General features: G+C 57.9%; 46 protein-coding genes, 2 tRNA genes, 1 other RNA gene and 4 pseudogenes (1 of these 53 running past the window's edge). 24 read left to right on the top strand and 29 right to left on the bottom strand.

Annotated features, from left to right (window positions below; genetic code table 11):
- Nucleotides 1-662 carry the 5' portion of an ABC transporter substrate-binding protein gene (locus ACVWXF_RS05835; protein ID WP_457473892.1) on the bottom strand. The gene continues 196 nt to the left of window position 1, outside the view, so 662 of the gene's 858 nt are visible here — the first part of the coding sequence; its start codon is at nucleotides 660-662; its stop codon lies beyond the left edge, outside the window.
- A gap of 187 nt (nucleotides 663-849) precedes the next feature.
- On the bottom strand, nucleotides 850-1,686 hold the full coding sequence (locus tag ACVWXF_RS05830) for an inositol monophosphatase family protein (protein ID WP_414356752.1): 837 nt from the start codon (nucleotides 1,684-1,686) through the stop codon (nucleotides 850-852).
- A gap of 276 nt (nucleotides 1,687-1,962) precedes the next feature.
- On the opposite strand from ACVWXF_RS05830, the gene ACVWXF_RS05825 reads away from it, so the two are divergent.
- The 3 genes from ACVWXF_RS05825 to ACVWXF_RS05815 all read left to right on the top strand — a co-directional run bounded on the left by ACVWXF_RS05825 (nucleotide 1,963) and on the right by ACVWXF_RS05815 (nucleotide 4,660).
- The gene (locus ACVWXF_RS05825; protein WP_457473891.1) at nucleotides 1,963-2,535 is read left to right on the top strand and encodes an FHA domain-containing protein; all 573 of its coding nucleotides are present in this window, start codon (nucleotides 1,963-1,965) and stop codon (nucleotides 2,533-2,535) included.
- A 350-nt stretch (nucleotides 2,536-2,885) separates the two neighbouring features.
- Nucleotides 2,886-2,957, top strand: a tRNA-Gln gene (locus ACVWXF_RS05820).
- 203 nt (nucleotides 2,958-3,160) lie between these two features.
- Nucleotides 3,161-4,660, top strand: coding sequence for a cobyric acid synthase (locus ACVWXF_RS05815; RefSeq protein ID WP_457473902.1), 1,500 nt, complete (start codon nucleotides 3,161-3,163; stop codon nucleotides 4,658-4,660).
- 140 nt (nucleotides 4,661-4,800) lie between these two features.
- Here ACVWXF_RS05815 and ACVWXF_RS05810 read toward each other — a convergent pair whose 3' ends face one another.
- The 6 genes from ACVWXF_RS05810 to ACVWXF_RS05785 form a co-directional block, all read right to left on the bottom strand.
- Complete coding sequence (locus tag ACVWXF_RS05810; protein ID WP_457473890.1) at nucleotides 4,801-6,030, bottom strand: RNA-guided endonuclease InsQ/TnpB family protein; 1,230 nt, start codon at nucleotides 6,028-6,030, stop codon at nucleotides 4,801-4,803.
- A gap of 349 nt (nucleotides 6,031-6,379) precedes the next feature.
- The gene (locus ACVWXF_RS05805; protein ID WP_457473889.1) at nucleotides 6,380-7,690 is read right to left on the bottom strand and encodes a (Fe-S)-binding protein; all 1,311 of its coding nucleotides are present in this window, start codon (nucleotides 7,688-7,690) and stop codon (nucleotides 6,380-6,382) included.
- Between the two features lie 168 nt (nucleotides 7,691-7,858).
- Nucleotides 7,859-10,552 (bottom strand): tetratricopeptide repeat protein, encoded by a 2,694-nt coding sequence (locus ACVWXF_RS05800; RefSeq protein WP_457473888.1) that lies wholly within the window; start codon nucleotides 10,550-10,552, stop codon nucleotides 7,859-7,861.
- On the bottom strand, nucleotides 10,549-11,772 hold the full coding sequence (locus ACVWXF_RS05795; RefSeq protein WP_457473887.1) for a class I SAM-dependent methyltransferase: 1,224 nt from the start codon (nucleotides 11,770-11,772) through the stop codon (nucleotides 10,549-10,551). The genes ACVWXF_RS05800 and ACVWXF_RS05795 overlap by 4 nt, the downstream gene beginning before the upstream one ends.
- A 235-nt stretch (nucleotides 11,773-12,007) precedes the next feature.
- Entirely contained in the window at nucleotides 12,008-12,781 is a 774-nt protein-coding gene (locus ACVWXF_RS05790; protein ID WP_414388807.1) for a methyltransferase domain-containing protein, read from the bottom strand.
- Between the two features lie 14 nt (nucleotides 12,782-12,795).
- On the bottom strand, nucleotides 12,796-13,689 hold the full coding sequence (locus ACVWXF_RS05785) for a radical SAM/SPASM domain-containing protein (protein WP_457473886.1): 894 nt from the start codon (nucleotides 13,687-13,689) through the stop codon (nucleotides 12,796-12,798).
- Between the two features lie 174 nt (nucleotides 13,690-13,863).
- Between ACVWXF_RS05785 and ACVWXF_RS05780 the strand changes: the two are divergent.
- Nucleotides 13,864-14,047: pseudogene (locus ACVWXF_RS05780) on the top strand (hypothetical protein); the annotation flags it as partial.
- Between the two features lie 44 nt (nucleotides 14,048-14,091).
- A complete protein-coding gene (locus tag ACVWXF_RS05775; protein WP_457473885.1) occupies nucleotides 14,092-14,412 on the top strand; it encodes a hypothetical protein in 321 nt (106 codons plus the stop codon).
- 13 nt (nucleotides 14,413-14,425) lie between these two features.
- On the opposite strand, the gene ACVWXF_RS05770 is transcribed toward ACVWXF_RS05775, so the two are convergent.
- The gene (locus ACVWXF_RS05770; protein ID WP_457473884.1) at nucleotides 14,426-16,306 is read right to left on the bottom strand and encodes an AMP-dependent synthetase/ligase; all 1,881 of its coding nucleotides are present in this window, start codon (nucleotides 16,304-16,306) and stop codon (nucleotides 14,426-14,428) included.
- A gap of 510 nt (nucleotides 16,307-16,816) precedes the next feature.
- On the opposite strand from ACVWXF_RS05770, the gene ACVWXF_RS05765 reads away from it, so the two are divergent.
- Entirely contained in the window at nucleotides 16,817-17,551 is a 735-nt protein-coding gene (locus tag ACVWXF_RS05765; RefSeq protein ID WP_011433763.1) for a protein-L-isoaspartate(D-aspartate) O-methyltransferase, read from the top strand.
- Here ACVWXF_RS05765 and ACVWXF_RS05760 read toward each other — a convergent pair.
- Nucleotides 17,548-18,288, bottom strand: a complete 741-nt coding sequence (locus ACVWXF_RS05760; protein ID WP_414399168.1) for a glycerophosphodiester phosphodiesterase — start codon at nucleotides 18,286-18,288, stop codon at nucleotides 17,548-17,550. The genes ACVWXF_RS05765 and ACVWXF_RS05760 overlap by 4 nt on opposite strands.
- A 50-nt stretch (nucleotides 18,289-18,338) precedes the next feature.
- Nucleotides 18,339-18,522, bottom strand: a pseudogene (locus ACVWXF_RS05755) (hypothetical protein); the annotation flags it as partial.
- Between the two features lie 481 nt (nucleotides 18,523-19,003).
- On the opposite strand from ACVWXF_RS05755, the gene ACVWXF_RS05750 reads away from it, so the two are divergent.
- Complete coding sequence (locus tag ACVWXF_RS05750) at nucleotides 19,004-19,189, top strand: hypothetical protein (RefSeq protein ID WP_011433765.1); 186 nt, start codon at nucleotides 19,004-19,006, stop codon at nucleotides 19,187-19,189.
- A 4-nt stretch (nucleotides 19,190-19,193) separates the two neighbouring features.
- On the opposite strand, the gene ACVWXF_RS05745 is transcribed toward ACVWXF_RS05750, so the two are convergent.
- The 4 genes from ACVWXF_RS05745 to ACVWXF_RS05730 all read right to left on the bottom strand — a co-directional run bounded on the left by ACVWXF_RS05745 (nucleotide 19,194) and on the right by ACVWXF_RS05730 (nucleotide 22,829).
- Entirely contained in the window at nucleotides 19,194-19,715 is a 522-nt protein-coding gene (locus tag ACVWXF_RS05745) for a peroxiredoxin (RefSeq protein ID WP_414417129.1), read from the bottom strand.
- A 179-nt stretch (nucleotides 19,716-19,894) separates the two neighbouring features.
- On the bottom strand, nucleotides 19,895-20,353 hold the full coding sequence (locus ACVWXF_RS05740; protein ID WP_457473883.1) for a GNAT family N-acetyltransferase: 459 nt from the start codon (nucleotides 20,351-20,353) through the stop codon (nucleotides 19,895-19,897).
- A gap of 1,294 nt (nucleotides 20,354-21,647) precedes the next feature.
- Nucleotides 21,648-22,403 (bottom strand): precorrin-2 C(20)-methyltransferase, encoded by a 756-nt coding sequence (locus ACVWXF_RS05735; RefSeq protein ID WP_457473882.1) that lies wholly within the window; start codon nucleotides 22,401-22,403, stop codon nucleotides 21,648-21,650.
- 12 nt (nucleotides 22,404-22,415) lie between these two features.
- Nucleotides 22,416-22,829 (bottom strand): STAS domain-containing protein, encoded by a 414-nt coding sequence (locus tag ACVWXF_RS05730; RefSeq protein WP_011433770.1) that lies wholly within the window; start codon nucleotides 22,827-22,829, stop codon nucleotides 22,416-22,418.
- Nucleotides 22,830-23,125: 296 nt separating this feature from the next.
- Here ACVWXF_RS05730 and ACVWXF_RS05725 point away from each other — a divergent pair, with 296 nt between their 5' ends.
- Nucleotides 23,126-27,997: a translocation/assembly module TamB domain-containing protein gene (locus ACVWXF_RS05725; protein ID WP_457473881.1), complete on the top strand. Its 4,872-nt coding sequence runs from the start codon at nucleotides 23,126-23,128 to the stop codon at nucleotides 27,995-27,997.
- Nucleotides 27,998-28,077: 80 nt separating this feature from the next.
- Here ACVWXF_RS05725 and ACVWXF_RS05720 read toward each other — a convergent pair.
- A pseudogene (locus ACVWXF_RS05720) lies at nucleotides 28,078-28,323 on the bottom strand (Mo-dependent nitrogenase C-terminal domain-containing protein); the annotation flags it as partial.
- 734 nt (nucleotides 28,324-29,057) lie between these two features.
- On the opposite strand from ACVWXF_RS05720, the gene bchB reads away from it, so the two are divergent.
- The 4 genes from bchB to coaD all read left to right on the top strand — a co-directional run bounded on the left by bchB (nucleotide 29,058) and on the right by coaD (nucleotide 32,553).
- Nucleotides 29,058-30,590: a ferredoxin:protochlorophyllide reductase (ATP-dependent) subunit B gene (gene bchB, locus ACVWXF_RS05715; protein WP_414522975.1), complete on the top strand. Its 1,533-nt coding sequence runs from the start codon at nucleotides 29,058-29,060 to the stop codon at nucleotides 30,588-30,590.
- A gap of 56 nt (nucleotides 30,591-30,646) precedes the next feature.
- A complete protein-coding gene (gene galE, locus ACVWXF_RS05710; RefSeq protein ID WP_457473901.1) occupies nucleotides 30,647-31,651 on the top strand; it encodes a UDP-glucose 4-epimerase GalE in 1,005 nt (334 codons plus the stop codon).
- A 66-nt stretch (nucleotides 31,652-31,717) separates the two neighbouring features.
- On the top strand, nucleotides 31,718-32,053 hold the full coding sequence (cutA, locus tag ACVWXF_RS05705; RefSeq protein ID WP_414413293.1) for a divalent-cation tolerance protein CutA: 336 nt from the start codon (nucleotides 31,718-31,720) through the stop codon (nucleotides 32,051-32,053).
- 20 nt (nucleotides 32,054-32,073) lie between these two features.
- On the top strand, nucleotides 32,074-32,553 hold the full coding sequence (gene coaD / locus ACVWXF_RS05700; protein ID WP_414355759.1) for a pantetheine-phosphate adenylyltransferase: 480 nt from the start codon (nucleotides 32,074-32,076) through the stop codon (nucleotides 32,551-32,553).
- 29 nt (nucleotides 32,554-32,582) lie between these two features.
- Here coaD and ACVWXF_RS05695 read toward each other — a convergent pair whose 3' ends face one another.
- Nucleotides 32,583-32,942 carry a pentapeptide repeat-containing protein gene (locus ACVWXF_RS05695; protein WP_414355752.1) on the bottom strand — a complete coding sequence of 120 codons (360 nt, stop codon included), beginning with the start codon at nucleotides 32,940-32,942 and terminating at the stop codon, nucleotides 32,583-32,585.
- A 481-nt stretch (nucleotides 32,943-33,423) separates the two neighbouring features.
- On the opposite strand from ACVWXF_RS05695, the gene ACVWXF_RS05690 reads away from it, so the two are divergent.
- Nucleotides 33,424-34,536 (top strand): ATP-dependent 6-phosphofructokinase, encoded by a 1,113-nt coding sequence (locus ACVWXF_RS05690; protein WP_414344504.1) that lies wholly within the window; start codon nucleotides 33,424-33,426, stop codon nucleotides 34,534-34,536.
- On the opposite strand, the gene hpxZ is transcribed toward ACVWXF_RS05690, so the two are convergent.
- Both hpxZ and ACVWXF_RS05680 read right to left on the bottom strand, forming a co-directional pair.
- Nucleotides 34,488-34,925: an oxalurate catabolism protein HpxZ gene (gene hpxZ, locus ACVWXF_RS05685; protein WP_414413292.1), complete on the bottom strand. Its 438-nt coding sequence runs from the start codon at nucleotides 34,923-34,925 to the stop codon at nucleotides 34,488-34,490. The genes ACVWXF_RS05690 and hpxZ overlap by 49 nt on opposite strands.
- Before the next feature lie 149 nt (nucleotides 34,926-35,074).
- Nucleotides 35,075-36,094 (bottom strand): FHA domain-containing protein, encoded by a 1,020-nt coding sequence (locus ACVWXF_RS05680; protein ID WP_457473880.1) that lies wholly within the window; start codon nucleotides 36,092-36,094, stop codon nucleotides 35,075-35,077.
- Nucleotides 36,095-36,272: 178 nt separating this feature from the next.
- Between ACVWXF_RS05680 and ACVWXF_RS05675 the strand changes: the two genes are divergently transcribed.
- Nucleotides 36,273-36,758 (top strand): CGLD27 family protein, encoded by a 486-nt coding sequence (locus ACVWXF_RS05675; RefSeq protein ID WP_457473879.1) that lies wholly within the window; start codon nucleotides 36,273-36,275, stop codon nucleotides 36,756-36,758.
- Nucleotides 36,759-36,791: 33 nt separating this feature from the next.
- On the top strand, nucleotides 36,792-37,724 hold the full coding sequence (locus ACVWXF_RS05670; RefSeq protein ID WP_457473878.1) for a bifunctional riboflavin kinase/FAD synthetase: 933 nt from the start codon (nucleotides 36,792-36,794) through the stop codon (nucleotides 37,722-37,724).
- Nucleotides 37,725-37,730: 6 nt separating this feature from the next.
- On the opposite strand, the gene ACVWXF_RS05665 is transcribed toward ACVWXF_RS05670, so the two are convergent.
- The 4 genes from ACVWXF_RS05665 to rpoD all read right to left on the bottom strand — a co-directional run bounded on the left by ACVWXF_RS05665 (nucleotide 37,731) and on the right by rpoD (nucleotide 41,151).
- Nucleotides 37,731-38,189 (bottom strand): molybdenum cofactor biosynthesis protein MoaE, encoded by a 459-nt coding sequence (locus tag ACVWXF_RS05665; RefSeq protein WP_041436693.1) that lies wholly within the window; start codon nucleotides 38,187-38,189, stop codon nucleotides 37,731-37,733.
- A gap of 302 nt (nucleotides 38,190-38,491) precedes the next feature.
- On the bottom strand, nucleotides 38,492-39,277 hold the full coding sequence (locus ACVWXF_RS05660; protein ID WP_238376764.1) for an adenosylcobinamide-GDP ribazoletransferase: 786 nt from the start codon (nucleotides 39,275-39,277) through the stop codon (nucleotides 38,492-38,494).
- Nucleotides 39,274-39,534: a hypothetical protein gene (locus ACVWXF_RS05655; RefSeq protein ID WP_457388160.1), complete on the bottom strand. Its 261-nt coding sequence runs from the start codon at nucleotides 39,532-39,534 to the stop codon at nucleotides 39,274-39,276. The genes ACVWXF_RS05660 and ACVWXF_RS05655 overlap by 4 nt, the downstream gene beginning before the upstream one ends.
- A 405-nt stretch (nucleotides 39,535-39,939) precedes the next feature.
- Nucleotides 39,940-41,151, bottom strand: a complete 1,212-nt coding sequence (gene rpoD / locus ACVWXF_RS05650) for an RNA polymerase sigma factor RpoD (protein WP_414355746.1) — start codon at nucleotides 41,149-41,151, stop codon at nucleotides 39,940-39,942.
- A gap of 649 nt (nucleotides 41,152-41,800) precedes the next feature.
- Between rpoD and metH the strand changes: the two genes are divergently transcribed.
- The gene (gene metH / locus ACVWXF_RS05645) at nucleotides 41,801-45,475 is read left to right on the top strand and encodes a methionine synthase (protein WP_457473877.1); all 3,675 of its coding nucleotides are present in this window, start codon (nucleotides 41,801-41,803) and stop codon (nucleotides 45,473-45,475) included.
- A 91-nt stretch (nucleotides 45,476-45,566) separates the two neighbouring features.
- Here metH and ACVWXF_RS05640 read toward each other — a convergent pair whose 3' ends face one another.
- Nucleotides 45,567-46,358, bottom strand: a complete 792-nt coding sequence (locus tag ACVWXF_RS05640) for an ABC transporter permease (RefSeq protein ID WP_011433789.1) — start codon at nucleotides 46,356-46,358, stop codon at nucleotides 45,567-45,569.
- A gap of 472 nt (nucleotides 46,359-46,830) precedes the next feature.
- On the opposite strand from ACVWXF_RS05640, the gene ACVWXF_RS05635 reads away from it, so the two are divergent.
- Nucleotides 46,831-47,595, top strand: coding sequence for a TIGR03943 family putative permease subunit (locus ACVWXF_RS05635; RefSeq protein WP_457473876.1), 765 nt, complete (start codon nucleotides 46,831-46,833; stop codon nucleotides 47,593-47,595).
- 10 nt (nucleotides 47,596-47,605) lie between these two features.
- On the opposite strand, the gene apcB is transcribed toward ACVWXF_RS05635, so the two are convergent.
- Nucleotides 47,606-48,109, bottom strand: coding sequence for an allophycocyanin subunit beta (gene apcB / locus ACVWXF_RS05630; protein ID WP_011433791.1), 504 nt, complete (start codon nucleotides 48,107-48,109; stop codon nucleotides 47,606-47,608).
- A gap of 239 nt (nucleotides 48,110-48,348) precedes the next feature.
- Entirely contained in the window at nucleotides 48,349-49,266 is a 918-nt protein-coding gene (truB, locus tag ACVWXF_RS05625; RefSeq protein WP_457473875.1) for a tRNA pseudouridine(55) synthase TruB, read from the bottom strand.
- Between the two features lie 77 nt (nucleotides 49,267-49,343).
- Here truB and ACVWXF_RS05620 point away from each other — a divergent pair, with 77 nt between their 5' ends.
- Entirely contained in the window at nucleotides 49,344-50,360 is a 1,017-nt protein-coding gene (locus ACVWXF_RS05620; protein ID WP_457473874.1) for a DMT family transporter, read from the top strand.
- Between the two features lie 22 nt (nucleotides 50,361-50,382).
- Here ACVWXF_RS05620 and trpS read toward each other — a convergent pair whose 3' ends face one another.
- On the bottom strand, nucleotides 50,383-51,378 hold the full coding sequence (gene trpS / locus ACVWXF_RS05615; RefSeq protein WP_414423812.1) for a tryptophan--tRNA ligase: 996 nt from the start codon (nucleotides 51,376-51,378) through the stop codon (nucleotides 50,383-50,385).
- A gap of 123 nt (nucleotides 51,379-51,501) precedes the next feature.
- Here trpS and ACVWXF_RS05610 point away from each other — a divergent pair, with 123 nt between their 5' ends.
- The 3 genes from ACVWXF_RS05610 (at nucleotide 51,502) to gatC (ending at nucleotide 53,195) form a co-directional block, all read left to right on the top strand.
- Nucleotides 51,502-51,786 (top strand): chlororespiratory reduction protein 7, encoded by a 285-nt coding sequence (locus ACVWXF_RS05610; protein ID WP_414399900.1) that lies wholly within the window; start codon nucleotides 51,502-51,504, stop codon nucleotides 51,784-51,786.
- 496 nt (nucleotides 51,787-52,282) lie between these two features.
- Nucleotides 52,283-52,804: a photosystem I assembly protein Ycf3 gene (locus ACVWXF_RS05605; protein WP_414350803.1), complete on the top strand. Its 522-nt coding sequence runs from the start codon at nucleotides 52,283-52,285 to the stop codon at nucleotides 52,802-52,804.
- Nucleotides 52,805-52,901: 97 nt separating this feature from the next.
- Nucleotides 52,902-53,195 carry an Asp-tRNA(Asn)/Glu-tRNA(Gln) amidotransferase subunit GatC gene (gene gatC, locus ACVWXF_RS05600; protein WP_414350806.1) on the top strand — a complete coding sequence of 98 codons (294 nt, stop codon included), beginning with the start codon at nucleotides 52,902-52,904 and terminating at the stop codon, nucleotides 53,193-53,195.
- 2 nt (nucleotides 53,196-53,197) lie between these two features.
- Here the strand turns inward: gatC and ACVWXF_RS05595 are convergent.
- Nucleotides 53,198-53,269, bottom strand: a tRNA-Lys gene (locus tag ACVWXF_RS05595).
- A gap of 100 nt (nucleotides 53,270-53,369) precedes the next feature.
- Here ACVWXF_RS05595 and ssrA point away from each other — a divergent pair.
- Nucleotides 53,370-53,771, top strand: a transfer-messenger RNA (tmRNA) gene (ssrA, locus tag ACVWXF_RS05590).
- Between the two features lie 80 nt (nucleotides 53,772-53,851).
- Here the strand turns inward: ssrA and ACVWXF_RS05585 are convergent.
- Nucleotides 53,852-54,490, bottom strand: a complete 639-nt coding sequence (locus tag ACVWXF_RS05585; protein WP_414342684.1) for a Crp/Fnr family transcriptional regulator — start codon at nucleotides 54,488-54,490, stop codon at nucleotides 53,852-53,854.
- Between the two features lie 304 nt (nucleotides 54,491-54,794).
- On the opposite strand from ACVWXF_RS05585, the gene atpC reads away from it, so the two are divergent.
- The gene (gene atpC, locus ACVWXF_RS05580; RefSeq protein ID WP_011433800.1) at nucleotides 54,795-55,208 is read left to right on the top strand and encodes an ATP synthase F1 subunit epsilon; all 414 of its coding nucleotides are present in this window, start codon (nucleotides 54,795-54,797) and stop codon (nucleotides 55,206-55,208) included.
- 266 nt (nucleotides 55,209-55,474) lie between these two features.
- Nucleotides 55,475-56,099 (top strand): annotated as a pseudogene (locus ACVWXF_RS05575) (RNA-guided endonuclease InsQ/TnpB family protein); the annotation flags it as partial.

The raw sequence follows: 56,099 nt of genomic DNA, 5'->3' as shown, positions 1-56,099 counted from the left end.
GATCCAGCTTGGCGCAGGTTTAGGGCGGCAACAGGCTGATCAACCAGCACGGCATCCAACTGGCCGGCTTGTAGCTGAGCAAACAAGCGCTCAGGGTTGCTGGTGGCAAAGAGACGAATGGCGTTGCCCCTCCTCTCGTTATACGCCTCCAGTAGGGCTGCCCCCGTACTGTTAACTACAATGCCCACTTTGCGGCCAAATAATTGCGACAGTGCTTCAATGGCCGGTTCCTCTGGCCCGGAGGCGGGGGAGGGATCCCGTACCACCAAGCGCTGCGGGCTGAGGTAGTAGGGCCGGGTGGCCAGAAACTGCTCGGGATCCAAGCCCAAAGCTTCCCGCGCTCCCCAGATCAAGTCCACCTCATCCGCTTGCAAGGCCGCCAACTGCTCGCTCCAGGCCACGTAGATGGGATCCACCTGCACCTGAAGGGTTTGGGCAAGCGCCTCCAGGATATCCCACTCGAAGCCGGCGTAGGTTTGTCGCTCCAAGTCGGTATAGAGATAGGCCGGCCCCAGACTGGGATCCAAGCCAACCCGAATGCGCCCCCGGGCCTGGATCTCGGCCCAACGGGAATCGAGGGGCTGTGCCCGCTCGGTGGGGGCAACCTTCCCTTGTGCCGGCTGAGGGTAACCGGGGCCAGCAGTGGCAACCCCAAGGGCCATTGCTCCCAAGATGAGGGCCAGGCCGAACTGTGCCGCCCGGCAGCAATGTCGCTGCTTTCTGTGGAGCTTGCTAACCAATCTTCTACCTACCCTGCCCGACACGGATGTTTTGTAGTCTTCTTGATTATTCTTCAACTACTTCTGTCTCGAATTCAACTCGTTCAACCGGCAAGCTTTCCCGGTTTTTCTAGGTTGGGTGGGGATCCCGCCGCATGGGAAAGGAGACCGGCAAAGGCCGCACCTGGGCCAGTTCTTCTTGCAGAGCAGCGTGTAACCAGCCATTGCTGGCCAACAGTCGGCCACTGTAAACATCCACCGGGCTGCCATCATAAGCGGTCACCTTGCCGCCTGCCTCCCGCACCAGAACGATCCCTGCGGCAATGTCCCAAGGGGAGAGGCCCCGCTCCCAGTAGCCATCCAACTGGCCGGTGGCCACATAGGCCAAATCCAGAGCTGCAGATCCGCCCCGCCGCACTCCTTGGGTGAGATGGGTAAAGTGGCAAAACTCGGCGTAGTTGTTGTCGGGGGTTTCGCGACGATCGTAGGCAAAGCCGGTAACCAGCAGGCTCCGAGACAATTCAGCCGTTGTGGAGACTCGAATGGGTTGACGGTTGCGGGTGGCCCCCATCCCTTGGACGGCGCGAAACAGATCCCCGCGAAAAACATCACAAACAACCCCCAAAACTGGCTCCCGCCCCTGCAGCAAACCAATGGAGACGGCAGCGAAAGGGTAACCGTGGGCAAAGTTGGTGGTGCCATCTAGGGGATCGATCATCCAAGCGTAGGCACCCTCCGGGGATCCCTGCTGGCCTGATTCCTCGGTCAAGATGACATCTTCGGGGAAGTGCCGCCTCAAGATTTTCAAGATGAGATCCTCAGAAGCGCGATCCGCCGCCGTCACCAAGTCGCCCGGACGTTTCTCCTCAATGGCAAGGGTGCCCCCCACATAACTGCGCAGCAAAGCTCCTGCCTCCAGGGCAGCTTCTGTGGCCACATCCAACCGACGCAGCAGGGCCTCCGTCACACCCTCACCTCAAGGTTAAAAACCTGCTACTCAGAATAGCCCGCCTGAGGCTGTGGCTCCCAAGGGATTCCTGAAAACCAAAATGGGCCCAACCTGAGCCCAAGCCCAGTTTCCGGGGAAAGGGGGTATCTCCAAGGCTGCCTATGGTGTATAGTACAGTACACTGGGGCTTGTGGGTTTTCCGGCAGCCCGCCAAGACCAGAGTTCCTTTGAAAGCAGTAGGGTTTTGGGGAACTACAGATAAGACTTTGAATTTGGAAAGCCAAGCTGCTGTAAATGGCGTTGAGCGTTGAGGGGGGAAGGCCGTTGTCACATAGCTACGACGATTTCTTTGCCTCCACCACGGCGGTTGGTGGGAAAAGTCCTCTTCTCAGCCAGGGCTTTGATCTGCCGGCGGATTTGTTCGATCGAGTCCCTGAGCAGCCGGTATCCCATCCGGAGTTCACCCTGTCCATCTGCCATCCTGTCCGGCCCTGCAGCTACATCCTGCGGGAGAGTATCTATACGCTTGGACGGGATCCCTCCAACGCCATCCAGATCGTCAATCGGTTTGTCTCGCGTCACCACGCTTACCTGGTGCGGGTGCCCACCAAGTCCAACCGGACAGGGTTTACCTATTGCCTGATCGACGGCAACCGCAAGGGCCAGTCCAGTACCAATGGGGTGTTTGTCAACGGCACGCGGGTGGCTACTCACTACCTGAGGAGCGGAGATGTCATCTATTTCGGGCCAGAGATCCGCGCCTATTTCTTCGAGGTGGCCCGCATTCTCCCTGTGAACCCCTTTGACATCGGCCCTGGCCTTGGCGAAGAGCATGCCTCTAACCCCCAAAACCCTGAACTTTGCTGAATTTAGTGAGCTTTAGGCGGTTTGGCAAAAGTCATTGAGAGGGATATAGTAGACCAAGTTTCCCCCTGATCCTTGAGTCCACCGCAACGGTTGCCGGGAAGTGAAGGGGGAAAGCGCTCGGGGGGTATTCCTCAGGGCTTTGCGGGATACCGCCTTCCTGTTTGGACTCCGTCCCGCTGACGCGAACAGAGATAGGCAGGATGCGATCGCTTCTTTCCTGAACCATGTTCAGGAGAGTTCAGCGTGAATGTATCAGCTTCAGCTTCCCCACGACACAGGAAGCCACCGCAACCGTTGACAGATCTAAAGCTGCATCGCTAAATTAATTAAGCCGGTTAAGCAATGTGAATTGGGGCATCGCCAAGCGGTAAGGCAGCGGGTTTTGGTCCCGCCATTCGGTGGTTCGAATCCATCTGCCCCAGCTCAAAATCCTGTCGAAAGCACAAAGCGCAAGCCCCTGGGACCCCGTGCAGACCGGAGGGTACGGCTCTGGGCATCAGCAGGGCGCGTTGCTCTGGGGAACTGAGGAATCATGGGGTCGCCTTTGCCAACGGAGGCCCTGGCTTGGCAGGACTGGCCGCGGAGAGAATGGCAACAACCAGAAACCAAGGGCGAGGGATCCGGGGTGAGCTGTTCAGGTCGATCCTTGATGGTGGTGGGAACTTCTTCCCATGTGGGCAAAACCCTTTTGGTGACAGCCCTCTGTCGCATTCTCAAGAAAGCGGGAAAAAGGGTTGCCCCTTTCAAAGCTCAGAACATGTCCCTCAACGCCTATGTCACCCCAGACGGCAAGGAGATTGCCTACGCGCAGGCTCTGCAAGCTTGGGCTGCCGGGATCCCCCCTGCGGTGGAGATGAACCCAATCCTTCTGAAGCCCCAGGGCAACCTGACTTCCCAGATCGTCTTGAACGGAGTGGCGGTGGGCACCTACCGCGCCGGAGAGTATTACGAGCGCTGGTTTGCGCCGGCCTGGCAAGCGGTCAAAGAAGCCCTTGCTCGCCTACAACAGCAGTACGACTGGATCCTTTGCGAGGGGGCAGGTAGCCCAGCAGAGGTGAACCTCAAACATCGGGACTTGGCAAATATGCGGGTTGCCTTGCATTTGGGATCCCCCACTTGGCTGGTGGCGGACATCGACCGAGGTGGGGCGCTGGCCCATGTGGTGGGCACACTCCAACTGCTGGAACCCGAAGAACGGGCCCTGATCCGGGGCATTGTCATCAACAAGTTTCGCGGCTCGCGGGAATTGTTGCAGCCTGGCCTGGACTGGCTGGAAAACTACACCGGGATCCCCGTCGTTGGTGTCTTGCCTTGGTTGGATTGGGTTCTGCCCCAAGAGGATTCGATGGGAATTGCAGCCAACCCCCTGCTTTGGGAAGATCGCCGCGACCGGGCCGGTGGCCAAGCCCTGAGGGAAGGGCGCCTGGAGATTGCTGTGGTGCGTCTGCCCCAGGTGGCCAACTTCTCGGATTTTGACCCCTTGTTGGCGGAGCCCACCGTCCATCTGCGCTGGGTTCACCTTGGCCAAAGTTTGGGATCCCCGGATGTGGTCATCCTGCCCGGCAGCAAGACCACCCTCAACGATCTGTTCGCGTTGCAAAAGACCGGCTTGGCCGAGCAACTGCGCCAATACTCCGGCCATATCGTCGGCATTTGCGGCGGACTGCAAATGTTGGGAGAAACCATCGCCGATCCCGAAGGCTGGGAGGGGATCGCCGGCACCTACTCGGGGTTGGGCTTTCTCCCTTTGACCACCGTTTTACAGCCCACCAAGGTCACCCAGCAGGTACAGACCCAAAGCCGATGGCCTGCCCTGGCCCCCATCCAGGGGTACGAAATTCATCAGGGATCCACCCAGGCGGATCCCTCTGGCTGCCTGCCGCTGTTCGAGCAAGAGAACCTGGGCTGGCGGGATCCCACGGGTCGGATTTGGGGCAGCTATCTGCATGGCCTGTTTGACAACCACCTGTGGCGGCGACAATGGCTGAACTGGCTGCGCCGACAAAAAGGCTGGGATCCTTTGCCGGATCTGGAGGGCCACTATGCTCAGCAGCGGGAGCAATTGCTGGAGCGCCTGGCCGATCTGTGGCAGCCTCACCTGGACTTGGGCCTGTTGATGGAATAGCCCATCGGCGATGGGGGAGAGAAGTGGGGTGGGAGGCTATGTTGCGCCAGGTTACGCCAGCGCGACCGGAAATCCAGGATCCACTCAACCGGTTGCCTCGGCTACCTCTGCCTGACCCGAAGAAGTCCGCTCCGAAAGACTTATGCAACGCTGAACAAAACAGAACTTTGCCCAGCATCGCTGCTTTCTTCCTGCTTCAGCGACCCATGACTAGCGGCAGAGTTCACCCCCACCACCCCGCCAGAGGAGTCTCCACAGGCGTCACTTCCCCCAGAGCTTGAGGTAGTTCTGTACCACCGCAACAGGTTTAGGGCTGCATTCAAGTCGCGGTCTAGCTCCAGACCACAACACGGGCAGCAAAACACCCTTTCCTGCAGTGGCATCTTCTGTTGGTGCCCACACCCTGAACACAGTTGGCTGGACGGATAAAACCTATCCACCACCACCACCTGACAGCCGTAGAGCCGGGCCTTATACTCTAGCTGTCGCCGTTCGCGATAGCGGGACGGAGTCCTCAACTCGTAGAACCCACAGTCTGACAGCGCTCCTGCCAGTTTGCGGTTCTTGAGCAGGTTCTTCACCTGCAAGTCCTCAATCACCACCACCCGATACTTCTTGGCCAGGTAAGTCGTCAGTTTGTGCAGATTGTCTTGCCGAATGTCTACCACCCGCTTATGGGCCTTGCCTAACTGCGCCACTGCCTTCTTACGGTTAGCGGATCCCTTCTGCTTGCGACTCAGCCGCCGTTGCAGTCTGGCCAGACGCTTCCTCGCCTTGCGGTAGGGCTTTGGATTCTCGAATACTTCCCCGTCGGAACAGGTGGCCAGGTGATGGATGCCTAAGTCCACTCCCACAACTTCCCCGGTCTTCTCCACCTGAGGCGCTGGAGCTTCATATTTGAAGGAGATATACCAATGTCCGGCGCGAAGACTAATGACCACGTTCTTGGGTGTGGTCGCCGGAAGTAACTCTGCACAGCGCAGCCAACCGAAGATAGGCACCTTGATGCGGTCGCCAGAAATGCGGATGCTGCCTTCTAGGTAAAAGCTGTCTCGCACTCCCTTGCGTTTGAAGCAGGGGAACTTCCCTAACCCACCCCGCCAGCGCTTAAAGGCTTGCTCCAAGTTGCGTAATGCCTGCTGAGGAGCGCATTTGGAGACCTGGTAGTACCAGGGGTTTTCCTTCTTAACCTCGGCTACCAAGCGCTTGTGCAGGTCAATGGCGGTGGGGAGCTTCTGCTGGTTCTCCAGGGCTTGCCGACAGATGGCCAGGCCCCAGTTGTAGGCGTGACGGGCTACCCCAGCGTGCTGAGCGGCTAAGGTCTTCTGCCGGTTATTCAGTTCTAAGCGGGTGCGGAATCCAAGCAGCATTCAGATAGAAATTGCAGGAGCCCCGTACGGTACCCGTAGGGTCAGTGTCGGGAGGAATGCTATAATGGTACTTCGGGCACCAGAAACAGCTTTTAGGGCACTGGTAACGGTCGATTGGGGGTGCAGTAAACCACCCCAGGGGCTCGTGGTTGGCTTGCTAACTGCAGGGCTACTAAAAGCCCGCTCCGTACCGCCTAGCGGTTGGTGTCGGGTAGTTTACATAGCCGCGGCCAACATGCTTAGTTTAATGGCTATTTCGGGTTTAATGGCTATTTCGGTTCCGCAAAGTAACCAATTGTTCAGCAGATCGGGGACTAGAGGCAGCCCCTGTAGCTTGTTCGCGAAAGCGTCACGCAGCGGTAAGGGCGCGATCCAACAATTCCATCGGGTGATAGATGGGGATCCCGGCTTTGCCCTGTAGGCGCAGATGTTTCTGGATTTGTAGGCGGCAGCCGATATTGGCGGAGACGATCCCCTGAGCACCGGTGTTAAGCAAGTTCTTTACCTTCTGGGATCCCAGCTCATCCGCCACCTGGGGTTGCAACAGGTTGTAGACGCCGGAGCTGCCACAGCAGAGGGCAGCATCGACGGGATCCCGCAGCTCCAGCCCTGGGATTTGCCGCAGCAGGTGTCGAGGTTCCTGGCTGAGCTGCTGCCCATGCAGCATGTGACAGGCATCCTGGTAGACCAGCACCAGGGGTTCCGGCTGCAGCGGGTGTAGGGGAGCCGTTAACCCCACCTGAGCGAGAAACTCCTGAATGTCCTTGACCTGGGCGGCAAATCGGGCTGCTTTCTCCTTGTAGTCGGGATCCCTGGCCAATAGGTGGCCATAGTCTTTCAGGGTATGTCCGCAGCCGGAAGCGGTGATCAGAATGGCATCCAACTCGTAATCGGCAAAGGCATCGATCATCTGGCGGGCCAGGGTTTCCGCCTGCTGCAGTTGCCCTTGATGGTGGGGCAAGGCCGCACAACAGCCCTGGACAGGCGGGATCACCACCTCACAGCCGTTGTGGGTCAAGACGCGAATGCTGGCCTCATTCACCTGCGGGGCAAACAGGCGCTGCACACAGCCCAAAATGAGCCCCACCCGGAAACGGCGTTCTCCCACCGCCGGGATCCGCTCAGGGTAACGCTTGGGCAGCAGTTGCTCCACCTCCAGGGGGGGCATCAGGGATTCCATGGCCGCCAAACGCGGGGAGACCTTTTCCAGCCCTTTTCGGATCCAGGTGCCGATCCCCATTTTTTGGTACAGCCAGAGAGGCCACAGCAGCGGTTGCAGCCGCTCCGGGTAAGGAAACACCGAGAAGATGAACTGGCGGTAAAGCCGATCCCAAAGGCTACGTGGGTAGTTGCGTTCGATTTGCGGGCGGGTGGCGGCAATTAAGCGGTCATATTGCACCCCCGATGGACAGGCCGTAACACAGGCCAAACAGCCCAAACAACTGTCGAAGTGGGAAACCGTAGCCGCCGAGAGGGAGATTTGACCTTGGTTGAGAGCCTCCATCTGATAGATGCGCCCCCGCGGCGAGTCCGTCTCTTTGCCGATTACACGGTAGCTGGGGCAGGTGGTCAGGCAAAACCCACAATGCACACAGGCATCGATCAGCTTCGGATCCGGGGGATCCACCCCATCAAAACCCGGCCCTTGCGATAAACTCATTGGCTTCGACCTATCGCGCTCTCAGCTCTACATGGCCATGCAGGGAGACAATTGGCAGCTTGCCATCCTGCCTGCAGTTTTTCTGCATCTTAATCCCAGAGTGAGGGGGCTGATTACATCCCACGGCAGAGCAAAGCTGCCAGGCCTGGCCAGAGCCTCCCAAAAAGGTCAGCTCCCGCCCTTGGGAGGCGGCACCCGGAAGCCACTTGGCAGCTTCTCGCCCTGGGCAGCCGCTTCCAGCGCCGCTAGGAGGAAGGCTTCGAATTGACGCACCGCCCCTAGGTCGCAGTACAGGTGCGTTTTGGCTGCTGCTACAGCCTTGCTGGCAAAAGCGAGGCAGCGTTCTTGGTCACGAGCAAAAGCAAGGGCTGTGGGCGCATAGTCCTCGATGGAGGGGGCAATAGGCGCAATCTCGGCGATCCCCATCTGCTCGTAGGCTGCTGCCACAAAACGCCCACGGGCAAAGCGCCCAGGCCAGGTGACAATTGGTTTGCCGTAAGCCATGGACTCGTAGAGAGTGTTGCCTGAGCCGAAATGAATGGGATCCAGCAAAACATTACAGTGGGCCACCAAAGCCATGAAGCGATCAAGCGGCTGGTGCGGCAGGAAGCAGACCCGTTCGTTGAGGATAGGGGCACTCTTTGCCCAGCGCGCCCTGAGCTGCTCGCTCCGAGCCTTGGGGGGGATCTCAATCATGACAATGTGGCCCTCGGGGTCGCCCTCAGCAATGGCTGCTAGCACCGCGTCGAAGTCAGGGTGCAGCTTAAACGAAGATTGAGGGCAGCCGTAGAGCCGGCCGTGCTCTGGCAGGCCCAGTTCTGTGCGGGAGGGAATTGACGTTGGCAAGCTGAAAAGTTGGTAGCAAAAGGGGAGGCGGGTAAAACGCACCAAGCGCTCACTGTAGTAGGCTTCTGCTCCTTCCGGTTCCATCGGCGCATCTCCCCCTAGGAAGTAATCAACTGTATCGATGCCGGTGGTATCCGGATGGCCGTAACTAACCATCTGCACAGGCGCAAGCCGCGCATAGGCCAGAAAGTAGGTGGATGGCCACATGCCAATGTCGGGGTAGAAGAGGGCATCGAGTTCAAGGGCTGCAACTTGTGCTTGCCACTGGGGAAGTCGACCGCTGAGGGTCACCGTTCGGTCGCAAGCAGCTTCCAACCTAGCTCGCAGTTGGTCACGCTTGGCTTGTGGTGGGTAGATGAGGATGACCTCAAAGCGGGAACGGTCAAGCTGAACCAGAAGGCCCTGGTAGAGCTTGCCGATGGTGTGGTCGACAAGCAACTCGGAGCAAAAGCCAACCCGGATGCGCCGACCTGTAGGGAACTGCCAGCGGGCAACATGCGGCGCTTCAAAGTTCAACTGCGGCGCCTTAGCCCGAAAGAGCCGACAGAGACCTTCCATGAGCGCTCGGTCGTCGGCGTTGTGGTAGGCAAGGTAGAAGGAACGAAAGCCGCTGAAGAAGTATTGGGTTGGGTCGGTCAGGGTTCCAGGCAGGTCCAGCAGAGCGTTAAGGCCCTCCCGATAGCGAGCTCGCCAGTGGGCAATGGCCGCTTGGGACTCGGGGATGGCTGGTAAGTGAAGCCGACCCGCAATCTGGGTGGCAAGGATCCGCTCGGCCGCATCGGAGGGCTGGGGTCTACATTGGCGGGCCGCCTGTAACACTTCCTCAGCTTCCCCATCCTTTCCTTGAGCTGCCAAAGCAAAGGCCAAAGCTAGATGGGCGTCGAAGTGGTGCGGCTTTTTCTGCAGGGCAAGGCGCGCACAGCTTTCTGCTTCTTGGAGTTGGTCAGAAAACCCGTAGACTCTTGCCTTTTCCAGGAGGCTCTCAACAAAGTGGGGACAAAGGGTTAGGGCTTTGTCAAAGTAATCCAGCGCCTTGGGAAAGTCATAGTTAACTACGGCCAATAGTCCAAGGCAGTAGAGTGCTTCTACCCGCTGTGGGTTGAACTGCAGTGCCGCTTGGTAGGCGCTTGCAGCTCGCTCCCTTTCGCCACTTCCCAACAGCGCACTTCCATAGTTGACCCAAGCGTCGGCATAGGTTGGGTTAAGCTCAATTGCCCGCAAGGCAACCGCTTGCGCTTCAGGCCATTTGCCAATCTTTTGCAACAGAGCTGAAAAATAGCTGTATATCTCGGCATCCTTGGGATAAGCCAGCAGTGCCTGCCGGAAGAGAGCTTCACTTTCCTCATAGCGCTCTTGGTCATGAAGAGATACGGCCAGGGCAAGCAGGGCCTCGCGCTGATTGGGCTCAATGGCAAGAGCCCGCCGAGCTGCCTCTTCCGCTGCCACTGCCTCCCCCTGTGCCCAGCGCACCTGGGCAATAATGGCCCAGGCCAGGGCAAGACCTGGGTTTTTGGCAAGTAGCCGCTGGGCTTTTTCCAAAGCAAGGGCTAGGTTGCCACTGTTGTAGGCAGCTGCTGCTTCCTGTAGCTCGCTGGCTTCTTCCTCGGTGGGGGGCTGCGTTGCTGGCAGAGGGTCAGGAGAGGGAGCTTCTCCCTTCAGGGTGGCGGCCGCTAGCCGCGCAGTTAGCTCGACAACAGCGGGCCCTTCCAAACCGTGGGCGCACGCTTCGGCAAGAACCCGCTCGGCCTCCCCGTATTCACCACACTCCAGCAGGGCTTCAACCAAAGCTAGCCAATATTGACCAACCGTTGGATTGGCGCTGACTGCCGTCATCAAATGGGACAGTGCCGACCGGGGCTGCCCCCGCTGACGGGCAAGTTGGCCCAGAAGGTGGTGGGCGTAGTGGTGGCGGGGGGCAACCTGCAGGATGGCCCGATAGAGCCGCTCTGCTTCTTCCAGGTGCCCCTGCTGGTGGTGGTCAATAGCTTGCTGCAGAAGGTTGCTTAGCTCCATCATCGGCCCTCTAGTTTGGGCAAGGCATAGGGATGAGCAGAATGCCAGTAGTCGACTAGTTGCCCTTGGTGCTCGATAAGCACCTGCTTTGGCTCTATCCCAAGCCTAGCCATCTCGGCAACAATGTCAGCGGCGCGCCATTGGGTTGGGATGATGACCACGTCTGGGGTCTGCGTTTTCAGCTCCTCTGGGCTGACAATTTGCTGGCCAACGCCGGCAACATAGGTGCCAACTTTGTTTGGATCGGAATCGACAACCCAGGTAAGCCAATTGGTCTTAACCCCAAAGTGGTGCATGAAGGCTGCCCCTTTCCCCGTGCCTCCCCAGAGGGCAACTCGCAGGCCACTGTTAGCCAGCTCTTGAAGCTGGGCAGCAATTTTGCGGCGAGCCTCTTGGCTGCCTTGCTCAAATTTGGCTGCTGCTTCAGCCCGGAGCCGCCAGGCTAGCGGTAGCTGCAGCTCAACGATGGCCAACACCACTTCCCCATCGTAGGCGTGCCACAAGCTCACAATTCCACCGACGCGCTGTAGCAGGGCACGCAGCGACTCAGTGCTAAACTGCTGGGGGTGTTCGTAGTAAAAATCCACCAGTCGCCCTGTGGCAAAGACCCGGTCGATACAGGGCACTTCAGCAAGCAGGCGCACAGTCTTTTTACAGCAACCTGCAGCCCATGCCAACTGCTGTAGGAAGGCTGCTGGTTGGCTAAAGTGCTCCAGGACATGACGCATCACCACCAGATCCGGCTGGAGGTGCAGCAGATCTTCAACAGGGTCAAAAAGCCGCGCCTCAAATTGAAACTCACTGGGGAAGTCGTCCGGTTGGTGAGGGTCAAATCCAATGTACCGCCCTTGCCGGCGAGCAGCCAAAGACCGCAGAAAGTGACCACAACCGCAGCCAATCTCAACCACGGTTGGGTTCTCAGGTAGGCGGGTCAGCACCTCATCGACCAGTTGCGCCAGATGCCAGTTCCACAAGACCCCGGCGTTGAACATGAGGTTCGGCTGACTGCCGTACGGGACATCCTCATAGCGGAAGGCGCGATTCCAGACATGGCCACAGGCGAGGCACTGCACAAAGTCAAGCCGATAGGGGGGCATGGCCCGTGCCTCCTCTTCAGTACGTGGCCAGCCCAATGTGGCAAGTGGCGCAGCCCCTCCGTCAAAAAAAGGGTGAGCCACTGATTCGCCACAGGCAGGACAGGGATCCGTATAAAGAGGAGTCATGCTCTACACTTACTCAAGCACAGCATAAGACATGCACGTCGCGTAAGGGAAGCGAAAGAGACGGAGATTGCGGAGGCCCAGCACCTCGATCGTTGCCAGTGTTTCACCCGGAAACTGACGCATGTTGAGCTCATCGAACAAGATCACAGCTCCCTTTGGCATGCGTGGCACAAGCAACTCCAGCGCTAGCTTTGTCTGCAAATTGCTCCTTGAGTCGCTTCATTTTCACCCTCGCTTATCGTAAAGTCTTCCAAGCCTCTGCTGCCTCCTGGGAGAGAGTGCCGGCATAGTAGCCCTGAATCGGAAAGCAAAACGGTTGATCTTCAGCAGGCTTGCGCAGAACACAGTAAAGCAAGGCGTTTTGGCCAATCTGGTTTTTAGTGACCAGTTCGAGGATATCCTCGCGTTTCCATAGCTGTACGAACTTCAGTGGATTATACTCGACGTAGAGATAGGCCATTATCGTGTAGCTGTTTGCCTGGGCTAGATCCCAGAAAAAGGTCGGCTGCACGTTGTAAAAACCGTGGTCGAGCCAGCCGGTAAATGGCAGACCGTGGATCATTAGGCCACCAGGCAGCGTGTAGTCGTGTATGGTTTTCATCACCTGGGCAATATTGAAGATGTGCTCGGCTGTGCCAAGGTTAAAAACAGCATGGTAACGCTGAGGCAACTCGATAGGGAAATTGAGATCCAGCTTGAGAGCTGCCTCCGTGCCATGAAGATCCACCGCTGTCATCGAACATGGCTGCCAGAAGGTGCGCCAAAAGACCTTGGCGATCTCGAACAGCATTCCAGGGCGCTTAGCCTGAGTAATTTCATCAAGTTGACGGAAGAGGGCAGTACGTTCTTCCTCTTTGGCAAAGCGATAAATGTCTTGGCCAAGCTGCTCGACAGCCACGTCGCCGTACCAGTTGGCCTCGCCCAGTTCCAAACAGTCGCCTCCAAGCGGAATAGCGTTTTGTTGCCGCATTTGGCTAAATAGAACGTATTCGATGGCAGTGATAGCCATGGATCTCTCCTTGTTTAAAGGAAGTTGCAGCGGCGGCATGGCTCTACCTGCAGACGGTTGTCCACCGTCGCGCGCAGTCGGCGATAGCTTGGGCTGTTGTAGATGTCGAGGACATGCTGCTCCTGAACGTTGCCTATGGGGTAGCGTGCCTGGCCATCGGCGCAACAGTGGGCTACCACACCCGTTGCCGTGATTGATATGTCAAACCAGCGAGTGCAGGCTATGGGCGGTGCCGTGGGAGGCGACACATCGACCTGGCCAAGCCAGTTCATGCGCGGAAAAATGCTAACTTCGAACAATGGATACGTTGTCCTTACCCAGGTAATGAAATCCTCATCAGCTGCTGTGCCGTCTCCAACACGGGATAGCACAATGCGCATTGGCAAGCGTCCCTCAGCTTTTGCTTTGTGAAGTCTGTCCAGGCTTTCGCGAGTCCGTCTGTAGGGCAACTTCATCGTTGCCTCGTATTCGTCTGGGCGGTGATCGTTGAAGCTAACCCACAAGTAACCAAGATTGGGAAACTGTGTTAATCGTTCCACAATCCGCTCGTTGATGAGGGAGCCATTGGTAGTCAAGGTGATGGTAGCGTGCGGTAGCTCAGACTGAAGATATGTAAGCAAATCGAAGATCCGTGTATCCAAAAATGGCTCATTAACCTTAAAAGGACTTAATTGAAAGCGATGAAGACGCGGAATGTCTTTGAGGTCATTGACAATTTTTTCTATTAGAGAATCATCCATCTTTGCTCCCTTTCTTTCCAGTGAAGAATAGGGACAAAAGTTGCAGGCAGCGTTGCAACGTGCCATCGTTTCCAGATGGACATGAGCTGGAAAGTCAATGTATGAACTCTCCCGCATCGCCAGAGCTCTGCGCTGATAGTCCAGCAAGTTCGGCGGAATTGTGCTCATCTCACTGTCCTCCTGCAGCATGCAATTGTCTACTCATTAAAACATTGCAACAGGCTCCCCCGTGTGGGCGCTTCGCACCCCTAGCAGGAACGCTGCTGCCTGCGGTAACTCTAACCTAGAGCATGACTCTAGTCAGTAATAAGCTCAACCATACTGAAAATAATGTATAATATGTTCAGTACGGATTACTACCAGTTGATCTTTCTGTTTACTTTCGAGTCTGCCAACATGGTAGCCAAAGCAAAGCAGAAAATTGGTAGTAAGACGACACGGAAACTGCGCTTTGGGTATTCTACTCAAAGCTTTGCGGGATACCGCCATTCTGGTTGGAAACAAACAGAATGCTATCGCTGCATAGTTGAACAGTGATGTTCAGCAGTGTTCAGCGTAAATGTATCAGCCATGAACTGGCAACACCTCTTCACTCGCGCTTTTTGGGCGGCGACCCTCGCCAGCTTGTGCCTGCCGGGAGCGGTTCTGGCCCAGGCTAACCTGCGGGAGCTCCCCCCCGATCTGGCGGAACAGCTCACCACAGAGCAGATCCTGCAAGCCTGCGCCGCCAACCAAGCCGATACCCTGCCCAGCCCTTTCCCAGACGTGGTGGCGACCGACTGGGCCTACAAGGCGGTGCTCACCCTCTACTACTGTGGGGCCTACCGGGGGGCTATCCCACCGGAGACCTTCCGGCGCTACCTGGAGCAACAACGGGGATCCCAAACTTAGGTGGGCCTGCACCTCAAGCCGGATACATCTCCTGGATGAGGTGGGCATAGCGCTCAGCCACCGGGTTGCGCTTGATCTTCAGGGTCTGGGTCATAAGGCCGTTTTCCACGCTCAGCGGCTCCGGCAAGAAGCGAAAGTCAGCAACTTGCTCGTCGGGCCGATAGCCAGGGCGCTCTTGGATGCGGCGGCGTACTTCTTGCAAGATGAAGCGGCGCACCTGCGGGTGAACGAGCAGCTCGGTCTCGGCAGTAGGGATCCCTTGCTCAGCAGCCCAGGCTTTGAGGGCATCGAGGTTGGGGTAGATGAGGGCAGCCAATTTCTTTTGGTCTTGCCCGACGATCACGATCTGACTGATGTAAGGAGACTGCAGACAAGCATCTTCCAGCGGCTGGGGCTCGATGTTCTCCCCGTTGAGTAGGACAATGACATCCTTGGCTCTGCCGGTGATCACCAGTTGCCCGTCGGGGGTGAGCCAGCCCAGATCCCCGGTTTCAAACCAGCCGTCGGAGCTGAGCACCTTGGCGGTGGCTTCGGGGTTGTTGTAGTAGCCCATCATCACCTGCGGGCCACGGGCCAGGATTAGTCCTTTTTCTCCAGGGGGCAGCGGCTGTCGAGTTTCAGGATCCACAATGCGAAACTCCGTCCCCGGCAGAGGGGGGCCAGCCGTACCGCGCACATTGTTGTCTGGACGCCGCGCGCACAACACCGGCGAAGTTTCGGTGAGGCCGTAGCCATTCAAGATGGAAATGCCCACCACCTCGTAGAACAGATCCAAGTAGGCAGGCAGGGATCCACCGCCGCTGATGGCATGTTGAAAATTGGGGCCCAACGCCCGTCGTACCTTGCGGTAGATCAGCACATCGGCCAATCGGTGCAGGGGCCAGAGCAGCCAATGTTGCAGGCGAGCCTGCAGGCGCACCCAGGGGCTGACTCCGTAATGCAAAATCGACTGGTTGCGAGCTATCCGTCCAGAGAGCACATGGCTCTCACTCACGGCCATCAGAGCGCGGATCAGCCGCTGCATCAGGGGGCTTTTCTCTTTGAATTGCCGTTGGATCCCTTCATAAACGGTTTCCCAAATCCGCGGCACTGCCACCAGAAAATGGGGGTGCTCCTGTTGGAAATCTTGTTTGATAAAGCGAGGGCTGGTATAGACCAGCATGCAGGCACGGCTGAGGAGAAAATACTCGCAAGCCCGCTCATAAGAGTGCCAAGTGGGCAGAATGGTCAACACCTTATTCCCCGGTTGTGGCTGTACGACCACGCCCAAGTTCTCCACCTGGTGCATCAGGTTGCCGTGGCTGAGCATCACCCCCTTGGGCCGACCGGAGGTGCCGGAGGTGTAGATGATGGTGGCCAGTTGGGATCGCTCCAGCTTTGGGGGTTGGTAGGTGTGTTCCCGACCCTTTTGCAGCCATTGGGAAAAGTTCAGCACCCCTGCTTCCTGCTCATCGGAAAGCAACAGCAGCCGTTCCAGGCCCAGCTCCTGCACATCCGGCCGGATCCGCCTCAGGGTCTTCAGATCCTGAGCAATCAGGGCCGTGCTACCGGAGTGGCGCAAGATGTAGCCCAGCTCACTGGGATCCGCCACAGCGCTGCGGGGCACATTCACAGCTCCCGTGAACATCGTGGCCAGATCGGCCATCAGCCAGCGGGGGGAGTTATCGGCAAAGATGGCCACCCGATCCCCCGGGCAAATGCCCAAAGCCTGCAGGCCAGCCGCCAGGGTTTGAATGCGGCGAAACAGCTCTCCATAAGACATCTCGAAAACTGGCTGCGCGTGGGGATCCCGTAGGGCAACCTGACCGGCAAACTCTTCCGCCAGCACTTGCCAAACGTTCAGCAGCGTCGTCTCAGGGGCAGTGGGAGTAGCAGAAGCGGCAGCAGTTGTCATAGATCTGTACCGTAAATTACGTTTACAGTCTATTAAACCCAGCCTCTCTCCCCAGGTGTCGCTAGGACAGTTCCCAGCCTGTCACCCCATTCACCATCTTCCCCTTGCGGGGAAAAGGTAGGGATCAACACTATAAAATCTTGCGCTGGCAGAACCAGGGTGGTGATTGCTCGCCCCGGCAGATTGCGCACAAAACTTTACAATTTTGATCAAACCGGATCCCATATCTCCCATGGGGATCCCGGCTGTAAGCTTCATGTAAACTACCCGACACCGACCGCTAGGCGGTACGAAGCGGGCTTTTAGTAGCCCTGCAGTTAGCAAGCCAACCGCGAGCCTCTGGGGTGGTTTACTACACCCCCAATCGACCGTTACCAGTGCCCTAAACAGCTGTTTCTGGTGTCCGCAGTACCATTGTAGCATTCCTCCCGACACTGACCCTACGGGTACCGTACGGGGCTCCTGCGATTTCTAGCTGAGCAGCTCATCGTTTCTGGAGGTTGTGTATCGGTGATCAACCCATTCTCATCCTTCCGGTGGAGACATTCTTCTCGCTCTCCAGCTGGGATCCCAGAAGTTGAACCTCAGCCCCCAGACGCTTCCGATCCTTTTGCTTCCCAACGGGAGCAGATGGTCAAGAAACAGCTCATCAAACGAGGGATCCGAGATCCACGGGTACTGGAAGCCATGGGAAAAGTGCCGCGTCACCTTTTTGTCCCCTCTGATCTGCGGGATCGGGCCTACAGGGATTGCCCTCTGCCCATCGGCTATGGCCAGACCATTTCTCAGCCCTATATTGTTGCTTTTATGACAGAAGCTGCTCGCCTCACGCCTGAATCGGTGGTGTTGGAAATCGGCACCGGCTCCGGCTATCAGGCGGCTGTTTTGGCAGAGCTGGCCCGGCAAGTGTATAGCCTGGAGCGTCTGTCCCCATTGGCTGCTCAAGCTCAACAAACCCTCGCTGCCCTGGGCTATCGCAACGTGGAAGTGCGTCAGGGGGATGGCTACCAAGGTTGGCCAGAGCATGCTCCCTACGATGCCATTCTGGTGACGGCAGCGCCCCCAACTGTGCCCATGGTGCTGCTGGATCAACTGGCGGTGGGGGGCACCTTGGTGGTGCCGGTGGGAGAAAGCCCTTCGGACTCCGGTGCCCAGGGATCCCAGTCCTTGCTGATCCTCTGCAAAACAGCCCAAGGATGGGTTCAAAAAGGGGCTTTTCCGGTGCAGTTTGTGCCCATGGTCTAGGGTTTTGCCCCCTCTACTCCTGCCAAAAGGTGGGCGCGAATTTGCAAAGCCAATTGGGGACGGTCGGTAATCAACCCTTGAACAACGGGATTTTGTCCTACTGAGCCGGCAAATGGCTGCAAGCACAACTTCATCACTTCAGGATCGTTCACCGTCCAAACGTACAGAGGGATCCCGGCCTGTTCAGCTTCAGCCAAGAACTGCAAGTTCACCCAACTGTAGTGGGGGGCCAGAAAATCCGCTCCCAACTCCCGGCAACGGGTAAGTAAAGATCCCTTGGCTTGCTCCTCAGCCTTTGCCTCGATCAACAGGCCAACCTTGGGTTGCGGGGACAAAAGCGTTTTAACCCGCTGCACCACCTGAGGCAAAAAAGAGGTGATCACAAATTCTTCGGGGGTCAAAATATCGCTAACGAGGGCAAGGACTTGTTCCTCATAGCCTGCTTCTTTGAGTTCGATATCGAGGGTGATTTTGCCCTTGATATGTGACAGGGTCTCTTCAAGAGTGGGAATCGTGGGTTTGCGGGCCCGAATCTCGGCCCAAGTTAATGCGGCCAAAGGCTGTCCATCCAAATCGGCATCGTGAACAACCAGTGGGATCCCATCTCGGCTACGGCGCACATCCAGCTCAATTTGCTCGGCCCCCACCTCAATAGCGGCAGCAAAAGCGGCCAGCGTGTTTTCCTCGGCGTGGGTGTGCTCCCCACGGTGGGCGACAATCTGGGTGTAGGGGAGCATGTCAGCACCTGATACATTTACGCTGAACACTGCTGAACATCACTGTTCAACTATGCAGCGATAGCATTCTGTTTGTTTCCAACCAGAATGGCGGTATCCCGCAAAGCTTTGAGTAGAATACCCAAAGCGCAGTTTCCGTGTCGTCTTACTACCAATTTTCTGCTTTGCTTTGGCTACCATGTTGGCAGACTCGAAAGTAAACAGAAAGATCAACTGGTAGTAATCCGTACTGAACATATTATACATTATTTTCAGTATAGTTGAGCTTATTATTGACTAGAGTCATGCTCTGAAGCGGGGTTGAGTGCCAGGTTGCGCAGCTCTATTATGATTGGCTCTCGGTGGTTCAGAAAGGGATCCCAGCAGGCGACACTCCCCCAGCGGAAGCGATAAGCTAGGAGAGCATGCCTCTAACCCCCAAAACCCTGAACTTTGCTGAATTTACTGAGCTTTAGGCGGTTTGGCAAAAGTCATTGAGAGGGATATAGTAGACCAAGTTTCCCCCTGATCCTTGAGTCCACCGCAACGGTTGCCGGGAAGTGAAGGGGGAAAGCGCTCGGGGGGTATTCCTCAGGGCTTTGCGGGATACCGCCTTCCTGTTTGGACTCCGTCCCGCTGACGCGAACAGAGATAGGCAGGATGCGATCGCTTCTTTCCTGAACCATGTTCAGGAGAGTTCAGCGTGAATGTATCAGTCAATTAGGTCTCTGAAGCTATGGACGCCGCCGAAATTGCCGCCTTGAAAGAGCGCATCAAGCTAATCCGCGAACGCCGGCCAGCGGTAGCCAAGCTGTTGGAAAAGCCAGACTTGGGCAGCTTGCGCGTGGATGTCAACCAAGCGCTGGAGGAGATCGACGAGTTGCTCCACGAGTTCGAGCAGACTTTTGGCCCGGAAAGCTAGAGGGCTAGCTACCGACAAGCCGTTGCAACTGGGCCAGAACCTCAGCACTGTGGCGGCTGGGGTTCACGATTGGGTCGATTTCTCGCAAAATCCCCTCGGGGTCGATCAAGAACGTATTGCGCAGGGCAACATCGCCCATCCAGGATCCGTAGGCTCGACTGACCGTACCATCGGGATCCGACAGCAAAGGAAACTGTAGCCCCTCTGCCGAGCAAAAGCGCCTGTGGGAGTCCACCGAGTCGGCGCTCACGCCCACAACCTGTGCCCCCATGGCCCGGAACTTGGGCAAATCTTGCTGAAAGCGGCGGGCCTCAATCGTACAGCCGGAAGTGAAGTCGCGGGGGTAAAAATACAACACCACCCACTCCCCCCGAAAATCCGCCAGCCGCCGTATTTGCCCGGATTGATCTGGCAATGCGAACTCCGGTGCCGGAGAACCTATTGGCGGGAGAGGAGTAGTTCCCCACTGGGCCCAGGCAGGCTGAGTCATCCCAAAGCCCACAAGCAGGCCCACAACCAATCCCATGAAAACCCTGCCCAATTCCCTCACTGCCCCTCCGAGACCTCTCTAGAACCCATCTCTAGTTTACATAACTTTATATGAGTCCAGGAACTCGCCTCACTGCGCAGAAGCAAGCCAGCGGGGTGGGAAGCATCTCCACTCTGCCAGCTCAATGTTGCCGCTTTGCCAATTCCTTTGCCAATTCAAGGTAACCACTTGCAGAGCAAAAGCTGCGGAGGGATCCCCAACCATCGCCAGAGTTGAGAGGTGCGTTCGATGGGGGTATAGCGCAGTTGAGCGTACAGTTGCCGCGCGGGGAGATTGTCTTCCAATACGTGCAGATGCAAACAGCGGTAGCCCCACCCTTTCGCCACCCCTTCAGCACTGAGCAAAAGCAGACGAGCAATTCCTCGCCGCCGCCAGCCGGGCAGCACCGCCAAGTTGGAGAGGTAGGGATACTTCCCGTGGGCTGTGACCCGCAAAGAGATCTCGGCAGTGCCCACCACTTCGGATCCCACCGCAGCTGCCAGACAGCAATAGTAGGGATCCCTTGTGGCCAGCCTGAGGCGCAACTCTTCGCGAATGCCCAGCTTGCGAATTGGGTAGATCCAGCGTTGCAGGCCTGAGGGGGGATGAAAAACCTGGGCTAGAACTTCGGCCAAGGGATCCAGATCATTCGATGTAGCTGGGTAAACTACGGGGGAAGGCAACACAGGTTGAGATAGGGCAACCGCAAGCATTCTCCTTATTTTCCCAAACAACTTGCAAACAACAAAACAATAAGTGGTGACCCCCACGGGGAGCCACCACTGAACCGGTAGAACTTGGCCACAGGGAGGAAAACCACCCCTGCCGACGCGGACTAACCGCATCCAAGACTTAACTAAGACTTATTCAGTTGTCTTAACTTGTTTCCAATTTCTAGGCCAGCGCCAGTGGCCGCTCCGACACCAGAATCCGACTCTGAGGTTTACGATAAGATCTCCAGATCGCTAAAACGGCAGGCTGAGCCGTTGATGCGATAGATATCATCCGTGATGGGCTGGTAACCCACTTCCAACAGATCGGACTTGGCAGGAGCAAATATGCGGATAATTGCTCTAGCAATCTTTGAGAGAAAGGTAAACATAGCAACCTCCTGAAAGTGAGAGTGAAACTATGAACTGAGAGAACCTCGAATTGCTAAAGCCCGCAGTCCTTGTCCCACTGAGCGCTGGTTCCGACTCGCAGAGCTTGCAGGTTGAGAGCACCTGAACCTGATCACCGATTTTCCCACCCTGACTCGCTCATGAATGGAGACTCAAAATAGCCGGCTGAGCTTGTTGATCTGGCAAAACCACTTTTATTTGAGGATTATTTGAGGAACACCTAGAGCGCTCTCTCACTTTCCCAGTGGCTTGTGCAGCAAGCCCAACTGCTATCTGCCTAACTCCCCTTTTCTGCTTTGAGGAAAACCTGTCGTAGGTACCAGGTGCTCTGCTGAGCGAGACAACCACTTCTCAGGAGAGTCTGCCGAAGCAACGGATCGGAAGCTTGGATCAAAGCGTTGACCGACAGAGAATTTTGGACTTGAATTTTGGATTTGATTCAATCGAGAAGCGGTGCCTCGCATTTGAGATGGGGATGAGATATTATCCTCCTCGCCTGAATCACTACATTCATAATCTAACCTATAGCCGATCTCTCAACCCAGGTTGGCAACTATTCTTAACAGGTCGGATCATTCCTTTAACTTGGTCTTTTCATCTCTTTTTGATGTAGGTCAACGCAAGGATCCTAAGGATGCTGGACTGGGTTTCCTTGACATCTTTCCGGCACAAGATACCTGCTTTTTTGGGGAAACAAGCCGGCTCGGTACGGGACTTAAGCTCAATGGAAACACACGCAAAAAAATACCGACCAACCCCTGCTTCGGGCTGAATCGCCGGAAAAAACTCATTCCCTATCCTAGAAAACTCAATCCAGCCGCAGCCCGTTTTCTGGGTTAAGACAATCTTTATTCCGGGGCCGAGAGCGCAGGATCAAGAGGGAAAAGTAGGGGGGCTGGTAGTCGGCCAGTCCTTCCAGGGTGGGGAAGAGGGTTTGCTGGGGCCAGCCGGCCCAGACCACCAAGCTGGCTTGTTGCAGCCAACCTCTTTCGGCCAGCCACTGCCAAACCTGAGGGTAGACAGAGGCCACTTTCATGAGGACGACTACCTCAGCCCAGGCACAAGCCTGCTCCAGTTCCGAGAGGGCAAACAGAGCCGGTAAAATCGCCAATTTCTCGGAGCCGAGCACCAAGGGGGATCCCAGGGCAGCAGCAGCGGCTAAGGGAGAGCACACCCCCGGTATGGCCTGGATGGGCAAGGCGGGGATCCGCTGCCGCAGGGCTTGGGCCACGTAGGCGAAGGTGCTGTAGAGGCCCACGTCTCCCTCACAGATGAAGGCGACATCTTCTCCCCTTTCTAGGAGTGGGGCTAGTTGCTGGGCAGCCACTCGCCAGGCAGCTTGCAGGACTTCCGGCTGGGTGACAAAGGGCAGGCGAAGCGGCAAGAGGGTTTGTTCCGGTCGCAGCCAAGGGCGCACAATCTGATAGGCCAGGCCCGGCTGGCCGGCGGCATTTTGGGGACAGGCCACCCAGTTGACCGTGCTGAGGATGCGGGCTGCTTTGACCGTTATCCAGTCGGGATCCCCTGCTCCAGCACTGATCCCCCAAAAGGTTCCCAGACCCATACTTATTACGTATCAGGCGGTCTCTGTACTGCCCGTACTTCCTTCCTTCAGGCGATCCAAGGCTTCCTGCAAGGAGTTGCGCAAAGATAGGAACTTCTCCAGGCGCACCAGTTTCACCGTTTGGGTAATGCGGGGGTTGCTCACCACCTGAAAGATACCTGCGCGGCCCTGCACCAGCTTGGCCAATTGCACCAGGGCGCCGACGCCAGAGCTGTCGATGAAGTCGATCCCTGTCAAATCCAGGATCAGGTTAGGGGATCCCTCTTCTAAATACTTGGTGACCACCTTAACAAAGACCGGCTCGGAAAAGGCATCCAGAAGGCCAGTCAGGTGAAAGACCTGGCAGTTTTCCAGCGCCTCGCGGCTGCCGCGCAAGCTGACCGTCAGAGATAGGGGTTCCGGAATGGCTCTTCTCCTTTCAACCATCTCGACAGAAGGGAACACCTGAGAGAGGCCCCAAGGTGGGTTCAATCTCGGGTGTGGAGATAGCTTAGCATCCCCGTTCTCCGCGGGAGACGGTATTTTTCCGCGGGGTCTTCGGGGGAATTACGCCTGGGAGCAGGGATCTCTTCTTTCTGTTCCCTCGTGGCAAGCCAGGAGTCCTTGGGTAGGATGGGGGCAACTTTGCCGGCAGGGCCGACCTGCAATGCACGAACGGCTTTTGGCAGCCTGACAGGTTTTTAAGGGGTGGGCGGTTGGGAGAAGATCACCGAGATCCAGAGATGCAGCAGCGACAATTCAACCTTTCCCCCGGCGCTTTGGCTTGGGTGGGGGCAGGGCTGGGTTTGGGCTTAACGGCTGCAGCTTTTGGGGCAGCTTGGGGAACAGGGATCTACCTTCAAGATCACGTGCTGCCGCAGGTGGAAGCAACTCTCTCGCAAGCGATGCGCCGGCGCGTGGAATTGGGGGAGGTGAGGTTTCTGGCCCCCTGGCAGGTGAGCTTGGGAGAAAGCCGCGTTGAACATCTGGCCAGTATCGGCTCCATCGACCTCAGCCCTGATTTCTGGACTTGGCTGCGGACGGGGGAACGGGTGCTCAATGTTACCTTAAATCGGCCACAACTGCTGCTGATGGAAACGCTGGATCGGGGATGGGCGGATGTGCAGTTTCAACTGCCCGAAGGGGAGGGATCCCTGCCCTTGCATGGGCTGAACATCCGTTTGCGCCAGGGATCCCTGACGGCCATTCCTTTGGTGGGGGAGCGGTGGCAGTTTGACCAGTTGCAGGCCCAGGTGCAGGTGTGGCTGCCCCACAATGCCCCGCCAGGAGAGGAGGATCTTTTCGGGGGGCGGGCCAGTTTCCAGGCGGCAGCCCGGTTGCGCCCTAAGGACTCTGCACCGCTGACGCGCCTGGAGGGGAGGAGGGGATACCCGCTGCAGCTCAGGGGGGTGGCGGATTTTGCCCAGGCTTCCGGTTCGGTGACGCTTTCTGCGGCTCGTCTGCCTTTGGATCTCTTGCCCAGTGTGGTGCCGGCGGCCCCTTTTGCGGAGGTGCAGGGGGAAACTGGCTTGGATCTCCAGGTGCTCTGGCGGCGGGATCAACCGCTGGAGTTGACGGGGCAGGCCCAGGTTCAACAGGCTCGGCTGGGGCTGGAGATGCTGCCGCATCCCTTTGAAGAGGTGAACGGCTCCGTTGGCTTTACCTTGCAGGGGTTGGAGCTGGAGGGGGTGAGCGGTCGCTTTGGTCAGCTTTCCTTTGCCGAGCTAAAAGGCCCGGTGGTCTGGGAGCAAGGACAGGGGTTTGGTTTGCAGGCGGAACTGGTGCCGGCCAGTCTTCAACAGATCCAAGAGACGTTTGACGTGACTGGCCTGCCGGTGGCGGTGGAGGGGGTGGTAGGGGGATCCGTAGCGGTCACTGGAGCCTTGGATCAGCCGCAGATCCGGGGACAGTTGCGGGGGCTTTCGCCGGGGCAGGTGGATCGCCTGCCGGTGTCGGAGTATGCCTTTGGCTTCCGCTTTGCGGATCAAACCTTGACTTTTGAGGCAATCGACCTAAGGGCGGCGGGGGGTCGCATTCAGGGATCCGGCCAATTGCAATGGGCTGCTGGCTTGGCGGGCCAGTTCCAACTGCAGGTGACGGGGATGGATGCGGAGCAGGTGCTGGCTTTCTACGGGGGAGACTTGCCGCGCCGGGGCGCTCTTCCTTGGGTGGGGCCGGTTTCCGCTCAAGTGCAGGTGGCGCTGACGGGATCCCAACCGCGGGCGGAGGCCAGCTGGGAAAGTCTTGGGGGAGAGATTGCCGGAAGAGGGCAGCTGCAGGTTTTGCCAGAGGGTCGGGACTGGGTGGTGCAGGTGCCGCAGGCGGTGCTGGACGTGGGCGGAGGCCGGGTGGCGGTGGCGGGGCGGTGGGCAGGAGGGCAAGTGCAAGCCCAGGTGAGCCCCCAGAATGTGCCGCTGGCTTTCTTTAACCCCCAATGGACGGGATCCCTCTCAGGAGCCCTCACGGCGCAGGTGAACACGGCTGAGGTGTCGGAGCTGGGCTTTTTGGGGACGCTGCGGGCGCAGGGCTCGGTGATCCTGTCGCAGCCTTTGGGAGCGAGGGGACGGCAGTGGGTTGAGGGCATCCGCGGCCAGGTGACTTGGGAGGGATCCGGACTGCATATCCAGGAGGCGGAGGTGTTGGCAGGTGGCACTCGCCTGGCCAGGGTCGAAGGGCAGATCCCCTTGGATCCCCAGACGCTGCAGGTGGGATCCCTGGATCTGAGCTTTACCACCGACGGGATTGCGCTGGCAGAAGTACCCGGCCTGCCGCCGCTGGTGAAAGGAGTGCTGCAGGGATCCGGCCAGATCCGCGGACCTCTGGACACCTTGCAGGTGACTGGCAAGGCGCAGTTGCGGGGCTTGCAGGTGGGAGATGTGGCCTTTGAAGACTTGGCCGGGCCCTTTCAGGGGTCTGTTCAGGGGACGGAAGTGGATCTGCGGGGGAAGCGGGATCGACTGGCGCTGCAGTTGGATCCCCAGTTGCAGCCTTTGCAATTTCAAGTCCGGCGAGGGGAGGCGGAGGCAGTAGGTCAACGACAGCAGGAACAGCTCCAGGTGACGGTGAATCGGCTGCCGCTGGCTTTGCTGGGGGGCTTAGCTGCCGGGCCGTGGGCCAGTCTGCAGGGAACCCTCGAGGGGGAGGTGGCAGTTGACCTGGCAAGCGGCGCCGCCCAAGGACGGGCTGCGGTGGCGGATCTGCAGTTGGGAGGGATCGAAGTACGGGGCTTTTCGGTGGATTTCGACTACCACGCTGGTAATGGTTCTCCTCGCCTAGAGATCGCCCAAGCTCAACTGGATTTGTTTGAGAGCACCTATACGGCTAGGGGCACCTTAGAGCTGCCTGCAACTCTTCTGCAAGCCGGTTTGGATCCCACCTTGGCGGCTCTCGCTCCCCAAATTGACCTAGAGATCAGCACCCATCAAGGTCGGCTAGAAGATATCATCTCCGCCTTCAAGTGGCGGCAGTGGCGCGACCTCACCACCCGGGGTTTCCAATTGCCCCCCTTGGGCCCTGCCTCGGTGTTGGAGACCGATCCGGTTGGTTTGCCCAACCATCCTCTCCTGGAGCAGCTGGAGTACTATGCCCAGATCTTGGCCGCCCACCTGGAGACTCTGGCCAGCCGCATGGATCCGCTGTTCGCGTCAGCGGTGCGGAGCACTCTCCCGCCGCCCACAAGTCTGCGAGGGGAATTCCAAGCCAGCGTTAGCCTGGTCGGCAGCCTCAACCGGCCTAGCGTCAGCTTTTACCTTGAGGGCCAGAATTGGCAGGCAGAGGAGTTTGGCATCGAAAGCCTTACTGCCAGGGGCAGCCTGGCTGGAGATGCAGTGGTGTTGGAGCCGCTGCGGTTGCGCAGTGGCGAACGTCAAGCCCTTTTTGTGGGCAAGCTGGGCCTAGAGGAACAGTCGGGATCCTTGCAAATCCAAGGATTGCCTCTGGCTTTGCTGGACCGCTTCCTGCCAGAGGAGCTGGAGCTGCAGGGGGATCTCAACCTGGACGTGGAGCTGGCCGGCAACCTGCGGGATCCCCATGCCCGCGGATCCCTGACAGTGGTCAACGCCCAGATCAACCAGGTGCCGCTGCGGGAGGTGGGAGGACAATTTGACTACCAGCGGGGGCAGCTGCGCCTGGACGGCGCCCTGCTGGCCAATGGTGACGAACCCATTCGCCTCTTTGGCCTGGTGCCCTACACCCTGCCCTTTGCCGAGGTGCGGGCCGAATCCGACCAGATCGACCTCACCCTGCAAGCCAAGCATGGCGGTCTGCGCCTGATCAACCTCTTCACCGACCAGGTGCGCTGGGAAGGCGGCCAAAGCCAACTGGAGCTGGCCATCCGCGGCACCTTGCGAGAGCCCAGCCTGCAGGGGAACTTGAGCGTCAACTCGGGGATCCTCAAGCTGGCAGCCCTGCCGGAGCCCATTACCGACCTCACAGGCCAGATCGCCTTTAACCTCAATCAGCTGCAAGTCCAGGAGCTGCGGGGACAGTTGGGGGGTGGATCCCTTTTGGCTGAAGGCTTTTTGCCCGTCAACTCTCGCGGTGCCCTGCAGATGGACGAAACCTCGCCACCCTTAACTCTGCAACTCCAAGGGATCCAGCTCAACCTGCCCAGCCTCTACACTGGCCATCTGGACGGCGAGGTGGCTGTCAGAGGGCTGCTTCTGCAACCTTTGCTCGAGGGGCGGCTGGAGGTTTCTCAAGGGATCGTGGATGTCAGCCCCCGCCGGGCAGAACCTGAGGCCGCAACAGCTGCCGCCGGCTCGACTTCGCCGGATCCCTTCTGGCAGCCGCGGCTCAACGGACTGGAGCTGGTCTTGGGGCCAGGGATCCGCGTGCAGCGTCCCAATCTGTTTGAATTCAATGCTGCCGGCACCTTGCGCCTGTTTGGCACTCCCCAGGATCTGCGCCCAGCGGGCACCATTGCCCTAGAGCGAGGCCGCGTCAACCTGCCCCTTGCCAACTTTCGCCTGGATCGCTCCCGCTCCAATACCGCCACTTTTGACCTAGACAACCCCTTCGATCCCTTCCTGAACCTGCGCTTGATGACCCAGGCCATCGAGGTCTATCGCTTTCCCCAAGAGCTCTCCCCCTTCGACACCAACCGCAACCTGCCGGGATCCCAGCAGAGCATCGAGATTTTCGCCACGGTCAACGGGCGGGCCAGCCAGCTGGCTGAGGCGGATCCCCGCAACGGGGTTCTGGCCCTTTCCAGCAGCCCCAGCCGCTCCCCCGAAGAGATCGTCGCCCTCCTGGGAGGCACAGCTCTGGCCCGCCTCAACCCCGAAGCGGGAGTGGCCGGCCTGGCCGGAACTGCCTTGCTCAACGATGTGCTGGACACGCTGCGGGATACCCTTGGCCTGGATGAAATTCGCCTCAGCCCCATCCCCCAGATCGATACCCGCGCTGCCAACCGCTCCTCGATAGGGCTAGCGCTGGAGGTGGCCCGCGATCTGGGGCCAGCCACTTCCCTCTCGGTGCAGCGCAACCTAACGGATCCCTTTCAGCCCACCCGCTACAGCGCCCGCTACCGCCTCAACGAGCAAACCCTCACCCGCGCCAGCACCGACCTCGAGGGCAACAATGTCATTTCCATCGAGTTTGAGACCCGCTTCTAATGGGATCCGCTCCGGAGTTTGGCAGCAGGCTTTGGATGGCCAGGGATCCCTTGAAAAAAGATTTAGTGGAAAAAGCTGCCTTACAGGTAACGGCTAATGTCTTCTCCTCGCTCCGCCAAAAACGACAAGGCCCGGAAGCGCAGCCCTGCCACCTGGTCGTAGAGGGGGTTGAGCTTACACATGGGCGGAATGTGCATCACCTTATGGCCAAACAGCACCACATCTCGCTCAAAGGGGCAGCGGGCCGGGATCCACCGGCAAAGGAAGTGGGCCAAGCGGGGATCGCGGATGCTGAAGTTATCGATAGCCGATTGGATGGGTCGCAATGGAGCCTGCAACCAGTCGCGCAGGTGAGTTGTAGATTTGAAGTGCACGGAAGTCATGGAACCGGTCAGCTCCTGAGGAGCTCTGCGAGCACGTTGCCAAGAAATAGTTGTGGAACCCATAAGCTTTCACCTCACACCTTTACCTTTGAAGAAGGAGCAACCTTTGATCGATTACGGCGCATGAAATCGTCAATAATCGACAATTCTTATGCTTTGTGTCGAGTTTGTATTGAGGGAAACATCAGCCATCTCTCTTCCCTCTGTTAGTCTGCCTTCTCCAACGGAAAGCTTGCTTCTGTAAACAAGAATCTCTGCTCAACGTTGTAGAGCTACATGTTTTGTCTCCAAAAGTTAACATGTAACGAAAACTACAAAAACTCCTCTGCTCTTGCCTGCTAGCCGATTCACCTGTCACGATCCCTGAGGTTCCTCAGCTTGAACTTTGGGGCCAGATGGGTATCCATCGCCCCTATTTCTAGGATGGAACAAGCCCTTTGGGCGGAGTAGAGGGATCCCCATAATCACACTTGCCTTGGCAGGGTTGTTTTTCTTTTGATCGAGTTTGGCTTGGGAGCGTCTCGGTTGGGAGTTACGGAGGATAACAGCCAAGGGATGCCGGCTGCTGAGCGTTCTACAATGCCAGGAGAGATTCCCAGCGGGTGCACATCCGGCGGTGGGTTGGGATCCTTGATTTTGTCTCTGATTTTGTCTCTGGCTTTCTTGAGAGGCTGCCCATGAAATTGGCCTATTGGATGTACGCTGGCCCTGCCCATATCGGCACGCTGCGGGTGGCCAGCTCCTTCAAAAACGTTCACAGCATCATGCACGCTCCTCTGGGAGACGACTATTTCAACGTGATGCGTTCCATGTTGGAGCGAGAGCGGGATTTTACTCCGGTAACCACCAGCGTCGTTGACCGGCAGGTGTTGGCGCGGGGATCCGACGAAAAGGTGATTCGCAACATCGTCCGCAAAGACGGCGAGGAGCAGCCGGATCTGATCGTCGTCACCCCCACCTGCACCTCTAGCATTTTGCAGGAAGATCTGCATCACTTTGTCCGGCAGGCCCAGTTGGCCAGTCGCTGCGACGTAATGCTGGCAGATGTCAACCACTACCGGGTTAACGAATTGCAGGCAGCGGATCGCACCCTGCAGCAGATTGTGGAGTTCTACATCACCAAAGCTCGCAAAAGCGGGGAGTTAGACGGCCTGCCCCAAAAGACGGAGCGGCCTTCCTGTAACATCCTTGGCATTTCCACCCTAGGGTTTCACAATGCCCATGATCTGCGGGAGCTGAAGGTGCTGCTGCGGGATCTGGGGATCCAGCTCAACCTGGTGATCCCGCAAGGGGCCAGTGTCCACGATCTCAAACACCTGGGGCGGGCTTGGTTTAATGTGGTGCCCTACCGGGAGCTGGGGCCGATGACAGCTCGCTATCTGCAGCAGGAATTCGGCATGCCTTACATTGAGATCACCCCGATGGGGGTGGTGGAAACGGCTCGCTTCATCCGCCAGATCCAGCAGATCCTAAACGAGCAAGGGATCCCTGTCGATTATGAAGCCTACATCCAGGAGCAAACGCTGCACATTTCCCAAGCGGCCTGGTTTTCCCGCTCCATCGACTGCCAAAACCTAACCGGCAAAAAAGCGGTGGTCTTCGGGGATTCCACCCACGCGGCGGCCATCACCAAAATCCTGGCCCGCGAGATGGGGATCCACGTGGTGTGGGCGGGCAGCTATTGCACCTACGATGGGGAGTGGTTCCAGGCAGAGGTGGGAGGGTATTGCGATCAGATCTTGATGACGGAGGATCACACCCGCGTGGCGGATGCGATTGCCCAGGCGGAACCTGCTGCGATTTTCGGCACCCAGATGGAGCGGCATGTGGGCAAACGGCTGCGGATCCCTTGTGGGGTCATCTCGGCCCCCATCCACGTGCAGGATTTCCCTATCGGCTACCGGCCCTTTTTGGGCTACGAGGGCGCCAACCAAATTGTGGACTTGATCTACAACTCCTTTACCCTGGGCATGGAAGATCACCTGTTGGAGATCTTCGGTGGCCACGACACCAAGGAGGTGATTCACAAGAGCCTGAGCGCCGATTCCGACCTCATCTGGACGCGGGAAGCCCAGGCGGAGCTGAACAAGGTGCCCGGCTTTGTGCGCGGCAAGGTTAAACGCAACACCGAAAAATTTGCCCGCGAACGAGGCTTGACCGAGATCAGTGTGGAGGTCATGTACGCCGCCAAAGAAGCTTTTGGAGCTTGAAGGGATCCCGTTGACAACCTTTACCCTGGGTGGGATCTTCCATCTGACGTTTGCCTATGCGTCTCCTGGTTACCGGCGGGGCGGGCTACATCGGCAGCCACACCTGCAAAGCTCTGGCGGCCTCTGGCCATCTGCCCATCACTTACGACAACTTGGTTTACGGGCACCCCTGGGCAGTTCGCTGGGGGCCGTTGGAGATTGGGGATCTCGCCGACCGGAAGCGGCTTGATCAAGTCATCCAGCACTATCGCCCAGAAGGGGTGATTCACTTTGCTGCCTATGCCTATGTGGGCGAGTCGGTGAAGGATCCCGGCAAATACTACCGCAACAATGTGGCCGGATCCCTGAGTTTGTTGGAGGCCATGCGGGATCACGGGATCCCTTACATAGTGTTCTCCAGCACCTGTGCCACTTATGGGGTGCCAGAGCGGATTCCCATTCCCGAAAGTCATCCGCAACGTCCCATCAACCCCTACGGCCAGAGCAAGCTGATGGTGGAGCAGATCTTGCAAGATTTCCAGGTTGCCCACGGGATCCGATCCATTAGCCTGCGCTACTTCAATGCCGCCGGAGCCGATCCCGATGGTGAAATTGGGGAGGCCCACGACCCGGAAACCCACTTGATCCCCTTGGTGTTGGAGGTCGCCGGCGGCCAACGTCCTCACATCACGGTTTTTGGAGATGACTACGATACCCCCGATGGCACCTGTATCCGCGACTACATTCACGTCACCGACCTGGCTCAAGCCCACGTGTTGGCGGTAGAAGCGCTGGCCTCTGGCCGACCCGTACCAGCAGCCTACAACCTGGGCAATGGCCAAGGCTTTTCCGTCAAAGAGGTCATTGCCACCGCAGCAGCCGTGACCGGAAAGCGGATCCCGGTGCAAATGGGAGCACGTCGACCTGGGGATCCCCCGCGCTTGGTGGGCGATGCCGGCGCCATCCTTCGCGATCTCAACTGGAAACCTCTCTACACCGACCTGGCCGAGATCATTCAAACTGCCTGGCGCTGGCACCAGAAGCGACCCTACTTTGGGAAAGCCAAGCCCTCGGTGAGCTAGGAACGCCTAGCCCGGCGGGCGATAGGATAGGGAGAAACCGCCCGGCTAACAACTTCCCCGCCCCGCATGGACGATAAGACCACACCCGATACCCTCGCGGTTGTCATGACCACGGTGGGATCCGAAACCGAGGCCCATCGCTTGGCTCATACCTTGGTGGCCGAACGTTATGTGGCCTGTGCCCAGGTCTTGCCCGGGATCACGTCCTACTATCGCTGGCAGGGATCCCTGCAGACCGATGCCGAGTTCCTCATCCTGCTCAAATTGCCCGCAACTGCCTACCCCCGCCTGGAACAACGGCTGCGAGAGCTGCACCCCTACGCTGAGCCCGAGATCCTGGCTCTGGCAGCCACTCAAGTGAGCACAACCTATTTGGCTTGGGCCCGCGACCAGGTAGGCTAGGGAACAGTGCACAGTTGGCCATGATCGCCCTCTACCCCGGCAGCTTTGACCCCATTACCCTTGGACATCTCGATGTTATCGAGCGGGCCAGCCGTCTTTTTTCCAAGGTAATCGTCGCCGTCTTGAAAAACCCCAACAAAACCCCTCTGTTCAGCCCAGAGCAGCGGCAAGCCCAGATTAGCCTGTCCACGGCCCATCTCAAAAATGTTGAGGTTGATACGTTTTCAGGTCTGACGGTGGCCTATGCCCGCCAACGGGGGGCAAAGGTGATCGTGCGCGGCTTGCGAGTTTTGTCGGACTTCGATGTGGAGCTGCAAATGGCCCACACCAACAAGCTGCTGGCTCCCGAACTGGAAACCTTGTTCCTTGCCACCGCCAGCGAGCACAGTTTTGTCAGCAGCAGCCTGGTGAAGGAGGTCGCCAAGCTGGGCGGCCCCATCGATCACCTGGTGCCCGCTCCGGTGATTCGAGATTTGCGGGAGCGCTTTCCCCCGGCCTGAGGGCTCAGGGATCCCCTCTCCTTCCCCAATCAAAATTCAAAGGGCTGCATCCCTGCCGTCACCGGATCAAACCCCACCGGGAAGCAGGTGCTGTGATTGTAGAGGGATCCCCTCAAATTGGCCCCTTCCAAGCAGGCTCCCTCAAGGTCGGCATAGCGCAGGTCGGCACAGCGCAGATCAGCCTTCGCCAGATTGCTGCCCCGCAGGTTGGCGTAGCGCAGGTTAGCCCCATGCAAATCGGATCCCTCGAGATTGGCCCCTCGCAGATCGGCCCCCCTCAAGAAGGCATACTCCAAGCAGGACTGGGGAAAATGGCGCTCTCCCTGCCGGTAGCGGCTGAGCAACTCTGAGGCCCCTTGTAGAGCACACTGGGCAATGGTTTGAGTCATGGTACTGCTCCCAAATCAGACTGGATGCCTTATTTCTATCCTCATCCCTATCATCGGGTTGACCAGGTTTTGATCATCCCTGCTTAACAAATGATTTCAGTTTTTGAGTGGATCGTTGCCCCCAAGTCTTTTTGATTGAAAAGATCTATCCTCAGAGATATCGAAGGCTTTCCCAATCGGCAGCTTGTGCGGCAATGTTTCTTAATTCTTTTTGTGAAGAATACTTAACGGCTGGGCTTGATCGCCAACTCCAAGCCCCACCGGGAGCGCAGGCTGACCTGATCTTGCTGGGTTGTATGGATCCCTCAACTTCTCCTTTTTCAGCAGGCTCTCGGCCAGAGGGTGTTTCTCCAGGGCCGGCTGAACCGGGATAATGATCGACTGGCTCACATCCGTCGCTTGTATCGAGTAGGGATTCTCTGCAATCGATGTAGACCCATATCTCTGTTCAGGATGTTCACCTTTCTCCAACCAGAGCTCTATGCCCAAACGTAAGCGAATCGGGATCCTCACCAGTGGCGGCGATTGTGGCGGCCTCAACGCTGTGATTCGAGCAGTGGTGCGGCGGGCCCGCGACTACGATATGGAAGTTTATGGCATCAAAGATGCGACGGCAGGACTGATGGCTCGACCGGTGGAGGCGGAGCTGCTGGATGTGAAGCGGGTTTCCGGCATTTTGCGCTACGGCGGCACCATCTTGGGTACCGTGAACAAAGGCAACCCCTTCGCCTACCCTATGCCCGACGGCAGCTTGGTGGATCGCTCGGCAGAAGTGATCACCGGCTACCACCGGCTTGGGTTGGATGCCCTCATTGGGGTGGGTGGGGATGGCAGCTTGGCCATTCTCCGGCAACTGGCTCTGCAGGGGGATTGGAACTTTGTCGGGATCCCCAAGACCATCGACAACGATGTCGGTGCCACCGAGTACTCGGTGGGGTTCAACACGGCTTTGAGCGTGGCTGTGGAAGCTCTAGATCAGCTCACCTACACGGCCATCAGCCACAGCCGAGTCATGGTCATGGAAGTCATGGGGCGGGATGCCGGTCACATTGCCATCAGCGCCGGCATTGCCGGGGGGGCGCATGTGATTTTGATCCCGGAAATTCCCTACAAGCTGGAGAATGTCTGCAAAAGAATTCGCGACCGCAAAGAGCGGGGCAATAACTTCAGCATCGTGGTGGTGGCGGAGGCAGTTCGCACCGAGTCGGGGGAGCCGGTGACCTACACCAACAGCCTGGGGCAGTCTCTCTACGGCGGCATCGGCCATTACATCGGCAACGAGATCGCCCTGCGCACCGGCATCGAGACGCGGGTTATGGTTTTGGGCCACCTGCAGCGGGGAGGTACGCCCTCTCCTCTGGATCGCCTGCTGGGAGCAGCCTTTGGGGTGGCTGCTGTGGACTTGATCGCCCAAGGCAAATACGACCGCATGGTGGCCTGGCAAAATCGGCGGGTGGTGGATGTGCCCCTGGCAGAGGCCATCTCCCAGTATCGGCGGGTGGAGGTGGATGGGGCTTTGATCGCCACGGCCATTGGGCTGAATACCTACGTGGGCGAGGTGGATCCGCAGCTTTTGCGCAGCATTTCCCCCTGATCTTCCGGCAAAAACGACACGTGGGCAGAGACAATCTTCCAGCCGATATCGGGGAACCTGTACCACATCTGGCTTTGGCGGCCCAAGCGAGGGATCCCGTTCACCGGACGGCGAAACTCTAAGGTGACCGAGCCGCAATCCGCCCCAAAGGTGACTACCTGCAAACGCAGCATCTCGCGGGCCAAATTCGTGGGAGGACGCCGTTGGCGAAAAGCCTTGATCTCGTCTCCCCCGTAGAGATTTTCCCCCACCCCAAAGCGCACCACCTGGGGGCCATCCCAAAACAGGCGGTTCAGGGTGGGCACATCATTGCTCGTCAGGGCAGCTTCGTACTGATGGTAGAGTTCGGTTAGCTCTGCCACCACCTCGGGGCGATTGACCAGAGTCATGGGCCAGGCTCTTGTGCAGTCGAAATAGGCCTTGCCATCTTATCGGCTCAAGGAGCAGCAGGAGGTTCTAAAAGAACAGCGGGATCCCCCACCTTGCTCTGTCAGACAGCAGACAGCGGCAAGACATCTCCGGGTAGTCGGATCCAAGTCTAGGGGCTGAGAACGGCTTGCAAAGACCGCACATCGCAGTAGTACACCTGATGGCGGTGGGCATACCCCTTCAGCTCCACAGCCTGATGGGAGAAGCAGGCGGCTGCCTGCCCCAGCTGTTTGGCCAAGCAGGTATAGGTGTCCTGGCTGATCGCCAGGTCGGCGTTGAGGGTGCGGGTAGCGCTCTCGATGCGAAAGGCCAAATTCACCGTATCTCCCAGAGCCGTATATTCTTGGCGGGTGTTGTTGCCCACCTGGCGCACGATTGCCGAGCCTGTGTTGACCCCTGCCCCCAGACGAATGGGAGAAGGCAGCGGAAACTCACCGTTCAGCTGCTCGGTCATTTGAAACAGCTTCGCTATGGCCTGCAAAACCGACTTCACATCGAGGTGAATTCCCGGCACTTCAACTCCTCCCAGGGGAGCGGTGTTGGCCTGGGGCACATGGAACCAAACGGCCATAATCGCATCGCCAATGTATTTATCGACAGTGCCCCCGTACTGCTGAATGATATCCCCACCCCGCCGGAACCAATCGCCCATCACCTGGGAAAGCAGGCGCTCGTCCAGTTGTTGAGTCAGTTGTCCGTAACCTCGCACATCCACCACCGCCACCGAGATCAGCCAGCGGGTTTGTAAAACCAGGGTGTCCGAAGGTTTGGCCGCAGGGCTGGGTTCCGAGCTGGCCAGGGATCCGCTGTGGAACTCGAGCTGGGATTGTCCAAGGGTGAGGTGATCCCCATCCTGCAGCAGGGTGGGAATGCTGACGCGGCGATTGTTGACAAACGAGCCGTTGCGGCTGCCCAGATCGATGAGATAGATGCTGTTGTTGTCGAGGTATTGCAGCAGGGCATGTTGGCGCGAAACGCTGGGATCGCTCAAGACGATGGCGTTGTCTTCATCGCGGCCTAGGGTCCAAGCGGTCGCTCCCGAGAGAATGTGTTTCCTCTGGCTGCCATCCGGCTCTTTTAAGATCACGTAGGGCGCGGCAGTGGCGGCAGATTCGCTCGTGACGCTCATGATGAGATGAATTCTAGACGCGACCACACTTTAATACGATACCCCGCTTGCCTTCGGTTGATGGGGGGTATCCGGGCTCGATTTCTGAGCCGCCTCTGCTGGGAGATGGAGGTCTGAGGATGGGCTTGGCGGGGGGCCGACCCGACCGGTATCATTTTGTGTAGATACGTTAAGGCGTATGCTGGATCCCTCCCATCCCATTCCCGCTGAGCAACAGCCGCTCCGGCAGTATGCAGAGCTGAGGGAGGCCTTTCCTTTTTCCTGGCCCGCTTTGGAGTGGATCCCTTACTTAAAACGAATCTTTGGGGTTTGGGGAGCTGTTGTGCTGGCGGTTTCCCCGCTGGTTTGGAGCAGCTTTGCCGGAGATTGGGGCCACTTTGTCTCTGGGTCGGTGCTGGCGGCCAATGTCTTGCTCGGCCTGGTGTTGCTCCATCTCTACCTGGGATGGGCTTATGTGCGGCGGCGCTTGGTACAAGCCCAGATTCCCTATGAAGAAAGTGGCTGGTACGATGGGGCGATGTATGCCAAGTCAGAAGAGGAGCTGGCTCAGCATCGGCTGATTGTCAGGTATCAGATTGATCCTGTGTTGCAGCGCCTGCGACGGAGCTTGTGGGGCGTAGTGGGCTTGAGTGGGTTGGTGGCCCTGCTGTGGCCTCTGGGGTAGGCAGTTGGTTGGCTGTTTTTAGGATCCCGGACAGTGCACATCACTTCTGATCTGGCTCAAACCTTGCGACCCACCGCTGTGGCCATCGGGAACTTCGATGGCTTGCATCTGGGCCATCAGAAGGTGCTGCAGCCGATTCGAGATTCTCTTCAGGGGGTACGTACTGTCCTCACCTTTCATCCCCATCCCCAAGAAGTCTTGACGGGTCGTCCTCAACTGTTGCTCACTCCCCCTGCCGAAAAGCTGGATCTGTTGGCGCAAATGGGCTTTGAGCAGGTGGTACTGCTCCCCTTCACCCCTGCATTTGCCTGCCAGCCCCCCCAAGAGTTTATCCAAACGGTACTTGAACAGGGCCTGCGCGTTCGCCATCTCAGCGTCGGTTGGGATTTTTGCTTTGGTCACCGTCGCTCCGGCAACGCCCAAACGCTCCAGGCTTGGGGATCCGAGCGCTGCATTCCGGTGGAGGTGATCCCGGAGGCGAAACTGAACGGGGAACGGGTGAGCAGCTCTCGCATTCGAGCTGCCTTGGCGACTGGGGAGGTGTCCACCGCCGAAGCGCTCTTGGGTCGTCCTTACCGGCTAACGGGAGAAGTGGTGCAAGGGGATCAGCGGGGCCGACAACTGGGCTTTCCCACCGCCAACCTCCGCTTGCCTCCGGAGAAGTTTTTGCCCCGCGATGGGGTGTACAGCGTTTGGGTGGATGTGCCTGCTGCTGCGGCAGCTCTACCTGGGGTGATGAACATTGGCCATCGGCCCACGTTTGCCGGTTTACAGCACACCGTCGAGGTGCATCTATTGGATTGGACAGGAGATCTCTACGGGCAAGAGGTGCGGGTGGCGCTACGGGGCTTTATCCGCCCAGAGCGGAGATTTCCCACGGTGGCAGATTTGATTCAGCAAATTCAGCAAGATTGCCAAACAGCCCGCCAGCAATTGGGTTTGGCTGAGCAAGTGGGTATGGTGTAGGGGGATCTATGCCGAAGAGAGCTCGCAAGCGCCAAGGCTCACCCAGGCGCTGGTGCCATCTCGCCAGTATTCTTTTTTCCAGATGGGGGCGTTGTGCTTGAGGGTGTCGATGGCAAATTGGCAGGCGGCAAACCCTTCGGCCCTATGGGGGGTGCCTACCGCCACCAAGACGCTGATCTCGCCAATGCGCAACTTGCCGATGCGGTGGTGGATGACCACACTGTTGGCATCTGGCCAGCGCTGCTGAATTTGTCGGGCAATATCGGCGAAGACCTTCAGGGCCATGGGCTCATAGGCTTGGTATTCCAGGTAATCGACAGGGCGGCCATTGGTGTTGTCTCGAACAGTGCCGCTCATCACCACCACGGCCCCATTGCCCGGATGGTAGGCCTCTTGGTGGACACGGTCGATGGACAGGGGAGCCAGGGTAATCTGGAAGGAAGTCTTCAGGACGGTCAGGAGCATGACTCTAGTCAATAATAAGCTTAACTATACTGAAAATAATGTATAATATGTTCAGTACGGATTACTACCAGTTGATCTTTCTGTTTACTTTCGAGTCTGCCAACATGGTAGCCAAAGCAAAGCAGAAAATTGGTAGTAAGACGACACGGAAACTGCGCTTTGGGTATTCTACTCAAAGCTTTGCGGGATACCGCCATTCTGTTTGGACTCCGTCCCGCTAACGCGAATGGAAACAAACAGAATGCTATCGCTGCATAGTTGAACAGTGATGTTCAGCAGTGTTCAGCGTAAATGTATCAGATTCATGATGGCCCAATAAGGGATCCCCACAGCAATGCTATCGCTTCTGACCATTCCACCGTAGCCCCGTAGGTGTCCCCCGTGTGCCCTCCCAACTGGCGGTAGATCCAATAGCCCACGGCCCAAGCCCCCAGAGCGGATCCCAGCGTCCAGAGCAGCAAAGGGGGCCAAGCCAAGATCCCAGCCCAGCCCAACCCCCCGGTGATGGCCAGCACAAGCAGAGTGCCCGGCCACAGGGATCCCGGCAGGGAAGTGGAGTCTTTGAGGAAGCGGGCGGATCCCTGCTCTCGCAGATAGGGGTACAGGGCAATGGCGAGCAACTGGCCCCAACGCCCCCAGGCGGGCACCAGCAGCAAGAGGGGCCAAGCTCGAACGCTGCTCAGGGCAGCAAATTTCAGCAGCAGCAGCAGCACCAAGGCCAGTACCCCATAGGCCCCGGTGTGGCTATCGCTCATCACCTGCAGACGGCGACGGGATCCCTGCAAGTCAGATTTTTGCCCATCCTCAGTTGACCGTTCCGGATCCCCTTTGTAAGGATTCTTGTGGACATTGATCGCCAAGCCATCGGCAGTATCGGCCACCCCGTCCAGGTGCAGCCCACCGGTCAAGAGAACCCACAGGGCCAAGAGCAAAGCGGCCCGCACCGGATTGGGGAAAATCTGCAGCAGGATCCCAGCCAGGGAGAGGATCCCGCCCAGCAACACACCTACCCCTGGCAGCCAGGCGGCAATGCCCTCAAACGGCAAGTCTCCGACCCACCCCAGAGGCAGGGCCGTGTAGAAAGTCAAGGCTGCCCAGAAGCGCCGCAATCGCTCAGTCCTTGAGTCTGTGTAAAGGGATCCGCCAATCCAGCCCTCTGGGAGAGAAAATAGGAATCCTTGCGAACGGTGCGCCCCACCACAATGGTGAGCTTGACAATGGTGAGCTTGGCCACCAAAGCTCCGATGGCGCCCACCGCGGCCAACACCAGAAAGAGGGCTGCTTTTTCAGAAAGACTGGGATCCGCGGAGTCTGGTTCGAGTTCATGCTGAAGATCCTGATACATTTACGCTGAACACTGCTGAACATCACTGTTCAACTATGCAGCGATAGCATTCTGTTTGTTTCCATTCGCGTTAGCGGGACGGAGTCCAAACAGAATGGCGGTATCCCGCAAAGCTTTGAGTAGAATACCCAAAGCGCAGTTTCCGTGTCGTCTTACTACCAATTTTCTGCTTTGCTTTGGCTACCATGTTGGCAGACTCGAAAGTAAACAGAAAGATCAACTGGTAGTAATCCGTACTGAACATATTATACATTATTTTCAGTATAGTTGAGCTTATTATTGACTAGAGTCATGCTCCATCGCGCGGGTTGGCAGTTCCAACTCAGTCTGCCTTAGGGGGCCGGGAACTCTCTTGGATCCCTTGCCCCGGCTCTCCCTGAGAGCTAGAAGGAATGGGCCCCAGAGTCACCGGATGTATTCCTTCAACACGCTGTTGCGGTTGGGGTGGCGCAACTTGCGCAGAGCCTTAGCCTCGATCTGGCGGATTCGCTCACGGGTGACATTAAAGATCTGGCCGATTTCCTCCAGAGTTTTCATGCGGCCATCATCCAAGCCGTAGCGCAACTTCAACACATCCCGTTCGCGGGCGGTGAGGGTTTCCAAAACGCTTTCCAGATCTTCTCTGAGCAAGACTTTGGCCACCCGATCCTCCGGCGTCTCCCCATCCGACTCGATAAAGTCTCCCAGCCGAGAATCCTCTTCCTTGCCGATGGGGGTTTCCAAAGAGATGGGAAGCTGGGCCGACTTGGCGATAAAGCGCAACTTCTCGATGGTGATCTCCATGCGGGTGGCGATCTCCTCTTCGGTGGGCTTGCGGCCCAATTCCTGGGAAAGCAACTTGGTTACCTTTTTGATGCGGGAGATCGTCTCGTAGAGGTGGACAGGCAGGCGAATGGTGCGGGATTGGTCGGCAATGGCGCGGGTGATGGCCTGTCGAATCCACCACGTCGCATAGGTGGAGAACTTGTAGCCCTTCTCGTGGTCGAATTTCTCGGCTGCCCGAATCAGGCCCAGGGATCCCTCCTGAATCAAATCCTGAAAAGACAGGCCCCGGTTCATGTACTTTTTGGCGATGGACACCACCAAACGCAGATTAGACTGCACCATCTTTTCTTTGGCCCGCCGCCCCCGATGCAACCGCCGCCGAAATTCCGGCAAGGACATCTTGACCTCCTCTGCCCAGAGGGTGTCCGGCACCTCTTCTGGGTCTGACCAGAGGCCCATGCGCTGAAAAACGGCCTCGCGAGCGCGCTCTAGCTCCAGCAGATCGGCAATTTTTCGGGCCAACTCGATTTCTTCATCGGCCCGCAGCAGCCGGATACGCCCAATTTCTTGCAAATAGACCCGGATAGAGTCATCGGTGTAGGGCTTTTTCTTACTGGCCGCCTTGCGCTTTGAGCGACCTTTGGCACCGGCGGCGGCAGTCTCTCCATCCTCCTCTGCTGCCTCTTCGTCGTCGTCATCCTCATCAAAAGCATCAGTGTCACCGGTATCCAGTTCGCTCTCGAGGGTATCTGTCTCGGTGTCCAACTCCAGGGCGCTGGAAGGTGGATTTTCCAGATCCGATTCGAGAAGAGCTGTTTGACCAGATTTCACCAATTCCTTTGCTTGAGCCATGCTGAGTTCCTCGTGATCCTAATCACAGACAAATGTAAGGTGACTAAGGGAGCTTAGACGCCAAAGGGAGAGGAGCAAGTTGCAGCCCTGCTGCATCCCACAATGCCAGAGTGAGGGAGCCGATATCCGCAAGCCAAAGCCTGAGTTGCCCTAGGCAAGCCTGCCCGCTTCTGGATAACCGATTGCTCGGGTCAATCTGGAAGCAGATATCGCTCATGGGGCTCAACTGAACTGGCGCAAGACCCGTCATCTTGGTGGGCGGAACCTCTCAAGATGGCGAGAGGTGGATCTTTCTCTTCGCCAATCCTGCGACGGGGTGGGAGGCACTTCACTGGGGGGGCGGAACATTCAGCACCTCAACCACTCCAACCCGCGAGGAGAAGATCGCTCTACAGCAGGCGGCAAGTGACCCTGGGAGGAACACTTGCGAGCAACTGTAGCCGTTCACACCAAAACGTCTTCCCTAAATTAGCCCGACCTGGGGGAAACAGCAACGGGGCAGGAAAAGAAAATGTTAAATTCGCCTCAACAATGGCCAGAATGGAAGCCCTGGCCAGGGATCCATCCTTCGGCCTAGTCCGAGCAAATGGCTCGATGCTAACTTAAATCAGACTCTAGGTCGATGACACCCTGCCTGTCTTTGACTTCTATGACCCATCCCTTCCTGCACTGTCTCCAGGAACGTGTGATTGTCTTTGATGGGGCGATGGGATCCTCCCTCCAGGCCCAGAACCTGACGGCAGCGGATTTTGGTGGGCCGGAGCTGGAGGGCTGCAATGAGATGCTGGTGCTGACCAAGCCGGAGGCGGTGGAACAGGTGCACCGGGGCTTTCTGGAGGTGGGGGCAGACGTTGTTGAGACCAATACCTTTGGGGCTACCTCCATTGTTTTGGCCGAATATGGGATCCCGGAAAAAGCCTACGAGCTGAACGTGGCAGCAGCCCGTTTGGCCAAGCGGGTAGCAGCCGAGTTTTCGACGCCGGAAAAGCCCCGTTTCGTGGCCGGCTCCATCGGCCCCACCACCAAGCTGCCCACCCTGGGGCACATCAGCTTTGACGACATGCGCTCCAGCTTTGCCGAGCAGGTGCGGGGGTTGATCGACGGCGGGGTGGATCTGCTCATCATCGAGACCTGTCAGGACATTTTGCAGACCAAGGCGGCCCTGGTGGCCGTGCAGCAGGAGTTTGCCCGACGCGGGATCCGCCTGCCGGTGGTGGTGTCCCTGACCTTTGAGGTGCAGGGGACAATGCTGGTGGGCACGGAGATCGGGGCGGCCCTGGCCATCCTGGAGCCCTATCCCATCGATGTGCTGGGCCTCAACTGCGCCACCGGCCCCGACAAAATGGTGGACCACATCCGCTACCTCTCTCGGCATTCCCCCTTTCCCATCTCCTGCATTCCCAACGCCGGCCTGCCGGAAAACATCGGCGGCAAAGCCCACTACAAGCTCACGCCGGAGCAGTTGCGCTTCCACCTGGAGCACTTTGTGCGGGATCTGGGGGTGGCAGTGGTGGGAGGCTGCTGTGGCACCCGTCCGGAGCACATCGCCGCCTTGGTGGAAGCCGTGCAGGGGTTGCGGCCCAAACGTCGTAGCATCGAACGGATCCAGGCTGCTGCCTCGATTTATGCCCCTCAGCCCTACCTGCAGGAGAACTCTTTTTTGATCATCGGCGAGCGGCTGAATGCCAGCGGCTCCAAAAAGATGCGGGAGCTGCTTAATGCCGAAGACTGGGATGGCCTGGTGGCCCTGGCCCGCGAGCAGGTGCGGGAGGGATCCCATGTGTTGGATGTCAACGTGGACTATGTGGGCCGGGATGGGGTGCGGGATATGCGGGAGCTGGTGTCCCGGCTGGTCACCCAAATCCAAATCCCCCTGATGCTGGACTCCACCGATTGGCAAAAGATGGAGGCGGGCCTCAAGGTGGCGGGAGGCAAATGTCTGCTCAACTCCACCAACTACGAGGATGGGGAAGAACGTTTCCTAAAGGTGCTGGAGCTGGCCAAAACCTACGGCGCCGGGGTGGTCATCGGCACCATCGACGAAGAGGGCATGGCCCGCACCGCCGACAAGAAGTTCCAGATTGCCGAGCGGGCCTATCGCCAGGCGGTTGAGTACGGGATCCCGCCCTACGAGATTTTCTTTGACCCTTTGGCCTTGCCCATTTCCACCGGCATCGAGGAAGACCGGGCCAACGGGGCAGCCACCCTGGAGGCCATCCGCCGCATCCGCCAGGCTTTCCCGGAGACCCACATTCTCTTGGGCATTTCCAACATCTCCTTTGGGCTCTCGCCGGCAGCCCGCGTGGTGTTGAACTCGGTGTTTTTGCACGAGTGCCGCGAGGCCGGCCTGGATGCCGCTATCGTCAGTGCCGCCAAGATCCTGCCCCTGAACAAGATCCCCGCAGAGCAGCAGCAGGTGTGTCGGGATCTGATCTGGGATCGGCGGCAGTTTAACGCCGTTCGCGTTAGCGGGACGGAGTCCTCGGGCATTTGCACCTACGATCCTCTGGCGCGGCTGACGGAGCTGTTTGCGGGCGTTTCCGGGAAGGAACTGCGCTCTGGCGGATCTTTTGCAGATTTACCCCTGGAGGAGCGGCTGCGGCGGCACATCATTGACGGGGAGCGGATTGGCCTGGAGGAGACCCTGGCGGAGGCACTGCAGAAATATCCTCCCCTGGAGATCATCAACACCTTTTTGCTGGACGGCATGAAGGAGGTGGGGGAGCTCTTCGGCGCTGGCAAAATGCAACTGCCCTTTGTGCTGCAGTCGGCAGAAACCATGAAAGCGGCGGTGAAATACCTGGAGCCCTTCATGGAAAAGGTAGGAGGGGAAGTGTGCAAAGGCACTCTTTTGATTGCCACCGTCAAGGGAGATGTCCACGATATTGGCAAAAACTTGGTGGACATCATCCTCACCAACAACGGCTACAAAGTCATCAACCTGGGCATCAAGCAGCCGGTGGAAAACATCATCGAAGCCTATGAAAAGAGCAAGGCCGACTGCATTGCCATGAGCGGCCTGTTGGTAAAATCCACGGCCTTTATGAAGGAGAATTTGGAGGTGTTTAACGAGCGGGGCATCACCGTGCCGGTCATCCTAGGAGGGGCGGCCCTCACCCGCCGCTTTGTGGAAGAAGACTGCCGCCAGACCTACAAAGGCCAGGTGATCTATGGCCGCGACGCCTTCGTCGATCTCCACTTTATGGATCGGCTGATGCAGGCCAAAGCTGCCGGATGCTGGGACGACCGGCTGGGTTTTCTGGATGACTTGGAGCAGGGATCCCCCTCTGCCAATGGCCAGAAAGAGGCTTCTTGGGTTCCAGAGGAAACGGATCCCAGCCTGCCCCCTGCGGAGACCACCGTGGGAGCTGCTCCCGCCCTCACCCTCTCCGAGTCCCAAGACACCCGCCGCTCTGAAGCCGTTGCCCTGGAGACCGAGCGACCCATCCCGCCTTTCTGGGGATCCAAACTTCTCGCCTCGGATCAGATCCCCTGGCCAGAGGTCTTCTTCTACATCGACAAGCAGGCCCTGGTAGCCGGCCAGTGGCAGATTCGCAAGCCCCGCGACCAGTCGGCGGAGGAGTTTGCCGAGTTTATCGCCACCCAGGTGGAGCCGGTGATCGAGCGCTGGAAAGAGCGGATCCTGGCAGAAGATCTGCTGCACCCCCAGATTGTCTACGGCTATTTCCCGGCCCAGGCAGAGGGGAACACTTTGATCCTCTTCGACCCGGCCAGCTTCCCCGAGCTGTTTTCCCTGGAGCCAGGCTCCACCACCTATTTCCAACTGCCCACGGTGGAGCGCCCGCAACTCTCTCCAGGGGTGCGGGAATTGGCCCGCTTCACCTTCCCCCGCCAAAAAACCGGCCACCGCTACTGTATCGCCGACTTCTTCGCCGCTCGCTCCACAGGATTGGTGGATGTTTTCCCCATGCAGGCGGTCACGGTAGGGGCAGAAGCCACCGCCTATGCCCAGCGCCTGTTTGCCGAAGGCCAGTACACCGACTACCTGTATTTCCACGGCCTGGCTGTGACCCTGGCGGAAGCCCTGGCGGAGTGGTGCCATGCCCGCATCCGGCGGGAGCTGGGGTTCGGCCACGAAGATAGCCCCGACATCCGCAAGATCCTGCACCAGGGCTATCGGGGATCCCGCTATAGCTTCGGCTATCCGGCCTGCCCCAACATTGCCGACCAACGGATTCTGCTGGAGCTGCTCCAGGCCGAGCGCATTGGCCTCACCATGGACGAAAGCGATCAATTGGATCCGGAACAGTCCACCACCGCCATCGTTGCTTACCATCCGGCAGCCCGCTACTTCAACACTTAGGCTTAGGCCCTCATCTCCAACCTCTCTCAGGGGGAGAGGGGGAACTGTCGAGAACGGCTAGCGGGATCCCAGGCGGGAGCGGCTGTTCGCGTCAGCGGTGCGGAGCACTCCGCAGGGGGAAGCCCACGACCAAGATCAAGGTAACCAGAATGATCAAGGTGGAGAGGGCATTGATTTCCGGGGTAACTCCTCGTCGCGCCGTGCTGTAGATCAAAATTGGCAAGGTCAGGCTCTCCGGCCCACTGGTAAAAAAGGAGATGACAAAATCATCTATCGAAAGGGTAAAAGCCAGCAAAGCGGCAGCTTGGATCCCTGGCATGGCCAAGGGCAAGGTGACATAGCGTAGCTTTTGCCAGGTGTTTGCATAGAGGTCATAGGCTGCTTCTTCCAGGGCGGGATCCAAAAGTTGGAGACGGCTGCGCACCACAATAGCCACAAAAGCAATCTGAAACGTAATGTGGGCCAAGATCATCGTCCCCAAGCCCAGCTCAAAGAGGCCCGTGTAAAAGCGCACAAACTGGTAGAACAGCAGCAGCGCGATGGCCATCACAATATCGGGGACGATCACCGGCAACAGCATCAGCCCCTGCAGGATCTTTTTACCGGGGAAGCGATAGCGATACAGCCCATAGCCCAGCAGGGATCCCAGCAGCGTGCTGACCAGCGTGCTGACCAACGCCAGGACGAGGGTATTTTGCGTGGCCTGCCAGACCAGGGCATTCTGAAACAGGGAAAGGTACCAATCGAAGGTAAAACCTGTCCACGCCAGGCCAAAGCGGGCTCGGTTAAAGGAGTAGACGGCGATCAGCAGAATTGGCAGGTAGAGAAAGCCATAAATGGCATAGCTGACTCCCCGCAGCCAGGTGGGTATCCTTGCCAACATTCGGCCAACATTCGTGTGTGGTATCTCGGTTGTCTCTATCCCACTGTAGAGCAGACCGCCAAAATTGCAGCAACTCCCTAGGCTTTATACATCAGCCTGCAACCCTGTCCATCACGCCAAAGTCCGTTATCAATGGGATATCAATGTGAGGTTATCTGTGGCTGGATTTGTTGAATTGATGATGGGATCCCTGAAGCTGTAAAGACGGCAATCAAAGAACGTGAGCCAAACGAAATGTTTTGCTGTTCGCGTTAGGGGGACGGAGTCCTTGCCTTATTCGGGCAACCCGATACCTGTGACTGGGAAATTGGCAGCACAGGCATTCCCCAACGCCGGCAGTGGGCACTTCCGCGAGGATTGCTAAACTTAGGCTCGGAGTGGTGTGAAAAAGCTGCAACCCATGCCCAAAAGCAGTTCTGGTCGTCTTCGAGAAAAACAAAATCCAGAGGAACCGCACGCGAAAACCAAGGGTATGTCTCGGCCTGTCGGTCGCGTCAGCTGGACGGAGTCCAAACCGTTGCGGTGGGGCAATACAGCCTACTGGGAGGCGGTTGGGTTGATGTTGCTAGGGATCCTGCTGATCGTCTATCGCTGGCGGGGCACCCTGCTGATGTTGATCAATCCCGGCTACGTGAATGTGGCGCTGTTGGCCGGGCTGTGTCTGTTGGGCTTGGGGATTGGCCGTTGGCGAGGAGCCAAAGTTGCCTCTTCTGAAGTCCATGCCTCACTATTGGGGCCGCGGCTGGGCGCAGGACTGTTGATCCTGACGGCCCTGCTGGGGTTTTGGGTCGAGCCACGACCACTCTCCAGCCAAACTGCCCTCAACCGAGGGGTATCTCCCTATCTGGGGGTATCTCGTAGCCAGCCGCAGGCTTTTCGCCCCAAGCTCGACCCGCGTCAGCGAACTCTGCTGGACTGGGTGCGCACCTTGGATGTCTACCCGGATCCCTACACCTATGAGAACCAGCCGGTGCGGGTGCAGGGGTTCGTCATTCCCGACGAGCGACCCGACCACTTTGTTATTGCCCGGTTTTTGGTTAGCTGCTGTGCTGCCGATGCTTACCCCGTGGGCTTGCCGGTGCGCTGGCCAGAGGCAGAACAGTTAACTGCCGACAGTTGGCTGCGTCTGGAGGGGCGCATGGCTGTGGAGCAGCGGGATGGATTATCTCAGTTGGTGATCGTTGCCGAGCGGCTGGAGCCGATACCGGTGCCGGCCAATCCCTACGCCGACGAGTGAGAGTAGGCGCTCAGATATCGGTTTCGCTCAGCTTGGCGCTCAGGTAATCGAAGGGCTCGGCCACAAAGCTATAGTCTTCGCCGGAGCCAAGCAGCTCCAGGGTGCGGGTTTTCATGTTTTGGATCCCAATCACCGTCGGGGCGATGGGCACGCCGAGGGAGTTGTAGGTCTCCCGTAAGCCGGCCAAGACTCGCTCATCCAAAATGCTGTTGTCGGCAGCCACCAGCGCGTAGGAAGCGTAGCGCAAGAAGTAGTCCATATCCCGCAAACAGGTGGCATAGCGGCGGGTGGTGTAGGCGTTGCCTCCCGGACGAATGAGATCTGGCACCTGGGCGAACATGGCCGCAGCAGCCGTTTTGACGATATCCACCGAGTTGAGATTGATCACGTTTACGGCCTTGATGCGCCGCAGCCCCGAGTCATAAAAAGCCTTGAGCGCATCCATTGCCTCCCGATCCAAGTAGCGGCCCGTCAGGTCGTAGGTTTTGATCAGTGTGGTTACGGCATCCCGCATATCCCCAGCTCCATTCTTGTGACTTTATTTTGTAAAGTAGCTTGAGATGAAAAAATGAGAAGAGATTTTGCCGGACAACATCCAAAGGTCAACCTTGGAAAATCGAGCCAGAGCCCGGCAACGGCGACGCTTCAGGCTCCCCTTCGCCCTCAGAAGTTTAGCATGCAGGGGTTTCTTTCCCACTTCCCTCTGAGACAATGGCCAATGTTGTTACAAAAATGTAACCTTTCTGCAACACTCTAGGGATCCGGCGGCAACACCCGCAGCGGCTTGAGCTGGCCTGCCTGACCATACCCCAAGCCCAAAAACTTGCCCGCCTCGTCCAGCACCCGCAAAGTAGGGGCATCGACAACAGGCCGGTCGAGGAGAATGGCCCGACCCTGCAGCCACTGCTTCGCTTCGGCGGAAGAGAGCTGTACCGCACCCCAATCGGCAAATCCCCACTCGATGGGCAGCAGGGCAGCAGCGGGATCCGCGGATCCCTGCCATTTCTCCAGGGGCAGGCTTTCTGCAATGCGAAAGGGGCCACTTTGCAGCCGTCGCAGCCGGCTCATCAGCCCTCCACAGCCCAATTTTTCCCCCACATCGCGGGCAAGGGCACGGATATAAGTGCCGGGGCCACAGGCAATTTCTAGATCCACTTCCGGAAAGTCTCCGGCTCGCCAGCCCAGGACCCGCAGTTGCTGAATAACCACCCGCCGCGGCTCCAACTGGAGTTCTGCAGCCTCTACGCCGGCCCGGGCCAACTGGTAGAGCTTTTTCCCCTGGCGCTTAAGGGCGCTGTAGAGGGGCGGTACCTGCCAGATCTCGCCGGTAAACTCCCGCAAACACTGCTCCACCTGCTCGCGACTCAACCCAGGACAAGGGGATCCCAACCGGATCTGCCCTTCAGCATCGTCGGTGTCGCTACGCTGTCCCAATCGGAAGGTTGCTTGATACACCTTATCCCCCGACAAAAACGACAAAAAGCGTGTTGCCCGTCCCACCGCAATCGGCAAAACCCCCGTTGCTGCCGGATCCAGAGTACCCCCATGCCCCACCTTGCGGGTGCGCAAGACCTGCCGCACCGCCGCCACACAGTCGTGGGAGGTGAGCCCCACCGGTTTGTCCAGGTTGAGAAAGCCCTCCAGGGATCCCATGCCAGGCATAATATGCATCAACAGTTAAGATTTGTAACTGAGCTGCCCCAGCGCTTAACATGGGGTTAACTTCCGTCTCCAAGTTTGAAGCACCTATGGCTCAGTCTGACCTGTCCTCTCAGCCTATCTGGCAACGCCTCCTGATGATTGCCCCCTTTTTCCTGTGGGGCTCGGCGATGGTGGTGATGCGAGACGCCCTCTCCGAGACCACCCCCCTCTTTATTGCCATTCTGCGGTTGTTGCCAGCAGGGATCCTGGTTCTGGCCTTTCGGCTCTGGCAGGGGCGGGGTTCTGCGGCCTCTCACGCCTGGCATCCCAGAGGGCTGCGCGGCTGGCTATGGGTGTTGGCGTTTGCGCTGGTGGATGGCACATGTTTTCAGGGATTTTTGGCCCAAGGGCTGAAAGAGACAGGGGCGGGCCTGGGATCCGTGCTCATTGACTCGCAGCCGCTGGCGGTGGCTTTGATGGCCACCTGGTTTTACCGCGAGCGGATGGGATCCCTAGGCTGGCTGAGCCTGGGGCTGGGAGTTTTCGGCATTGGCCTCATCGGCCTATCCGGTGGGGGATCCCTGCAGTTGGGGGCCGGCGTCGTTTGGATGTTGATGGCCTCCCTGTCGATGGCCATCGGCACCGTGATGATGCCCAAGGTGGCGGAGGTGGCGGATCCGGTGCTGGCGACGGGCTGGCACATGGTGTTGGGCAGCCTGCCCTTGATCCTGCTGTCGGGACTGACGGAGACTCAGCAATGGCAACACCTGAGCGGAACCCACTGGCTGGGCCTTCTCTACGCTTCGGTGATGGGGAGCGCCTTGGCCTATGCCCTCTTCTTCTATTTCGCCTCCCAGGAAAACCTCACCGAGTTCAGCTCCCTGACCTTCCTCACTCCCATCTTTGCCCTGCTGTTTGGCAGCACCTTTCTGGGGGAATCGCTGACGCGGCTGCAATGGCTGGGAGTGGGCATCACTCTGGTCTGTGTGTACTTGATTAACCACCGGCAAGAATGGCAGGAGCGCCTGCGCCTGGGCTGGAAAGGGATCCTCTCGGAGCTGGGTTTGGATTGGCTGGTGAGCGCCTTCAGCACCGTCGAGATCCGCGATGGCAACCCCGACTGATCAAAGCTTGGGCAGGGATCCCTCAGGGGGGTAAGAACCCCATAGCCTCTCTCACCGTTTTTAGCGTTTGCTCGGCGATGGCCCGGGCCTTAGCGGCATTCTCCCGAATCAGAACGAGCAGGTGGTCGGGGTTGCTCCACAGTTCCCGGTAGCGCTGCTGAATGGGCTCCAGGGCAGCGATGATGCTGTCGGCGAGGAGGGGCTTGAACTGTCCCCACCCCATCTCGGCACACTCAGCCGCCACCGCCTCCTTGCTTTTGCCGGAGGTGAGCATGTAAATCGTCAACAAATTGTGGGCTTCGGGACGAGCCGGATCGTCAAAAGTAATGCCCCGAATGGGGTCGGTCTTGCATTTTTGGATCTTCTTGCGGATGGTATCTGGGTCATCCAGCAGATGGATACGGCTGAAATCCGAGGGATCCGACTTGGACATCTTCCGCGTACCGTCGGTTAAGCTCATCACCCGCGCCCCCTCCGGACGAATCAGGGCCTCCGGGATCAGAAACACCTCTCCAAAACGGTCATTGAAGCGGCGAGCGATGTCCCGACACAGCTCAATATGCTGCCGCTGATCCTCCCCCACCGGCACATACTTGGGTTGGTAGAGCAAAATATCTGCCGCCTGCAAAATCGGGTAGCTGAACAAGCCAACGCTGGTCTCCTCTCCCTGTTTTTCTTTCTTCTCCTTGTATTGGATCATGCGCTCCGCCCAGTTCATGGGGGTGATGGTGTTGAACAGCCAGGCCAGCTCCGTATGGGCAGGCACGTGGGACTGGACGAACAGCACACAATGCTCCAGGCTGAGACCGCAGGCCAAATAAAGGGCAAACAGCGAACGGGTACGCTCCCTCAGCAGCTTGGGATCCTGAGGGACGGTGATGGCGTGTTGATCGACGATGCAAAAAAAGTTCTCGTAGTGCTCCTGCTCGGCCACCCAGTTTTTAATTGCCCCCAAGTAGTTGCCCAAATGCAGTTCGCCAGAGGGCTGAATGCCAGAGAGGGTGCGCGGCTTGGCCATAGGGAAAGCAAATCTCAAACGCCAACAAGACGGAGGACAAGAGCAAGGAAAGTCTTTTTCAGGATATCAAGAGAGGCGCAACCCGTTGGTTCATGATGGAAAAAAGACGCCCAACCCCACACCATGTTAGACTCAGAACCCGAACTGTTACGTGCTGCCAACCACTATGTGCTGCTGATCCCGGGCTTGCCGGAGCAATTTCTCAGCCCTGAGGAATTGCAGGAGTTTCTCGTGCGGCTGTTGCAGGAGCATCCCCACCTGGTGGATGCAGATCTGGCCCGCTATCCCACCCCTCAAGCGCAGGCACAGCGGCTGATCGACACCGCCTGTGAGATCGAAGTTTCCCCCGGCGAAACCGTGCAGTGGCATCCTGTGCGCCTGAGCAAGCGCTCCTCGACACGGTCTTAACAGGCTCGGAAGTTCCTTGGCCAAGCCGTTCGCAGCCTCGTTGCAGCAGCGTTGCAGTTCCCCTCCCGCAGGCATAGCAAAAACCTCACCAGAGGTGGGGCGGGCAGTACGGGGTTGTGTTTCGGATCCCGCCTTGAGCGTGATACAACGCAAGAGTAGAGCATGACTCTAGTCAATAATAAGCTCAACTATACTGAAAATAATGTATAACATGTTCAGTACGGATTACTACCAGTTGATCTTTCTGTTTACTTTCGAGTCTGCCAACATGGTAGCCAAAGCAAAGCAGAAAATTGGTAGTAAGACGACACGGAAACTGCGCTTTGGGTATTCTACTCAAAGCTTTGCGGGATACTGCCATTCTGTTTGGACTCCGTCCCGCTAACGCGAATGGAAACAAACAGAATGCTATCGCTGCATAGTTGAACAGTGATGTTCAGCAGTGTTCAGCGTAAATGTATCAGATCCTTAGTCCTAAACTTAGAAGGGGTCAGCCATGCCGCGCAGCATGAAGAACGACAACTTCATTGACAAGACCTTCACCGTCATGGCCGATCTGATCCTGAAACTGCTGCCAGGGGTGAGTTCCGAGGAAAAGAAAGCCTTTGCCTACTACCGGGATGGCATGGCCGCTCAGAGCGAAGGAGAATACGCCGAGGCCCTAGAAAACTACAGAGAAGCCCTCGCCCTCGAGCAAGGGGAAGAAGACCGCAGCTACATTCTCTACAACATGGGCCTGATCTACCAGAGCAACGGCGAGCTTGACAAAGCCCTCGACCACTACCACCAAGCTCTGGAGTTAAACCCAAGACTTTGCTCTGCCCTGAACAACATTGCCGTATTGCTGCACCACAAGGGCGAGCTGAGCCTGCAAGCCGGGGATGAGGAAACAGCAGAGGCCCTGTTCAACGAGGCTGCCCAGTACTGGATTCGGGCCATTCGCATTGCCCCCAACAACTACATCGAGGCCCAAAACTGGCTGAAAACCACCGGGCGCGCCAACCTGGAGGTGTACTGAGCTTTCCTGCAGAAGGACTCCGTTCCGTTAACGCGAACGGTTGATCTCGGCTACCCTGGGCTAAGTCAAGTCGATAATCTGGGAGCCGGAGGAGAGGATGCTGAAACGGGAAGAAGTCCAACATGTTGCTCACTTGGCTCGTCTGGAGCTGACCGAGGAGGAAGAGATCCAGTTCACAGAGCAGCTAGCAGACATCTTGGCCTACGTGGAGCAACTGAAGGAGCTGGACACGGAGGGGGTAGAGCCCACCTTTCACGTCCTGGACATGGAACTGCCCACCCGCCCCGATGAAGTCGAGCCCTACCCGGATATCGAAGGGATCCTGGCCAACGCCCCTGACCGGGCAGACATGTTCTTCAAGGTGCCCCGCATTTTGGAAGGGGAAGACTGACATGGGTCGGCAGGGATTCGAACCCTGGGCCAATCGGTTAAAAGCCGAGTGCTCTACCGCTGAGCTACCGACCCAAGTTTGCAGCTTCGTCATATTAGCAAAGCTTCTGTCACATTCGCAAAGGTTCTGGCCGTATCCCCAAAAATCTTGCTATGCTGGACTCAAGTCAACCCTGGGGCTGTAACGGTTTCGACGGGGTGGCGAACATGGGTTCATGAGGCAGGTCGGGATTGAGCTTATCCCGTTACCACCAGGCTCAAAACAGTACGTGCGAACAACGTCGTACCCTTTGCTCGTAAAGCGGCTGCTTTGGCTGCCTAAGGCTCAGTAACCGAAAACTTACTCTGAGCTCGAGGATCTGCTCACGACCCCGTTAAGTGGGCGGATCACAACCCCAACGGGTGCAGCTCTCTACTCTGGCTCCGTCGAGGGAGAGACTAAGATTAGGCGGAGAACTCCCATCGCTGGGATCCAAACGGCGATCCCCGCCTCGAGGGTCAAAGAGGCTAAACCTGTGAATGAGTGATCCCTCAGTACCCATCTCGGACACGGGTTCGACTCCCGTCAGCTCCATCTCCCAGCAGTTAACTACGAGCCAAAAACTGCCAGCTTTCAGCCATGCCCTAGGAGCAGATCCTGCTCAGTTTCTAAAGGTTTTACGGAGCGTGGGCGAGTTTGATGACAAGGTGCCGGTTTTTGTCCACCGCAACCCAGCCCTGCTGGCGAAAGCGGTTTAGGAGACGGGTAATGGTGACCCGGGTAGTGCCGATGGCATTGGCCAAGTCCTGGTGGGTAAGGCGCACTTGCAGGCGCACCCCTGTTGCAACCGGGGATCCCAGCTCCACAGCCAAAAGGGAGAGCAACTGGCGCAGCCGATCCTCTACCCGCCGCCGTCCGGCCAAGGCGAGCAATGCTTCGGTTTGGCGCAGCCGACGCACCACCTGCTTGAGCAGCCCTTGACTCAGGATCTCTGAGGCTTCCACCTCTGCTGCCGGCAGCCGCAGCACATCAACTGCCGTCAAAGCCTTGGCTTGGTAGGGATCCAACATCGTCAGCGGGGATCCCAGGGGCATGGAAGGGCCGGCAAACCCCAACAGCGCCTCACCACCATTGGGATAGAGGGTGGTCAACTGCACCACCCCCCGACAGACGATCACCCATTCATCAGGAAACAGAGGGATAACCTGGCCGGGAGTGTAGGGGGATAAACTGCGGCTGCGGTAGAGGTCTTCCAGCAGTTGGCGCTCCCGTGTGGACAGGCCGGCAGCAAAATGGCTAGGCATCGCTTCAGGCATAGGCTGGCTCCGCTAGGAAAACTGGGCGCACCAGTCGTTGGGCTCCCCCTTGCAAACCAACAGCAATGGGCTGGCCGTCAATGCTGAGGTTGGGGCATGAGATAAGTGTTCCCGACAACACCTTAGCGCTTGCCTTCCAGCCTGAGGTAAAGGCAAAGTTATGCACAGGTTAAGTGTGGCTGCCTCGAGAGAAGAGACAAAAGGGGAACCCGGCAAAGCTGCAGGGATCCTAATCCGCTAGGATCGAAACCAGGGTGCTCCGCACCGCCGACGCGAAAGTGTTCAAGCCCTCAGGAGATCTGTCGTGACGCTGATGGTTCGTGTGATTACCCCCGACCGCACGGTTTGGGATGCCCCCAGCGAGGAAGTGATCCTCCCTGCCACTTCGGGCCAATTGGGCATTCTCACTGGGCACGCCCCCCTCTTAACTGCTATCGGCAATGGCGTTATGCGGGTCAAAGCCGATGGAAAGTGGTTGGCCATTGCGGTCATGGGCGGATTTGCAGAAGTCGAAAATAACGAGGTAACCGTCCTGGTCAACCGAGCAGAGCGGGGTGAAAAAGTGGATAAGGCAGCGGCTCAGGCCCTCTTGGACGAAGCAAGCAAAGTTTTGAATACCAGCAGCGACAAGCAAGAGCGCTTGCAAGCCAAGTTGGATCAACAGCGAGCCAGGGCCTTGATCCAAGCTGCCGAGATGGGCAGCAAGACTGGAAGCTGACCCTGTCCCGGCGCGGGATCTGCAGATGGAGCTCAAGCTGCAGGAGAGATGGAGGGGCTGAGGCGCAGCCAGGGGGCCATTTTCGATCTTTGGGGATTGGCTTTGTTAGCTAGACCGGCGGGAAGCCCCGCCTTCTGTTAGTGACTAGTGGCTGGTCACTATCCACTCACCACTATCCAGGGTGAGGGTCGGGATAAAAGGCAAGGACACGATGCTTTGTCCTTACTGGTGCTATGACCGGCGTAGCAGGATTTTATACCCTCATCATGAGAACTGCTTACCAGTATCGCTTACGCCCTACCTCTAGCCAAGTTGCTCTAATGGAGCAATAGCTAGACTTGTTACGCAAGCAGTACAACTACCGCTTGGCAGAGCGCTTTGCGTGGTGGGAACACAATCGCTGTGCTATCAATGCTTGTCCCTTAATCTGTCACTTGCCTGAGCTGAAAGACAAGCCCGATTTCTACTCCCAAAAACGGGACTTGGTGAAGACGAAAGCCCTGTTTCCGCAGTACAGAGCAGTCCATTCGCAAGTCCTCCAGAACTGCATAGAGCGAGTGCACAAAGCATTCGACCGCTGGCTGAAGGGGGACGGTAACGGCAAGCGGGCAGGGAAACCCAGATTCAAGGGAGCTGGGCGGTATCGCTCCTTCACTTTCCCCCCGATGCAACAGGACTGCATTTGCGGGCAGTTTATCCATCTGCCCAAAATCGGTGCTGTTCGCATAATTCAGCACCGTCCTTTGCCTGAGGGCTTTGTGATTAAGGCGGCTACCATCAGCCGCAAGGCAGACGAGTGGTATGTGACCTTGAGCCTGCAAGATTCGTCCGTCCCTGAGTTTACTCCTGAGTCTGCAACGCTGGAAAACACTACAGGGATCGACGTGGGAC

It is taken from the genome of Thermostichus sp. MS-CIW-40, assembly GCF_054058315.1.
This window is presented reverse-complemented; position numbering and strand designations above follow the sequence as displayed.

What these genes read in the sequence shown, in the direction of transcription:
- ACVWXF_RS05785 (WP_457473886.1), bottom strand. Translation starts at nt 13,689, where the DNA reads ATGAGCACAATTCCGCCGAACTTGCTGGACTATCAGCGCAGAGCTCTG.
- ACVWXF_RS05675 (WP_457473879.1), top strand. Translation starts at nt 36,273, where the DNA reads ATGCTGGATCCCTCCCATCCCATTCCCGCTGAGCAACAGCCGCTCCGG.
- gatC (WP_414350806.1), top strand. Translation starts at nt 52,902, where the DNA reads ATGCTGAAACGGGAAGAAGTCCAACATGTTGCTCACTTGGCTCGTCTG.
- ACVWXF_RS05805 (WP_457473889.1), bottom strand. Translation starts at nt 7,690, where the DNA reads ATGAGTTTATCGCAAGGGCCGGGTTTTGATGGGGTGGATCCCCCGGAT.
- bchB (WP_414522975.1), top strand. Translation starts at nt 29,058, where the DNA reads ATGAAATTGGCCTATTGGATGTACGCTGGCCCTGCCCATATCGGCACG.
- ACVWXF_RS05730 (WP_011433770.1), bottom strand. Translation starts at nt 22,829, where the DNA reads ATGGTTGAAAGGAGAAGAGCCATTCCGGAACCCCTATCTCTGACGGTC.
- ACVWXF_RS05790 (WP_414388807.1), bottom strand. Translation starts at nt 12,781, where the DNA reads ATGGCTATCACTGCCATCGAATACGTTCTATTTAGCCAAATGCGGCAA.
- coaD (WP_414355759.1), top strand. Translation starts at nt 32,074, where the DNA reads ATGATCGCCCTCTACCCCGGCAGCTTTGACCCCATTACCCTTGGACAT.
- ACVWXF_RS05690 (WP_414344504.1), top strand. Translation starts at nt 33,424, where the DNA reads ATGCCCAAACGTAAGCGAATCGGGATCCTCACCAGTGGCGGCGATTGT.
- ACVWXF_RS05635 (WP_457473876.1), top strand. Translation starts at nt 46,831, where the DNA reads ATGTCTCGGCCTGTCGGTCGCGTCAGCTGGACGGAGTCCAAACCGTTG.
- ACVWXF_RS05795 (WP_457473887.1), bottom strand. Translation starts at nt 11,772, where the DNA reads ATGACTCCTCTTTATACGGATCCCTGTCCTGCCTGTGGCGAATCAGTG.
- ACVWXF_RS05745 (WP_414417129.1), bottom strand. Translation starts at nt 19,715, where the DNA reads ATGGGATTGGTTGTGGGCCTGCTTGTGGGCTTTGGGATGACTCAGCCT.
- ACVWXF_RS05775 (WP_457473885.1), top strand. Translation starts at nt 14,092, where the DNA reads ATGAACTGGCAACACCTCTTCACTCGCGCTTTTTGGGCGGCGACCCTC.
- rpoD (WP_414355746.1), bottom strand. Translation starts at nt 41,151, where the DNA reads ATGGCTCAAGCAAAGGAATTGGTGAAATCTGGTCAAACAGCTCTTCTC.
- ACVWXF_RS05725 (WP_457473881.1), top strand. Translation starts at nt 23,126, where the DNA reads ATGCAGCAGCGACAATTCAACCTTTCCCCCGGCGCTTTGGCTTGGGTG.
- ACVWXF_RS05585 (WP_414342684.1), bottom strand. Translation starts at nt 54,490, where the DNA reads ATGCCTGAAGCGATGCCTAGCCATTTTGCTGCCGGCCTGTCCACACGG.
- ACVWXF_RS05640 (WP_011433789.1), bottom strand. Translation starts at nt 46,358, where the DNA reads ATGTTGGCAAGGATACCCACCTGGCTGCGGGGAGTCAGCTATGCCATT.
- ACVWXF_RS05735 (WP_457473882.1), bottom strand. Translation starts at nt 22,403, where the DNA reads ATGGGTCTGGGAACCTTTTGGGGGATCAGTGCTGGAGCAGGGGATCCC.
- apcB (WP_011433791.1), bottom strand. Translation starts at nt 48,109, where the DNA reads ATGCGGGATGCCGTAACCACACTGATCAAAACCTACGACCTGACGGGC.
- ACVWXF_RS05620 (WP_457473874.1), top strand. Translation starts at nt 49,344, where the DNA reads ATGGCTCAGTCTGACCTGTCCTCTCAGCCTATCTGGCAACGCCTCCTG.
- metH (WP_457473877.1), top strand. Translation starts at nt 41,801, where the DNA reads ATGACCCATCCCTTCCTGCACTGTCTCCAGGAACGTGTGATTGTCTTT.
- ACVWXF_RS05665 (WP_041436693.1), bottom strand. Translation starts at nt 38,189, where the DNA reads ATGCTCCTGACCGTCCTGAAGACTTCCTTCCAGATTACCCTGGCTCCC.
- ACVWXF_RS05760 (WP_414399168.1), bottom strand. Translation starts at nt 18,288, where the DNA reads ATGCTCCCCTACACCCAGATTGTCGCCCACCGTGGGGAGCACACCCAC.
- ACVWXF_RS05680 (WP_457473880.1), bottom strand. Translation starts at nt 36,094, where the DNA reads ATGAGCGTCACGAGCGAATCTGCCGCCACTGCCGCGCCCTACGTGATC.
- ACVWXF_RS05605 (WP_414350803.1), top strand. Translation starts at nt 52,283, where the DNA reads ATGCCGCGCAGCATGAAGAACGACAACTTCATTGACAAGACCTTCACC.
- ACVWXF_RS05825 (WP_457473891.1), top strand. Translation starts at nt 1,963, where the DNA reads ATGGCGTTGAGCGTTGAGGGGGGAAGGCCGTTGTCACATAGCTACGAC.
- hpxZ (WP_414413292.1), bottom strand. Translation starts at nt 34,925, where the DNA reads ATGACTCTGGTCAATCGCCCCGAGGTGGTGGCAGAGCTAACCGAACTC.
- ACVWXF_RS05810 (WP_457473890.1), bottom strand. Translation starts at nt 6,030, where the DNA reads ATGCTGCTTGGATTCCGCACCCGCTTAGAACTGAATAACCGGCAGAAG.
- galE (WP_457473901.1), top strand. Translation starts at nt 30,647, where the DNA reads ATGCGTCTCCTGGTTACCGGCGGGGCGGGCTACATCGGCAGCCACACC.
- ACVWXF_RS05800 (WP_457473888.1), bottom strand. Translation starts at nt 10,552, where the DNA reads ATGATGGAGCTAAGCAACCTTCTGCAGCAAGCTATTGACCACCACCAG.
- cutA (WP_414413293.1), top strand. Translation starts at nt 31,718, where the DNA reads ATGGACGATAAGACCACACCCGATACCCTCGCGGTTGTCATGACCACG.
- ACVWXF_RS05695 (WP_414355752.1), bottom strand. Translation starts at nt 32,942, where the DNA reads ATGACTCAAACCATTGCCCAGTGTGCTCTACAAGGGGCCTCAGAGTTG.
- ACVWXF_RS05770 (WP_457473884.1), bottom strand. Translation starts at nt 16,306, where the DNA reads ATGACAACTGCTGCCGCTTCTGCTACTCCCACTGCCCCTGAGACGACG.
- truB (WP_457473875.1), bottom strand. Translation starts at nt 49,266, where the DNA reads ATGCATATTATGCCTGGCATGGGATCCCTGGAGGGCTTTCTCAACCTG.
- trpS (WP_414423812.1), bottom strand. Translation starts at nt 51,378, where the DNA reads ATGGCCAAGCCGCGCACCCTCTCTGGCATTCAGCCCTCTGGCGAACTG.
- ACVWXF_RS05655 (WP_457388160.1), bottom strand. Translation starts at nt 39,534, where the DNA reads ATGTATCAGGATCTTCAGCATGAACTCGAACCAGACTCCGCGGATCCC.
- ACVWXF_RS05750 (WP_011433765.1), top strand. Translation starts at nt 19,004, where the DNA reads ATGGACGCCGCCGAAATTGCCGCCTTGAAAGAGCGCATCAAGCTAATC.
- ACVWXF_RS05610 (WP_414399900.1), top strand. Translation starts at nt 51,502, where the DNA reads ATGTTAGACTCAGAACCCGAACTGTTACGTGCTGCCAACCACTATGTG.